Below are 57,671 nucleotides of genomic sequence, written 5' to 3' on the forward strand. Positions count from 1 at the left end.
GATCCTCGCCGGGCGTACGGATCTGTGCGCGCTGGGCCGTCCGCATCTGTACGACCCGCACTGGACCCTGCACGCGGCGGCCGAGCAGGGGTACGAAGGCCCCGGCGTCGCCTGGCCCGCTCCCTACCGCGCGGGCAGCCGGCGCCCCCAGACCGGCCGCACGGACGCCCCGAAGCCGCGGTTGGCCCTCGACGGATGATTGTCCGGCTGGGCGTGGACGGGCTCGATGTGGGGGGGGCATGGACCCTCACCTGGCGCTGCCCCGGCTGATCGGCGGTACTGCCTGACCTCCCTGTGAAACCGCCCCGTCTCACACCCCGGCGAACACCGCCCCCGCGTCCCGAAGTCGCTCGTGCAGGGCGCGGAACACCTTCGCGGAGCGGACGCCCGGCCAGCCCGTGGGCAGCAGATCGGTGGGCAGGCCGGGGTCGGTGTAGGGCAGGTGGCGCCAGGAGTCGAGGGCGAGGAGATAGTCCCGGTAGGCCTCCTCGGGCGGGGTGCTGCTGCGGCGCTCCCAGGACCGCAGCACCGGGGCGTGCGCGTCCAGGAACCGCTCGTGCTCCTTGGCGATCGCGGCCAGGTCCCACCAGCGGGCGACCGCCTCGGCCGTCGGGGCGAAGCCCAGGTGTTCGCCGCGGAAGAGGTCGACGTACGGATCCAGGTGCAGTCGGCGCAGGGTGTGCCGGGTCTCCTCGTACAGCCGCGCGGGGGCGATCCACACCCCGGGAGCCGCCGTGCCGAAGCCCAGGCCGGCCAGCCGGGAGCGCAGCACATGCCGCTTCTGCCGCTCCGACTCGGGCACGGAGAACACCGCGAGCACCCAGCCCGCGTCCTCCACGGGCGTGGTCGCGTAGATGCGCCGGTCGCCGTCCTCCATCAACTGCCGTGCCTCTGGGGAGAGTTCATAGCCGGCCGCGCCCTGGTCGGTGCGGGCCGGCAGCAGCAGGCCGCGGCGTTTGAGCCGGGACACCGAGGAGCGGACGGAGGGCGCGTCCACGCCGACCGCGGCCAGGAGCCGGATCAGCTCGGCGACGGGCACCGGGCCGGGCATGAAGCGGCCGTACGCGCCGTAGAGCGTGACGATGAGGGACCTGGGGGCGTGCTGCTCGGACACATTGATCATTTTAGGTCGTCGGCATCACTGCCGGTCACCTTCGCTGCGCAGCCGGAAGCGCTGGAGCTTGCCGGTGGCGGTGCGCGGGAGCGCGTCGAGGAAGACGAACTCGCGCGGGCACTTGTAGGGTGCCAGTTCCGACTTGAGGAACACGGTCAGGGCCTCCGGGTCGCGCCGGGCGCCCTCGCGCAGCACGGTGTAGGCGACCACCACCTGTCCGCGGGCCTCGTCCGGGCGGCCGACGACCGCCGTCTCCACCACGTCCGGGTGCCGCAGCAGCGCGTCCTCCACCTCCGGTCCGGCGATGTTGTACCCGGCGGAGATGATCATGTCGTCGGCCCGGGCCACATAGCGGAAGTAGCCGTCGGGCTCACGGACGTAGGTGTCACCGGTGATGTTCCAGCCGCCGCGTACGTACACCCGCTGGCGCGGGTCGGCGAGATAGCGGCAGCCCACCGGACCGCGCACGGCGAGCAGTCCGGGCTCGCCGTCCGGCACCGGCGTGCCGTGCGCGTCCTGCACCCGCGCCTGCCAGCCCGGCACCGGCACCCCCGTGGTGCCCGGCCTGATCCGCTCGTCGGCCGCGGAGACGAAGATGTGCAGCAGCTCGGTCGCGCCGATGCCGTTGATGACACGCAGGCCGGTGCGCTCGTGCCAGGCCCGCCAGGTGGCCGCGGGCAGGTTCTCGCCGGCCGACACACAGCGCCGCAGCGAGGAGACGTCGTACCCGTCGAGATGCTCCAGCATGGCGCGGTAGGCGGTCGGGGCGGTGAACAGGACCGAGACGCGGTGCTCGGCGATCGCGGGGAGCAACTGGCGGGGCCCGGCCTGTTCCAGGAGCAGGGAGCTGGCGCCGGCCCGCATCGGGAAGACCACCAGGCCGCCCAGGCCGAAGGTGAAGCCGAGCGGGGGAGAGCCGGTGAAGACGTCGTCCGCCCGGGGGCGCAGCACATGCCGGGAGAAGGTGTCCGCGATCGCCAGCACGTCCCGGTGGAAGTGCATGCACCCTTTCGGGCGACCCGTCGTCCCCGAGGTGAAGGCGATCAGGGCCACGTCGTCGGCGGCGGTGTCGACCGCCGGGTACGGCGTGCCGGGCGCCGGGCGGTTGAGGAGGTCGTCGGGGCCGTCACCGCCGTACGTCGTGATCCGCAGCCCGGGTATGTCGGCCTTCGCCAGGTCCGCCACCGAGCGGATGTCGCACAGCGCGTGCCGCACCAGGGCGATCTCGCACATGGTGGCCAGCTCGTGCGGGCGCTGCTGGGCCAGCACGGTGACGGCTATCGCGCCCGCCTTCAGCACGGCCAGCCAGCAGGCGGCCAGCCAGGGCGTGGTGGGGCCGCGCAGCAGCACCCGGTTGCCGGGGACCACGCCGAGGTCGCCGGTGAGCACGTGCGCGATCCGGTCCACCTGTGCGCGCAGCTCGCCGTACGTCCAGCTGGGCCCGTCCGGGGTGTGGAAGACAGGGCGGTCCGCCTCGGTGTCGTCGAGGAGTTCGACGGCGCAGTTCAGCCGCTCGGGGTAGCGCAGCTCCGGCAGGTCGAACCGCAGCTCGGGCCACTCGTCCGGCGGCGGCAGATGGTCGCGCGCGAAGGTGTCGACATGGGCCGAGCGATGCATGGCGGTTCGCCCCCTTGCCGTGACAAACGTCGAGACGGGCGTCGTGGTGGGCACCGGCGTCCTGGTGGGCTCGCGGATCGAGCGTATCGTGTTGGTGACGGCAGTCAAGCTTGCGCGATAAGGTCAGGAGGGACCCCGGGAGGCCGAGGGCGCCGCCCCGAGCGGGAGGGGGAAGGGTCCTGGTGTCCCAACCTGGGATGTGACGGGGGCCGCCGGGGCCCAACCGGGAGGCGGCAGCGCCAGGGCCTGTCGGCCGCCGCCGGAACCTGTCGGGGAGGCCCGTGACAGGCAGGCCTCGGCGGCAGCCCGGACGGCACCGGGAGGGGTCCCAAGGCCCCCTCCACGGGCAGCGAACGGGACCGGCCCCTGGTGGTCGCCCGGATGGCAGTGGGGGTGGGGCCGCGAGGGTTCCGTTCCGGGCCGCGAACGGGAAGGGTCGGGGTGGTCGCTCGGATGGCAGGGGGTGGGGCTGTGGTGGTCCTGTCCTGGGCGGCGAAGGGGAGGGCCCCTGGTGGCCGCCCGGATGGCAGGGGTGGGGCCGCGAGGGTTCCGTCCCGGATGGCGAACGGAAAGGGTCAGGGTGGCCCGGACCGGAGGGAGGACCGGCAGTGCCCGCATTCTCGCTCGAACCGCGGCAGGCCGCCTGGTGTGCCGAGCTACGCACGATGGCCGCCGAACGGCTGCGCCCGCTCGCCGACAAGGGCGAGCCCGGACACGTCAACCGGCCGCTCCTCGCCGAGCTCGGCCGACTCGGGCTGTCGGCCCGGCTGTTCACCTCCGGCGCGCTCGACCTGTGCCTGATGCGGGAGTCCCTCGCCCAGTCCTGCACCGAGGCCGAGACCGCGCTCGCCCTGCAGGGCCTGGGCGCCCACCCGGTGCACGCCCACGGCAGCCCCGCCCAGCGCGAGCGCTGGCTGCCCAGGGTCGCCGACGGCAGCGCGGTCGCAGCCTTCGCGCTGAGCGAGCCGGGGGCGGGTTCGGACGCGGCCGCGCTGTCCCTCGCGGCCGAGCCCGACGGCGACGGCCGCTGGCGGCTCACCGGCGCCAAGCGCTGGATCTCCAACGCCCCCGAGGCCGACTTCTACACCGTCTTCGCCCGCACCACACCCGGTGCCGGAGCCCGCGGCGTGACCGCCTTCCTCGTCCCCGCCGACCGGCCCGGGCTCACCGGCACCGCCCTGGACATGCTCTCGCCGCACCCCATCGGCGCCCTGGACTTCGACGCCGTGCCGGTCACCGTGGACGACGTGCTCGGCGAGCGCGACCGCGGCTTCGCCGTCGCCATGGGCACCCTCAACCTCTTCCGCCCCAGCTTCGGCGCCTTCGCGGTCGGCATGGCCCAGGCCGCGCTCGACGCCACCCTCGGCCACACCCGTCGCCGCGAGGCCTTCGACGGCCGGCTGATGGACCTGCAGACCGTCTCCCACCAGGTCGCCGAGATGGCCCTGCGCACCGAGGCGGCCCGGCTGATGGTCTACGCGGCGGCGACGGCGTACGACGAGGGCGCGGCGGACGTGCCGAAGCGTGCCGCGATGGCCAAGCTGCTCGCCACCGAGACCGCGCAGTACGTCGTCGACACCGCCGTCCAGCTGCACGGCGCCCGCGCCCTGCGCCGCGGCCACCTCCTCGAACACCTCTACCGCGAGGTGCGCGCCCCGCGTATCTACGAGGGCGCGAGCGAGGTCCAACGGGGCATCATCGCCAAGGAGTTGTACAAGGAGACCGAAGAATCGGCCAAGGAGACCGAAGAATCGGCCAAGGAGACCGAGGAGGCGTCCCGGTGACGACCGAGCGCGTCAACCCGCCCGAGCTGTCCCCGCCCACGGGGTTCTCGCACGCCGTCGTCGCCACCGGCTCGCGCGTGGTGTTCCTCGCGGGCCAGACCGCCCTCGACGCCGACGGCAAGGTCACCGGCGACACGCTCCCCGAGCAGTTCGAGCGCGCCCTCGGCAACCTCCTCGCCGCCCTGCGCGCGGCCGGCGGCACCCCCGCCGACCTCGCCCGGATCACCGTCTACGCCACGGACGTCGCCGCGTACCGCGCCCACGCCGGCCGGCTCGGCCGCATCTGGCGGGACCTGGCGGGCCGGGACTACCCGGCGATGGCCGTCGTCCAGGTCGTACGGCTGTGGGACGAGCAGGCGATGGTGGAGCTGGACGGGTTCGCGGTGCTGCCGTAGGCGGCCGGGGTCAGGCGGCCGCGGCGAGCCGTTCCGCCGGGAGTCGGCACGGCGGGACCACGCTGCCGTCGGGGTGCAGTTCACCGCTGTCGTCGAACACGATCGAGCCGTCGCACAGCAAGGTCCAGCCCTGCTCGGGGTGGGCGGCCACCGGGTGCCGCGGGGCGGGACCGGACGCGGGGCACGAGGACTTGTTGGAGCACATGGCGCACCTCCACATCGGGATGTGAGGGGCCGGCGGGTGCGGCCGCCGCCCGTCATGGATAGACCATGCTCCCGTCGTGAACGCCCCGGAACCGCGCGCCGTGAAGCGTGACAACACCCGGACAACTCCCGGACGGTTCGATGACGCGCCACCGTTGGAGTGACGGTCACGCCCCCACGGCCCGGCCGACCGGTACCAGTGGAACCACCAATTCCGTGGATCCGGAGGTACCCGTGCCCGTACGCCCCGCCCTCGCCGCGGCCCTCGGCACAGCCGCCCTGCTGTGTGTCGCCGTCGCCCCCGCAGCCGCCGCCGACTCGTCCGAGACCGTCACGGTCGATCCGACCGGCCACATCGCCAGGGACGGCACGATCACGCTCACCGGCACCTACCGCTGCACCGATGCCGGCGGTGTCGCCTTCGTCAGCTCCTCCATCAGCCAGGGGGACCGCACCACCGAGTACGGCATCGGCGGCAGCCCCGCCCGGTGCGACGGCGCCGAGCACCGCTGGGAGAACTCCGGCAAGATCTCGTCGAAGACCCTGAAGGCCGGCGAGGCCCATGTGCAGGCGACGGTCACGGAACTGCGCGACGGCGGCATGGTGCTGTTGCTGCCGGCCTTCCACGCCGTCAAGGAGCAGGACGTCACGCTCAAGTGACGGTCGTCCCGCCGCGCCGGGCGGCCCGGCACCTCCTCCCGCGCCGGGCGGCCCGGGCGGTGCCCAGGAGGCCGCCGACACCGTGGATCGGCTGCGCCGTACGCGCCCGCGTGCGGTACGCCGGTGGACAGAGACGGCGTTCCCGGACTGACGGAACACCGTCGCTTCACCGGGAGCCGCCCGCCCGCCGTACCACCGCTCCCCCCGCCGGACGGCGCAACGCCGCCACGAACTTGTAGCGGGAACCCCGGTACACCGAGCGGACCCACTCCACCGGGGTGCCCGCCGCGTCCCGCGAGTGCCGGGACAGCAGCAGCATCGGCAGCCCGACGTCGGTGCCGAGCAACTGCGCCTCGCGCGGGGTGGACAGCGAGGTCTCGATGGTCTCGTCGGCCTCCGCGAGATGGACGCCGTACACCTCGGCGAGCGCCGTGTACAGCGAGGGCTGGGTCGACAGCGAGCGGCGCAGGCCGGGGAAGCGCCGCGCGGACAGGTGGGTCGTCTCGATCGCCATGGGATCGCCGCTGGCCAGCCGCAGCCGCTCGATGCGCAGCACGGGCTCGCCGATGCCGATGCCGAGCAGCTCCGCCAGCCGCTGGTCGGCCGGGATCTCCCCGATGTCCAGCACCTGCGAGGCGGGGGTCAGGCCCTGCGCGCGCATGTCCTCGGTGTGCGAGGTCAGCTGGAGCGTGCGGTACAGCTTGGGCTGGGAGACGAAGGTGCCCTTGCCCTGGATCCGGTCCAGGCGGCCCTCGCCGACGAGTTCCGTGAGCGCCTGCCGGACGGTGGTCCGCGAGGTGCCGAACCGGACGGCGAGCAGCCGCTCGGCCGGCATCGCCGAGCCGGGCTCCAACTCCTCGGCCATGGCGAGCAGTCGCTGCTTGATCCGGTAGTACTTCGGCACGCGCGCGGTGCGGCCGGACGCCCCTCCGTGCGGCTGGGCGCTGCTGACGTCGGTGGTCATGCCTGCCTTCCCGGCTGTGTCGACGGTCTCCCGTTATAGCGACCAACTGCCCTATGGTCTAGTCCAACTCGCTCGCCGGGTCCGGTCCGACCGGATGGCCGGGCGAAAGGGGCGGATGTGGACGGACGTACTCCGGTGACGTTCTCGTAACGGCCGCAATCGGCTTCCCGGACCACCCTTGACACCCCGAAAGGTCTAGGCCAAGCTCCACCCTACTGGTCTACACCATTAGTGGCCAGGTCCCGAGCCCTACGTGCAACAGCGTCGTACGCAGGTCACCGCCGAGGGCGTGGGGGGTTAGTGGCATCCCTGAGGAGGGTGGCGTGAAGCGCAAGCTCGCTGCCGCGATCGTGATCGCGGGCATGATGGTCTCCGTTGCGGCGTGTGGCGGAAACGGCAAGGACAGCGGCAAGGACGCGGGACCGGACAGCTGGAAGGGCCAGACGCTCACCGTCTGGACCATGGACGGCTCCGCGCCGCCGCAGTGGAGCAAGGACGTCCAGGCCGCGTTCGAGAAGAAGACCGGCGCGAAGCTGAAGTTCGAGATCCAGAAGTGGGACGGGATCCAGCAGAAGATCACCACCGCCCTCTCCGAGGACAACCCGCCGGACGTCCTTGAGGTCGGGAACACCCAGACCCCGGCCTACGCGGCCACCGGCGGCCTCGCCGACCTCGCCGACCTCAAGAAGGAGACCGGCGCCGACTGGACGCCGTCCGTCTCCCAGTCCTCCGTGTACGACGGCAAGCAGTACGCGGCCCCGTGGTACTTCGCCAACCGTGTCGTCATCTACAACAAGGCGATCTGGGCGAAGGCCGGCATCAAGTCCACCCCGAAGACCCGCGACGAGTTCTTCAAGGACCTGCAGACCATCGGCAAGAAGACCGACGCCGAGCCGCTCTACCTGCCGGGCCAGAACTGGTACTTCCTCGACGGCCTGATCATCGGCCAGGGCGGCGACCTGGTGAAGAAGCAGGGCGACAAGTACGTCTCCAACCTCGCCGACCCCAAGGTCGCCGCGGCCATGGACATCTACAAGCAGTACGCCTCCTACTCCAAGGCCCCCAAGGACAAGGACGAGGCCACCCCGCAGCAGGCCACCGTCTTCGCCAAGGGCAAGACGGGCGCCATCATCGGCATGGGCTGGGAGGCCGGCACCGCCATCCAGGCCAACAAGTCCATCGAGAAGGACCTCGGCTACTTCACCATCCCCGGCGCCACGGCCGACAAGCCCGAGGGCGTCTTCCTCGGCGGCTCCAACCTCGCCGTCGCCCAGAACAGCAAGAAGCAGTCCCTGGCCAAGGAGTTCCTGAAGATCGCCCTGTCCGACCAGTACGAGGGCGAACTGGCCAAGCTCAACGGCATCGTCCCGAACAAGACGGCCCTGCAGAGCAACCTCAAGGGCAACGCCGCCGCAGAGGCCGCGGCCCCCGGCGCCGCGGTCGGCGGCACCACCCCGCTGATCCCGGAGTGGGCCGCGGTGGAGAACACCCCGAACCCGATCAAGTCCTACATGACCGCGGTGCTCAACGGCAAGGCTCCCGCGGCGGCCGCCAAGGACGTCGAGGGCGAGATCAACAAGCGCCTGGCCCAGCAGAACTGATGACCCGCCGGGGGCACCGCGACCGGCGCCCCCGGCTCCCCGTGCCGTTCGCACATACGGCACGGGGAGTTCGTACGGCCACGGAAGAGATGGCAACTCATGTCAGTGCAGACCCAAGGCACGGACACGGCCGGGGAGCCCGCTGTCCGCAAGGCCCGGATACCCGGGCCGCCCAGGGGTGCGGACCGTGACTCCGGGTCCCCGTCCCGCCGCGGTGCCGCCGCCCCCTACCTCCTGCTGCTGCCCGCGCTGCTGGCCACGGTGGTCCTGCTCGGCTGGCCCCTGGTCAAGAACGGCATGCTGTCGTTCCAGAACCTCAACCCGCGGCAGCTCATCCAGCACCTCACCGAGTGGAACGGCGTCGACAACTACCGGCAGGTGCTGTCCGAGCCGGAGTTCTGGCACGTCGTCGAGCGCACCGTCTTCTTCACCGCCGCCAACGTCGTGCTCATCATGGTGCTCGGCACCCTGATCGGGCTGCTGCTGGCCCGGCTCGGCAAGAGGATGCGGCTGCTGCTCCTGGTGGGCCTCGTCCTGGCCTGGGCGATGCCCCCCATCGCCGCCACCACCGTCTACCAGTGGCTGTTCGCCCAGCGCTTCGGTGTCGTCAACTGGACGCTGGACACGCTCGGCTGGCACTCCATGGCCGACCACAACTGGCTGGGCAGCCAGTTCTCCACGTTCTCCGTGGTCGTCCTGCTGATCGTGTGGCAGTCGATCCCGTTCGTGGCCATCAACCTGTACGCCGCCACCACCACGATCCCCAGGGAACTGTACGAGGCCGCATCCCTGGACGGGGCCGGCGCCTGGCAGAGCTTCACCTCGGTGACCCTGCCCTTCCTGCGGCCCTTCCTGTACGCCACGACCTTCCTCGAGGTCATCTGGGTCTTCAAGGCGTTCACCCAGATCTTCGCCATCAACCAGGGCGGCCCCGACCGCCTCACCGAGACCCTGCCGATCTACGCCTTCGTCGAGGGCGTCGGCAACCAGCACTTCGGAGTCGGCGCGGCGATCTCCTTCCTGACCATCCTGGTGCTGCTCGTCATCACCTCGTACTACCTGCGCATGGTGCTCAAGCAAGAGGAGGACGAGCTGTGAAGCGCTCGCTCTTCGGCCGCATTTGGCCAAACGCGACCGCCGTCGTCCTCTTCGTCGGCTTCGTGTTCCCCGTCTACTGGATGTTCGCGACGGCCTTCAAACCGACCGGCGACATCATCTCCGACAACCCGGTGTGGTTCCCGACGAACATCACCCTCGGCCACTTCAAGAAGGCGATCCACGCCGACCACTTCTGGACGCTGGTCGTCAACTCCGTCACCGTCACGGTCCTGTCGGTCGTCTTCTCCCTCGTCATCGCCCTGTTCGCGGCCTTCGCGCTCGCCCGGATGCGGTTCCGGGGCCGGCGCGGGCTCATCGTGACGTTCATGCTGGCGCAGATGGCTCCCTGGGAAGTCCTGATCATCGCCATCTACATGATCGTCCGCGACAACGACATGCTGGACAGCCTGGTGCCGCTCACCGTCTTCTACACGATGATGGTGCTCCCGCTGACCGTCCTGACGCTGCGCGGCTATGTGGCCGCCGTACCGAAGGACCTGGAGGAGGCGGCCATGGTCGACGGCTGCACCCGCACACAGGCCTTCGTCCGGGTCATCTTCCCGCTGCTGGCCCCCGGTCTGATGGCGACCTCGCTGTTCGGGTTCATCACCGCCTGGAACGAGTATCCCCTCGTCCTGATCCTCAACAAGGACATCGAGAAGCAGACCCTGCCGCTGTGGCTGTCGCAGTTCCAGACCGCCTTCGGCGACGACTGGGGCGCCACGATGGCCGCCTCGTCCCTGTTCGCGCTGCCCATCCTGATCCTCTTCATCTTCCTGCAACGCAAGGCCGTCAGCGGTCTGACCGACGGCGCCGTGAAGGGATGACACCGCCGATGACCACACTCGCCACGGGCCGTGACACCCTCACCCGCGACGCCCTGGCCGTGCTCCAGCCGGGGTTCGACGGCACCACCGCACCCGACTGGGTGCGCCGCCGCCTCGGCGAAGGGCTCGCCTCCGTCGCCCTGTTCGGCCGCAACGTCGTCACCGAGAGCCAAGTAACCGCGCTCACCGCACAGTTGCGGGCCGAACGGGACGACCTGCTGGTCGCCATCGACGAGGAGAGCGGCGACGTCACCCGCCTGGATGTGCGCACCGGCTCCTCCTTCCCCGGCAACCACGCCCTCGGCGCCGTCGACGACCCCGCCGTCACCCGGGCCGTCTCCCGCGAACTCGGCCGCCGCCTGGCCGCCTGCGGCGTCAACTTCGACTGGGCCCCGTCCGCCGACGTCAACGCCAACCCCGACAACCCCGTCATCGGGGTGCGCTCCTTCGGTGCGAGCACCGACCTGGTCGCCCGGCACACCGCCGCCTGGGTCGAGGGCCTGCAGTCCACCGGCGTCGCCGCCTGCACCAAGCACTTCCCGGGCCACGGCGACACCAACGTCGACTCCCACCATGCCGTACCCCGCATCGACGTCGACGCGAAGACCCTGTACGAGCGGGAACTGCCCCCGTTCCGCGCGGCCATCGCCGCCGGCACCCGGGCCGTCATGAGCGCGCACATCCTCGTGCCCGCCCTCGACCCGGACCGCCCCGGCACCCTCTCCCGCCGCATCCTCACCGAACTGCTCCGCGAGGAACTCGGCTACCAGGGCCTGATCGTCACCGACGGCATGGAGATGCGCGCGATCTCCGGCACCTACGGCCTGGAGCACGGTGTGGTCCTGGCGATCGCGGCCGGCGCCGACGCCATCTGCGTCGGCGGCGGGCTGTGCGACGAGGGCACCGTGCTCAAGCTGCGGGACGCGCTCGTGGCCGCCGTACGATCCGGTGAACTGCCCGAGGAACGGCTCGCCGACGCGGCCGCCCGGGTGCGGGACCTGGCCGCGTGGACCGCCGGGGCGCGCGCCGCAGCGTCCGGGACCGTGCCCGACCCCGAGGTCGGCCTGGCCGCGGCCCGCCGCGCGCTGAGGGTGACCCGCGCCGGCACCGCCGTACCGGTCGACAAACCTGCCTACGTCGCCCAGTTCGAGCCCGCCCGCAACATCGCCGTCGGCGACCAGACCCCCTGGGGCGTGGCCGCCGAGCTGGAGCGGCTGCTGCCCGGCACCGACTCCGGCTCCTTCACCGGCGAGGGCGCCGGTGAGGCGGCCCTCGCGGCGGCCGACGGCCGCCGGATCGTCGCCGTGGTCCGCGACGAGCACCGGCACGACTGGATGCGCGCCGCCCTCGACACCCTGCTCGCCGCCCGCCCCGACACCGTCGTCGTCGAGATGGGCCTGCCCCAGGCCGCCCCGCGCGGCGCCCTGCACATCGCCACCTACGGCGCCGCCCGCGTCTGCGGTGTGGCGGCGGCCGAGGCCGTCGTCGCGGGCTGACGCACTTGCCGCACCGGCCGCCCGCAGGAGCGGGCGGCCCGCTCGACCTTGCCCCTTTTCCCGGATCCCAACCGCACCTTGTGTTCCAGAGGAATCGCATGCCGACGCCCCACCCCCACCCCCACCTCCACCGAGCCGTCTCCACCCGCCCCTACTTCAGCGCCGACGGCGAGACCTACCTCGCCCCGACCCCCCTGCGCCACATCGAGAAGTCCCAGCCCCTCAGGGTGCTCTCCGAAGCGGACTTCGCCTTCTGGCAGACCTACGGCTACGTCGTCGTCCGCGAGGCCATCACCCCCGGCGAGGCCAAACAACTCCTCGACTTCGCCTGGCAGTTCCAGGGCCTCGACCCCGACCGCCCCGACACCTGGTACGAGGAACCGCAGTTCCGCTCCGAACTCGACCGGCATCTGTTCATCTACGGCTTCGTCGAGGCCTACCACCACCAGCTCATCTGGGACAGCCGCCAGACCCGGCGGGTCTACGACGCGTTCGTGGACGTATGGGACTGCGAGGAGCTGTGGGTCACCCTGGACCGGCTCAACCTCAACCCGCCCAACACACGCACCCGTTCCCGCTCCCTGATCGAACCCACCGACGAGGGCTTCGACATCGAGCTGCACTGGGACGTCGACACCACCCTCGCCGTCCTCCCGCAGCGCGTGCAGGGCATCATCGCCCTGGGCGACACCCGGCCCGAACTCGGCGGCTTCCAGTGCGCCCCCGAGCTCTTCCGCCGCTTCGAGGAGTGGCGTGTGGCCCAGCCGCCCGGCCGCGACCCGGTCCGCCCCGGCACCGACCGCGCCGAGTTCCCGGTGATCCGCCCCGACCTCCAGGCCGGCGACCTGCTCATCTTCAACGGGCTGCTGGCGCACGGCGTGGCACCGAACCTCTCTGACAACGCTGTCCGAGCCGTCCAGTACCTGTCGATGATGCCCGCGCTGGAGGAGCACACGACCCTGCGCGACTCCCGGATCGACTCCTGGCGCACCCTCGCGACCCCCGACTGGAACGCCACCCTCCTCGGCGACGCCCGCCGGCCGGAGGCCGACCGCTACGGGCCCGCCACGCTCACCCCGCTCGGCAGAAGACTGCTCGGCCTGGACTCCTGGACCGCCACGGCGGAAGAGGCGCAGTGAACCACCGGATCTGCCTCTGCCTGCCGACCAACCGGGCCTGCTCCGCCACCCTCACCGCGATCAACGGCGAGGCCGCCTACGCCGCCCAGCGTTTCGGCGCCGACGTCCAGTTACTGATCCTCGACTCCTCCGACGACCGCACCCGCGCCGAACACGCCAGGGTCGTCGCCGGACTCCATCCGGTACCCGGCGTCACCGTCCACCACCTCGACGAGTCCCGGCAGCGGACCTTCCTTCGCCGGACGATAGAGCGCGCGGACCTCCCCGAGCCCGACCGCCTGCTCCACCTCATGCTCCCGCCGACCGTCTCCTACGGCGCCTGCACCAACCGCGCCTTCCTGCTGGCCGCCGCCCTCGGCTGCCGCTCGCTGCACCGCAGGGACTCCGACAGCACCTACCAACTCCACGCCGGACAGCCGGTGTTCCCCGTCCACCACGAGCTGCCCTGGCTGGGCCGCCCCGCCGCCGAGGCCACGGCCGGCGGCCTGCGCACCGACCTCGACCCGGCGCTGCTGGGCCGCCCGGTGTCCCTGGCCGGAGCCTCCTTCGTCGGCGAACTCTCCGTGGACATAGGGGAGATACGACGCCGGGACGAGGGCATCTACCACGACGTCGTCAGCCTCTGGGCGCCCGGCGACTGGCCCGAGGAACGCAAACGGCACCTGGTCGAGGAGTCCTTCACCGGCGCGGGCACGGCACCCTTCACCGGCGACCGGGCGACCCTCACCGTGGTCGACCCGATGCGTGTCGACATGTGCAACATCGCCTTCGACCAGGCGATCTACGCACGCGTCCCGCTCCCACCCGCCACCGACACCATCGGCAGCGACTACTTCCTCCTCCACCTGGTCCACGACGCCGCCCTGCCCGGCATCCTGCACAACCGCCACATCGAGAACTTCCACACCCCCGAACGCCGCACCGACACCGGCTTCCCCGCCTACCAGCGGCGTTTCGTGAAGTTCCTGCTGTCGATGCTCTACTTCCACCACGTCTACGACCGGATGGCGGACGAGGGCGCCGGTCTGCTGGACGAGCGGCACCAGGCACGGGCCGACCGGATCGTGGAGTTCCTGCGGGAGAGCACCGGCCTGGACCGCGCGGAGAACGTCTGGCGCCTGGACCGGGTGGACACGGCGTACCGCAAACTGGGCGGCCGTTACGCCGCGTTCGCCGACCAACTGGCCGAGGAGCGCGACCGGTTACTGAACGAGGCCGAGTCGGACATCGCGGACTACGCGTACCTGGCCGAGGCTTGGCCGACTCTTATGGAAGCGGCCCGAACATGAGCGCCCCAAAGGGGCGCGGGGAACTGCGCGACAAGCCACACAAGACCCGCAGCCGCACGACGGCATTTCGCGGCACATCCATAGGCGCACTGGGCGAATCTCTGGCCGCAGCCGAAACCGACCGCATCATCTACGACCTCACCGGCATAGAGCACCAATACGACGCCCTGCTCACCGAGTTGCCCGGAATTCAAGTCCGCTTCGCCCTGAAATCCTGCCCCGTGGACGGAGTCCTCCGCTGTCTGGCCGCCGCAGGCGCCGGCTTCGACGCGGCAAGCCCCGCCGAAATCACCCAGGCCCTCCACGCCGGCGCGCACCCAGACCACATCCACTACGGCAACACCATCAAGTCCGACCGAGACATCGCCGAAGCCCACCGCCTGGGTGTCCGCACGTTCGCCACCGACAGCGTCGAGGACGTCACCGCCATCGCCGCGCACGCGCCCCGCGCACGGGTGTTCTGCCGCCTGGCCACCGGAGGTGACGGCGCCCTGTGGGGCCTGAACCGCAAGTTCGGCTGCGCCCCCGACGACGCCGTCCGGGTGCTGGCGACGGCCCGCGCGGCCGGACTCACCCCGGCCGGTCTGTCCGTGCACGTCGGCTCCCAGCAGATGACCGGCGAGGCCTGGCAGCAGGCCCTCGACACCCTCGCCGGGACCCTGACGGCGCTGGCCGGGCGGGGAATCGTGCCCGACCACATCAACCTCGGCGGCGGCCTGCCCGCGCTCGGGTACCAGGACCGTCACGGCGACCCCCTCGATCCGCCCCTGGACAAGATCTTCACCGTGCTGCGCGAGGGCATGGACCGGCTGCGCGACCTCACCTCCCCGCTGGCCTTCGTCATGGAACCGGGCCGTCACCTGGTCGCCGACCACGGTGTCGTCCGCGCCCACGTCTCCCGCCTGACCCGCCGCAGGCAGCCGGACGGCACCGATGCCCACTGGCTCTACCTGAGCTGCGGCAAGTTCAACGGACTTTACGAGATGGACCAGTTGACGCACCGCATGGTGTTTCCGGACCACCTCGGAGCACAGGAGTACGTCTCCGCGATCGTGGCCGGCCCCACCTGCGACAGCGACGACGCCTACGGCGAGGGCCGGTACCCGGTGCGCGTGCCGGCGTCCGTCACCTCCGGCGACCCGGTGTGGATCCTCTCCGCCGGCGCCTATGCCACCAGCTATACGACCCAGGGCTTCAACGGCATCCGCCCCCTGCCCTGCGTGTGCGTCCGTGGCCAGGAAGGACACCACTGACATGACACACCTGATACGCGGCATCACCGAGGCCGACTGGCCCGACGTCGTGGCCCTGGAAGCGGAGGCCTACGCGGACACCGCGCTCACGGAGGGGGAGGCCGCGCTGCGCTCCCGGGCCTTCGCGGGCACCTGCTTCGTCCTGGACCTCGACGGCCGGATCGCGGGCTATGCCCTGGCCCTGCCCTACCCGAGATTCCGCTACCCCGACCTGACCCGGCCGGAAAAGACCCCCCACTGCTCCTCCAACCTCCACCTGCACGACCTCGTCATCACCGCGCCCATGCGGCGCAGAGGCCTCGGCAGCCGACTGGCCCGCCATCTGACGGACGTGGCCCGCACCCGCGGTTTCGAGACCATGTCCCTGATCGCGGTCGCCGGCAAGGAGTCCTTCTGGCGGGCCAACGGCTACCGTCCACACCACGAGGCACACCTGCCCGCCGGTTACGGCAGCGGCGCGGTGTACATGTCGGCGCAGCTCGCCGCCGTACGGAAGGCGAGCTGATGCCCACACCCTCCTTCCCGCGCGCCAAGTGGTCGATCGCGGCGCTGTTCTGCTTCCTGGGCCTCCAGTACGGCACCTGGGTCTCCCGGCTTCCCGCGCTCAAGACCCGGCTGGACCTGGGAGCCGGGGAGGTGGGCCTGCTGCTGATGGTCTGCGGGGCCGGCGCGGCGGCCTCCTTCCCACTGGTCGCCGCCTTGATGCGCCGCCTCGGCTCCCGGCGGCTGTCCCTGGCCTCGGCCGGGTGTCTCATCGCGATCCTGGCCGCCCTGTCCGCCGTACCGAACTACCCGCTCGCCCTCCTGGCCGTCTGCGCCGACGGAGTCGCGGTCGGCTGCCTCAACGTCGCGATGAACGCCCAGGGCGCCGCGCTGGAGAAGGCGTACGAGCGCACCGCCATGTCCCAGCTGCACGCCACGTTCAGCGCCGGTCTGCTCGCCGGCGCCCTGCTGACCTCGGGCGTGACCACGCTGACCGCGTCGGTGCCGACGCACTTCACCGTGGCCGGGGCCCTGTTGCTGCTCCTGCTCGCCGCCGCCCGCTCCGGGCTGCTCACCCACCCCGAACCCGGGATGCCGGGCGGGCCGCAGCGGAACCGCCGCCGGAGCCTTCCCTCCTGGACGACCCTGCTGATGGGCTGCGCCATGGCCTTCGGCACGATCACCGAGGGCGCGATGAACGACTGGTCGACGCTCTATCTGAAGGACGTGGTCAAGGCGTCCGCGACGGTGGCCCCGTTGGGCATCGCGGTCGTCTCGGCGATGATGCTGCTGGCCCGGGTGTGCGCCGACCGCTGGCGCACCCGCTTCGGCGACGGCCGGGTGGTCCGGGCCGGCAGCGCGGTCGCCGCCGCCGGACTGTCCCTCGCCCTTCTCAGCGGTGGGCTCGTCCCGACCCTCCTCGGCTTCGCCTGCGTCGGCCTCGGCGCGGCCGCCGTCACCCCGTGCGTCTACGTCGCGGCCGCCGGCCACGGCTCCGACGCCCTGGCGCTGGTCGCCGCGATGGGCACCACCGGCCTGCTGGCGGGCCCGGCCCTGATCGGCTTCGTCGCGAGCGCCACGAGCCTCACCCTCGGCATGGCGACCATTGCCGCGTCGGCCCTGATCGTGACGCTGACCGCGTTCCGGATTCCCTGGCCCGACCACCGCACCCCGGCACCCGCGGCCGAACCCCGCCCTTCGTTCAGCGGCCCGTGAGGATCTTGGGACAGCGGCGGTTCTGCATGATGCTTCACCCAGGGCAGAACGCCGCTCCCTTCCTCCGGCGCCTCGGATCCCTAGGCTGAAGGAGTGAGCACCCATGCGCCGAACGAAGCCCGCGTCATCCCCCTGCGACGGGCGGGAGCCCCACAGACACCAGCGCCGCGGGAACCCCTGTGGCGCGACCTCGTCGGCGATGTGCTGAGGCGCGAGCGGCTCGCCCAGGAGCGCACGCTGAAGGACGTCGCGGAGGCGGCCCGGATCTCGATGCCGTACCTGTCGGAGCTGGAGCGCGGACGCAAGGAGGCCTCCTCCGAGGTGCTCGCGGCCGCCGCCCAGGCCCTCGGGCTCGGCCTCGCCGACCTGCTCTCGCTCGTCCAGGAAGAGCTGGCCCGGCACGCCCGGAGCCGGGTGGGCCGAGGCCGCACCTCGCCCACGGCACGGTACGACGGCCTCTGCCTCGCCGCCTGACCGAGCGTGAACTGCCTTCCGTTTGTTGCACGTTCGTACCTGAGAACCGGACCTGTGAGTCGGCCCAGCGGGGCCGCGGACAGCCAACTCCTTTTGGACACGTAGCGTTTACATGTGTTCGACCCGTCGACCGGCGGGACTTGTTATGGTGTTACTCATTGGTAGCAAGTTGAGTGGGGGGACACGGGGGAGACCTGTGGCCAGCTCGCCTCCGGGCGAGTGGCGAGACGGATGACCTGGCAAGGGGGCCGGGTCAACGGCTTCTGCGCGTGGGCATCACGCGGCCGTCGAACTCCAGTTCCCTCACCCGCTGACCCGGACAGGTGGGACTCGACACATGGCTCGTTCCCTGGTCGAATTACTGACCGTACACGCCCAGCAACAGCCCGACCGTACCGCCTACCGGTACCTCCTCACCGGCGACTGCGACGGGGACATCCAGGAGATCTCCTACGGCCAACTGGCCCACCGTTCCCGGGCCGTAGCCGCCTGGCTCCAGGACCGCGGCCTGGCCGGCTCGCGCGCCCTGCTGCTCCATCCGCCCGGCCTGGAGTTCGTCTCCGCCTTCCTGGGCTGCCTCGCCGCCGGCGTGGTCGCCGTACCGGGCGTGCCCCCGCAGGGACGGTCGCAGAACCACCGTGCCCTGATCCGGATGAAGCGTCTGATGGCCGACTCCGACGCCAAGGTGATCCTCGGCGGCCGAGAAGTCATCCGCGCCTTGCGCACAGGGAGCGAGCACCTGCCCGAACTGGACACGGTCCCCCGCGTCGCCACCGAGGACATCCCCGACGACGCGGCCGGCTCCTGGCACGCCCCCGACCTCACCGCCGACTCGGTGGCCTTCCTCCAGTACACCTCCGGTTCCACCTCCGCCCCGCGCGGTGTGGTGGTCACCCACGGCAACCTGCTGGACAACGAGCGGATCATCACCGAGCGGATGGGCCACACCCCGGACGCCCTCGCCGAGCACGGCGGGGAACTGATCCTCAGCTGGCTCCCCGTCTACCACGACATGGGCCTCATGGGCCCGGTGCTGAACACGCTGTACCTGGGCGCCACGGCCACGCTCTTCTCGCCGCTGCACTTCCTGCAGCGCCCCGACCGCTGGCTGACCGCGATCAGCCGTTACCGGCCGCACACCAGCGGCGGCCCAAACTTCGCCTACGAGCTGTGCCTGAAGCACGCCACCGCCGACCTGATCGACAGCCTCGACCTGAGCGCGTGGAAGGTCGCCTTCAACGGCGCCGAACCGGTGCGCGCGGCCACGCTGCGACGGTTCACCGAGACCTTCCGCGCGGCCGGCTTCCGCCATGAGGCGTTCTACCCCTGCTACGGCCTGGCCGAAGCCACCTTGATGGTCACCGGCGGTGCGGTGGACGCCCCGCCCACCCTGCTGGAGGCCGCCGAGACCGGCCCGCACGCCGGCGAGGCGGACGCGGCCGCCGTGGGCTGCGGCCGGCCCGGGACCGGGATCACCGTGGTGATCGCCGACCCCGAGCGGCAGGAGGAACTGCCCGACGGCGAGGTCGGCGAGATCTGGATCGCCGGCGCGAGCGTGGCCAAGGGCTACTGGCGCAACACCCTCGCCACCCGCGAGACCTTCCGCGCCACCCTGACCGGCCGCGAGGGCCGCTTCCTGCGCACGGGCGACCTCGGCTTCCTGCGGGACGGCGAACTGTTCGTCACCGGCCGCCTGAAGGACCTCGTCGTCATCGACGGGCGCAACCACTACCCACAGGACCTGGAGCTGTCCGCGGAGTTGTGCCACCCGGCACTGCGGCCCGGCTGCACCGCCGCGTTCTCCGTGGACGCCGGCGTGGACGGCGAACAGGTCGTCGTCGTGGCCGAACTGGCGCCCGAGGCGGCCGGCGAGGCCGAGAAGATCACCGACCTGGTGCGCAGCGCGCTCGGCGAGGCCCATGGCCTGTCGGTGCGGGACGTGGTGCTGGTCCACCCCGGCACCATCCCGAAGACGTCCAGCGGGAAGATCCAGCGTCGCGCCTCCCGGGCGGCCTACCTCGACGGCACCCTCGCCGTGGTCGACGTGCCCGTCACGGGATGACCCACCGCCGCCGGCGCCCGCCCGCGCCGGCGGCGGCCCGCCCGTCGCGCCGCCCGTACGTCCGCCCTTCGCGGCCGTACGTCACCCGATTCCATGCCGTACGCCGCTGCCGCATGCGGTCGTGCGGAATCCGCCCGCATCACCGTTGCTAGAGGACACCTGCCCAGATGCCTGCGAACGAGCCCCGGAAGCAGTCCACCACCACGCCCCTCACCACCGCCGAGGACGTACGGGCCTGGCTGGGGTCGGCCGTCGCCGAGGCCGCAGGGCTCGACCCGCTGGCCGTCGACCCGTACCGGCCGATCGCGGAATTCGGGTTGGGATCACGCCAGTTGGTGACGCTGGCCGCCGAACTCTCCGCACGGACCGGCCGACCACTGGAGCCATCGCTCGTCTTCGACCACCCTACGATCGCCGCGCTCGCCGACGCGGTCCTCGGCGAGCCGCCCGCCCCGGCGGCCGGCCCGGTCTCGGCCGAGGCTCCGCCGCGGGCGGCGGACGACGACATCGCCATCGTCTCCATGGCCTGCCGCTTCCCCGGCGGCGCCGACGACCCCGAAGGGCTGTGGCGGCTGCTCGCCGGCGGCGAGGACGCCATCCGTGAGGTACCGGCGGGCCGTTGGGACACCCAGGGCCTCTACGACCCCGACCCCGAGGCCACCGGAAAGGCGTACACGCTGCGCGGCGGCTTCCTCGACGGCATCGACCGCTTCGACGCCGCCTTCTTCGGGATCTCGCCCCGCGAGGCCGACGCCATGGATCCGCAGCAGCGGCTGCTGCTGGAGACCAGCTGGGAGGCGATCGAGCGAGCCGGGATCGTTCCCGAGACGCTGCACGGAAGCTCCACGGGCGTCTACATCGGCCTGTACGACAGCGGATACCTCGCCTCCGCCTCGCTGGCCCAGCTCGACGGGCACGTCGGCACGGGCTCGGCGTCCAGCGTGGCCTCCGGGCGCATCGCCTACACCCTCGGTCTGCAGGGCCCGGCGGTCACCGTCGACACCGCCTGCTCCTCCTCCCTCGTCGCCCTGCACCTGGCGGTCCGCGCGCTGGCGGCAGGCGAGTGCGACCTCGCTCTCGCGGGCGGCGCGAGCCTGCTGGTGACCCCGCGCGGGCACGTGGAGTTCAGCAGGCTGCGCGGGCTGTCGCCGTCCGGGCGGTGCAGCCCCTTCTCGGCCGACGCGGACGGCGTGGTGTGGGCCGAGGGCTGCGGTGTGGTGCTGCTCAAGCGGCTCGCCGACGCCCGCCGCGACGGCGACCGGGTGCTCGCCGTGGTCAAGGGCTCGGCCATCAACCAGGACGGCCGCAGCCAGGGGCTGAGCGCCCCCAACGGCCCGGCGCAGGAACGGGTGCTGCGCGCTGCCCTCGACGCCGCCGGACTCGCACCGGGCGACGTGGACCACGTGGAGGCGCACGGCACCGGCACCCCGCTCGGCGACCCCATCGAGGGGCGCGCACTGGCCGCCGTCTTCGGACCGGGCCGCCCCGCCGACCGCCCGCTCGGCGTCGGCTCGCTGAAGTCCAACATCGGTCACACCCAGGCCGCCGCGGGCATCGGCGGCGTGATCAAGACGGTGCTCGCCCTCGGGCACGAGCTGATACCGCCGTCCCTGCACGCCGAAACCCTCACGGAGCACATCGACTGGGCGGGCAGCGGCCTGGCCGTGCACGGCAGCGCCCGGCCGTGGCCGCGCGGCGGCGACCGGGTGCGGCGGGCCGGGGTGAGCGCGTTCGGCATCAGCGGCACCAACGCGCACGTCGTGCTGGAGGAGGCACCGCAGGACGTCCTGGAGGAGGCACCGCAGCACGTCGCCGCACCGGCCGGGGCGGAGGCGGAGCCGCCCGGCCCGACGCTCTTCCCGCTCTCCGCCCGCACGCTCCCCGCGCTCCAGGGACAAGCCGCCCGGCTGCACGCACGTCTCGCCGCGCGGCCGGAGCTGCCGCTGCCCGCCGTGGCCGCGACGCTGGCCCACCACCGCACCCACTTCGAGCACCGTGCCGTCGTCCAGGCGGCCGGCCGGGACGAACTGCTGACCGCACTGCGGGCCCTCGCGGAGGGCCGGCCCGACACCGGCCCGACCGCCGGCCCCCGGCGGACACTGCCCGCGGGCAAGGTGGCCTTCGTCTTCCCCGGCCAGGGTGCCCAGTGGGCCGGCATGGCCCGTGACCTGCTCGCACGCGACCCCGTGTTCGCCGACGAACTCGACCGCTGCGACGCCGCCCTGCGACCGTTCACCGGCTGGTCCGCGGCGGCGGTGCTGCGCGGCGAGGCGGGAGCCCCGTCCCTGGACCGCGTCGACGTCGTCCAGCCGGTGCTCTTCGCGGTGATGGTGTCCCTGGCCGCCGTGTGGCGGGCCCGTGGCGTCCGGCCGGACGCCGTGATCGGGCACAGCCAGGGCGAAGTGGCCGCGGCCTGCGTCGCCGGCGCGCTCAGCCTCAACGACGCGGCCGCGGTGGTCGCCCTGCGCAGCCGGGCCCTGACCCAGCTGTCCGGCACCGGCGCCATGGCCGTCGTCGGCCTGCCGCACACCGAGGTCGCGACCCGCCTCGACGGCCTCGGCGGCCGGGTCTCGGTCGCCGCCGTGAACAGCGGCCGGGCGACCGTGATCGCCGGTGCCGTGGAGCCGTTGGAGGGCCTGCTCGCCGACCTCGACCGGGAACAGGTCTTCGTCCGCCGCCTCGACGTCGACTACGCCTCCCACAGCGCCCGGGTCGAGCCGGTCCGCGCGACGATCCTCGACGAGCTCGACGGCGTGACGACGTACCCCACGCCGGTCGTCTGGTACTCCACCGTCACCGGCGAGCCGGTCACCGAGGAGCTGGAGGCCGACTACTGGTACACCAACCTGCGCGAACCCGTCCGCTTCGCGCCCGCGGTGGAGCGCATGGCGGCCGACGGCTACCGCCACTTCGTCGAACTCAGTCCGCATCCGTCCCTGCTCACCGCCCTGCACACGATCGGTGAGGAGTCCGGCCACGAGCTGGTCGCCGTCGGCTCCCTGCGCCGCGACGAGGACGGAACCGCCTGCCTGGACCGCGCCGCCGCCGAACTCCACGTGCACGGACGGCTGATGGACTGGCGGCGCCTGGTCGCCGACACCGTCGGGGCGGACCTGCCGACCTACGCCTGGGACACCCGGCGCCACTGGATCGCACCCGAGTCCGCTTCGGGCGGCCCCGGCCTGTTCGACCGCGCCGCGCACCCGTTGCTCGGCGTCCAGCTGCAGTCGGCCGACGAGACCCGCTGGACCTTCCGCAACGAGTGGTCCCCGGCCACCGCCGACTGGCTGTCCGACCACACCGTGTTCGGCCGGACCGTGGTGTCCGGCACGACCCTGCTGGAGCTGTGCCGGGCCGCCCTCGCCGTGGCCCGCCCGGACGACCCGGCCGACCTGACCGACCTGCTGTTGCTCGCACCCCTCGTGCTGCCCGCCTCCGGCACGGTCGAGGTGTCCGTCGAGGTGGTCACCGCCGGCCCGGCACCGGAGATCACCGTGCACAGCCGCCCGCGCGGCCAGGAGGCCACCGGCTGGACCCTGCACGCCACCGCCTCGGCGGCCGGGGCGCCCCCGGTGGCGGGGCAGCCGCCGGTGTGGCCCGGGGCGGCGGAGCCCGCCTGGAGCCCGGACACCTACGAGCGGCTGACCGGGCTCGGCCTCGGCTACGGTCCGGCCTTCCAGGGCGTACGGGAGGCGGTGGCGACCGGCGCGGGCGAGCTGCTGGCCCGGCTGTCACTGCCGTCCGTGGCCCGCGACCTGGCCGACCCCTACCCGGTCCACCCGGCGCTCCTGGACGCCGCGCTGCACGTGGCCGCGGCCCTCGAAGGGGGCGCCGCCTCCGACGGCCTGGTGCTCCTTCCGGTGGCCGTGGGCCGCGCCTCACTGTCGCACGGCGGCGCCGACGACCTCACCGTGTCCGTGCGCCGCACCGGCGCCGCCGACACGGATCTCACGCTGGACGTGACGCTGTGGGACGCCGACGGCTTCCCCGCGGGCCGGCTGGAGGGGGTACGGCTGCGGGCCGCGAGCCCGGCGGACCTCGCCGGTGGTTCGGGCAACGGGCGGCACCTGTACGAGGTGGCCTGGACGGCCGCGCCCGAACCGCCCGTCGAGGCACCGGCCGGTGCCTGGACCGTCGTCGGCGACCCGTCCGACCCGGACGTCGTCGCGGCCCTGCGCGGCCTCGAAGCGGTGGGGGGCCAGGTGCGCGACACCGGTGGCGAGGTCCTCGTACGTTTCTGGCCGCGGCCGGCGCCCGATGCCGGAGCAGACGTCGGCGCAGGGGAGTTGGCGACAGGTGACCCGACCGCCGTGGATGACGCGTCCACCGCGGACGCCGTTGTGGCCTCGCGCCGCTTGGAAGCGGTGGGGGGCCAGGTGCGGGACACGGGTGGCGAGGTCCTCGTACGTTTCTGGCCGCGGCCGGCGCCCGACGCCGAACCGGCCGCCGCCGCACGGGAGGTGACGGAAACCGCCCTGGCCGAACTGCAGACACTCCTCGCACAGGAGCAGGCACCCGCCCGGACCATCTGGGTGACCCGCGGCGCGGTCGCGGCCGGCGACCGGGACACCGTGCCGAGCCTCGCCCAGTCGGCGCTGTGGGGCCTGGCCCGCAGCGCCCGTGCCGAGCATCCGGACCTCGGGCTGACGCTGCTCGACCTCGACGACACCGATCCCGCCGCCGCCCTGCTCGCCGCCGCCGCTCACGAGGGCGAGCCCGAACTCGCCGGGCGCGCGGGCACCTTGCTCGTGCCCCGGCTCGTGCGCGCCCGCGCCGCCGACACGGACCGCGCGCGGACACCCGTCGACGGCACCGTACTGATCACCGGAGGCCTGGGCGCCGTCGGACGCCACATCGCCCGGCTGCTCGCCGAACGGGGCGTGCCCCGCCTGCTGCTGACGTCCCGGCGCGGAGCCGACGACCCGCGTACGCCCGAGGTCACCGCGGAACTGACCGCGCTCGGCGCCGAGGTCGAGGTGGCGGCGTGCGACGTCGGCGACCCGGCGGCCCTGGCCGACGTCGTCGCCGACGTCGTCGGCGAACTCCGCGGCGTCGTGCACTGCGCCGGCGTCCTGGACGACGGGGTGGTCGCCGAGCTGACCCCCGAACGCCTCGCGCGGGTGCTCAGCCCCAAGGTGGACGGCGCCGCCCATCTGCACCGGCTCACCGCCGGCGCGCGGCTCGACCTGTTCCTGCTGGTCTCCTCCGCCGCCGGTGTCGTCGGCAACGCGGGCCAGGCCAACTACGCCGCCGCCAACGCCTTCCTCGACCAACTCGCCCACCACCGGCGCGCCCTGGGCCTGCCCGCAGTGTCGGTCTCCTTCGGCGCCTGGGCGGGCGAGGGCCTCGCCGCCGAACACGCCGACCTGGAGCGGATGGCCCGCCTCGGCCACCGCGCCCTCACCCCGGAACAGGGCCGCGACCTCGTCGAACTCGCTCTGCGCCGGGACGCCCCGCACCTGGTCGCGTGGGCGCTGGACCTGCCCCGCCTGCGCGAGACCACGGCCGGCGCGGGCGGGAGTGCCGCCGCGCTGTGGCGCTCGCTGCTGCCCGCGCCCCGCACCGGGCAGGACGGCGCGGACGGCCTGGCCGACCGGCTGGCCCGGCTGCCGGAGGCCGAGCGCACAGGCCGCGTCCTGGCCCTGGTCCGCGAGGAGGCCTCCCGCGCCCTCGGTCTGCGCTCGGCGGAGTCCGTCCGCCCCGACCAGCCGCTGCGCGACCTCGGCATGGACTCGGTGACGGCGGTGGAGCTCCGCAACCGCATCGGTGCCCGCCTCGGCTCCCGGCTCCCGGCCACCCTGCTGTTCGACCACCCCACCCCGGCCCGCCTCGCCGAGCACCTGCTGGCCACCGTGATCGCGGCCGACGGCCCCACCGCCCGCCGTCCCGCGCCCGCCGCGCCGCACACCCGCACCGCGGCGTCCGACGAGCCGGTCGCCCTGGTGGCCATGGCCTGCCGCCTGCCGGGCGGCGTGGGCGACCCGGAGGAGCTGTGGCGGCTGGTCGCCGAGGGCCGTGACGCGATCGGCCCGTTCCCGGCCGGGCGCTGGGACGTCGAGTCGCTGTACGACCCCGACCCGGAGGCCCCGGGCAAGTCCTACGCCCGGGAGGGCGGCTTCCTGGACGACATCGAGTCCTTCGACGCAGGTTTCTTCGGCATCACCCCGAAGGAGGCCGCCGCCATGGACCCGCAGCAGCGGCTGCTGCTGGAGACCGCGTGGGAGGCGCTGGAGCGCGCCGGGATCGTGCCCGCCGAACTGGCGGGCAGCACCGCCGGCGTGTACGTCGGCATGTTCGGCAGCGACTACCTGTCGGGCTCCCGGCTCGACCAGCTGGACGGGTACGTCGGCACCGGGTCGGCGCTCAGCGTGGCCTCGGGCCGGCTGGCGTACGCGCTCGGGCTGCACGGCCCGGCGCTGACGGTGGACACGGCGTGCTCCTCGTCGCTCGTCGCGGTGCACCTGGCGGCGCAGGCGCTGCGCTCGGGCGAGTGCGACCTGGCGCTGGCCGGCGGTGTGACGCTCATGGTGACCCCGCAGACCTTCGTGGAGTTCAGCCGGCTGCGGGGCCTGTCCCCGACCGGCCGCTGCCGCTCCTTCTCCGACGACGCCGACGGCGCCGTCTGGGCCGAGGGCGCCGGCATGCTCGTACTGAAGCGGCTGAGCGACGCGCGGCGGGACGGCGACGAGGTGCTTGCGGTGCTGCGCGGCACGGCCGTCAACCAGGACGGCCGCAGCCAGGGCCTGTCCGCGCCCAACGGCCCGGCGCAGGAACAGGTGATCCGGCGGGCCCTGGAGCTGTCCGGCCTCGAACCCGCCGACATCGACTACGTGGAGGCGCACGGCACGGGCACGACGCTGGGCGACCCGATCGAGGCGAACGCCCTGGCACAGGTCTTCGGTGGCTCCCGCCCCCGGCACCGCCCGCTGTACCTGGGCTCGCTCAAGTCCAACCTCGGGCACACGCAGGCCGCCTCGGGCATCGCCGGGCTGATCAAGGTGGTGCAGTCGCTGCGCCACCGGATGCTGCCGGCCACCCTGCACGCCGGCACACCCAGCAGGCACGTCGAGTGGGACGGCAGCGGCCTGCACCTGCTGCAGCAGGCCGTGCCCTGGCCGGCGGCGGGCGAGCGCGTCCGGCGGGCCGGGGTGAGCGCCTTCGGGATCAGCGGGACCAACGCCCACGTGATCGTCGAGGAGGCCCCGCCGTCCGCGCCGGAGCCCCACTACGCAGGTGAACTTCCGTCCGGCAAGCGGCTGTTCCTCCTGTCCGGGCGGAGCGAGGCCGCGCTGCGAGGGCAGGCCGCACGGCTGGCCCGGCACCTGACCGGGGACACCGCGCTGCCGGACGTCGCCTACACCCTGGCCCGGCACCGCAGCCACTTCCCCTGGCGGGCGGCGGTCACGGCGGGCGACCTGGACGAACTGCGCGCCGTGCTCGACGCGGTGGGCAGCGGACGGGCGCAGCCGGCCACGCCGCGCGAGGAGGAGACGGGCAAGGTGGCCTTCGTCTTCTCCGGGCACGGCGGCCAATGGCCGGGCATGGGCCTGGAGTTGCTGGCCGGCTCGGAGGCGTTCCGCGAGGAGCTGAACCGGATCGACGAGGCGGTGCAGCGGCACGTCGGCTGGTCGGTGCTCAACGCGCTGCGGGCGCCGGAGGAGTTCTCCCCGCTCCACCGGACCGAGTGCCTGCAACCGGTGCTGTTCGCGGTCAACGCGGCGCTGGCCGCCGCGTGGCGGACGCTCGGCGTCGCCCCGGACGCCGTGGTCGGGCACAGCCTGGGCGAGATCGCCGCCGCGTACAGCGCGGGCGCCCTCGGCCTGGACGACGCCGTGGCCGTGGTGACCGGGCGGGCCCAGGCCGTCGTCCCGCTGGTCGGGCAGGGCGGCATGGTCGCGGTGGAACTGCCGCGCGCGCAGGTCGAGGAACTGCTCGTCCCCTACGCGGACCGGCTGTTCGTCGCCGCGGTCAACAGCGCGGGCTCCACGGCCGTCTCGGGCGCCGCCGACGCGCTGGCCGAGCTGCGCCGCGGGCTCGAGGAGCGGGGGATCGCCGTACGACTGCTGTCGACGCCGTTCGCCTCGCACACCCCGCTGATGGAACCTCTGCGCACGGAACTGCTCGACCGCTTCTCCGGCATCCGGGGCGCACAGGCGCCGACCCCGCTGTACTCGACGGTGCTGGCCGAACCCGTCTCCGGCGACCGACTGGACGCCGACTACTGGTACGCCAACCTCCGGCAGCCCGTCCGTTTCGCCGACACCGTCCGACGGATGCTGGACGACGGCTACCGCTACTTCGTCGAGCTCAGCCCGCACCCGTCGCTGCTGTCGTCCATCGAGGCGGTGGCGGCCGAGGCCCGGATGGACGTGGCCTGCGTCGGCTCGCTGGGCCGCCAGCAGGACGGACCCGACATGCTGCTGCGCAGGGTCGGCGAGTTGTACGTCGCGGGCCACACGCCCGACTGGGCGGTGCTGTTCCCGCACGGCCGTCGCGTCGATCTGCCGACGTACGCCTTCGCCCGCGAACGCCACTGGCTCACGCCCGCCCCGGCCACCGCCACGGGCTCCTCACCGCTCCTCGGCACGCATGTCGAGTCCAGCGACGAGCCCGACCGGCACCTCTTCCAGAGCGACATCGACCTGCGCGACAGCCGCTTCGCCTATCTGACCGACCACCGGGTGGACGGCGAGGTCTGGCTGCCCGGCGCGGCCTTCCTCGACATGGTGCTGGAGGCCGCCACCGCGGTGCAGGACGGTCGCCAAGTCCACCTGTGCGAGATCGAGTTCGTGCAGCCGTTGCGGCTGGATCCCGAACGGCCCGTACGGGTGCAGCTGGCGCTGCGGCCCGCCAGGGACGGCTTCCGGTCCTTCACCGTCGCCTCCGCGGCCGCCGGTGAGCGGCGCCCGCGGTGGGAGCGGCACGTCAGCGGGCGCATCGCGGTGACCGGCGAGCAGCCCCCTGCCGACGTGCGGCTCGACGACGTGCGGCTCGCCACCGTGCGCGAGCGGTGCACGCAGGACGTGGACCTGCCGGCGGTGTACGCCGGGCTGACCGCCCTCGGCATCGACTACGGCCCCGCCTTCCGGGGCCTGGAGCAGGGCCGCCGCGGCCATTCGGCGGCCCTGGGCCGACTGGCCGCCAGGCCCGCCGCGGGTCATCTGCTGCACCCCGCGGTCCTCGACGCCGCGTTCCACACGGCCGCCCTGCCCCAGGAGGCGCCCGAGGGCCGGGCGTTCGTGCCCGCCGGGGCGGCACGGCTGCGGTTCACCGGCCTGCGTACCACGCCTGCCTGGACCAGTTGCGAACTGCGCTCCGTGTCCGGCGACACCGCCACCCTCGACCTCAGGATCTGGGACGAGGACGAGCAACTCCTCCTCGAGATCGAGGAGTTCCGGCTGGCCGCGCTCTCGCCGCTGGACGGCGCCCTCTTCGAGACCCGCTGGCAGCCGCGCCCGGTGGCGCAGGAACCGCCGGTCCAGGGCAGCTGGCTGATCCTGGCCGACGACACCGGGGTGGCGGACGCGCTCGGCGAGCGACTCGGCTCCTCGGTGCCGCACGTCATCGCCCGCCGGGGCAGCGCCTTCGCCGTCGAGGGGCCCGGCCGCTACGTCCTCGATCCGGCCGACCCCGACCACCTGGCCCGGCTGCTGGCGGAGGCCTTCGCGGACGGGTCGCCCGAGCAGGTCGTCCAGCTGACCGCCCTCGACGCCCCGGCGATCGGCGACACCGGATCGGCCGAGCAGGCGGCGCGGCTGTGCTGCCTGAGCACCCTGCACCTGGTGCGCGCCCTCGCCGGCCGTCCGCAGGGCCGGGCTCCGCGCCTGTTCGTGGTCGTGCGCGGCAGCCAGGCCGCCGGTGACAGCACCTGGGTGACCAACCCGCAGCAGGCGCTCGCCTGGGGCTTCGGGCTCGCGGTGGCGCAGGAGTACCCGGAGTTGTCGGCCACCCTGATCGACCTGCCGCCCACCGACGGCGTCGACGCCCTGTGGACCCAGCTCAGGCACGCCGACGACGAACGGCTCGTCGCGCTGCGCGGCACCGGCCGCCTGGTGCCGCGCCTGGCCCACACCCGCCCGGACGACGGCGGTCACGGCGAGACCTCCGCGGACGGTGTGCACCTGATCACCGGCGGTCTGGGCGGCCTCGGCCGCGTCGTCGCCGAGCGGCTGGTCCGCCGCGGGGCCCGCCGGCTGGCCCTCATGAGCCGGGGCACGCCCGACGCGGAGGCCAGGAACTGGATCACGGGTCTCGAAGAGCGGGGCGTCACCGTGCACCTGGCCCGCGCCGACGTCGCCGACCGGGAGAGTCTCACGGCCGCCCTGGACGCCGTACGCGACACCTGTGGCCCGATCGCCACGGTCGTGCACGCGGCCGGTGTGCTCGACGACGCCACGGTGGCGAACCTGACCGACGAACGCGTCCTGCGCGTCCTCGCCCCCAAGGTCCTGGGCACCGCCCTCCTCACCGAGCTGATCCCGGAGGCCCGGAACCTGGTCCTGTTCGCCTCCGCGGCCGGACTCCTCGGGTCGGCCGGGCAGAGCCCGTACTCGGCGGCGAACGCCTTCCTCGACGCCTGGGCGCACCACCTCTCCCGCACCGACCGCCGGGCGCTGAGCCTGGACTGGGGTGCCTGGGCCGGTGTCGGCATGGTCGCCGGGTCCGGCACCCGGGCCGCCGAGACCAGCCGCTCGGGCCTGGTCGCCTTCTCGCCGCAGGAGGGCGGCGAGCTGTTCGAGCGGGTGCTGGCCACCGCCCGCCGCCAGCTCGCGCCGATCGCCCTGGACCGGGAGATGCTGACGCTCGTCCCCGACGCCGTGCGCACCCGCCCGATCCTGGGCGACCTGGTCACCGTCCAGACCGGCACGGCCGCCTCGGACGACCTCGTCAAGAAGGTGTTCGCGGCGACGACCGACCAGGACCGCGCCACCTGGCTGGAGGCGTACGTCCGGGCCCGGGTCGGCGAGGTCTCCGGCGGAGTGGTCGACGGGTCGGCGACCACGGCCCTGAAGGAACTGGGCCTGGACTCCCTGATGCTGGTGCGGCTGCGCAACGCCTTCGTCCGCGAACTGGGCGTGGAGCTCCCGGCCGCGGACGTGTTCGCGGCGTCCGACATCCGCGGCCTCGCCCGCGCCCTCGCCGAGGGCCTTCCGGAGCGGGGGGCCGTGGCGCGGGAGGACTCCCGTGACCTCGCGGGTGAGGTCCCGGAGACCGAACTGCGGCCCGCGCCGCGCGACGTCGTACGACTGCTGCGCAGCGCCCGGCCGGGCATGCCGGACGCGGCACACGGCATCGGCCTCGCCGTACGGCTGACCGCGCCGACCACCCCGGAGACGCTCACCGGCATCCTCACCCGGCTCGTCGCGCGACACGCGGCCCTGCGCACCGCGATCGTCACCGGCGCCGAAGGCGTACGGCAGCTGCGCGTGGACCGGGAGCCGGCGCAGCCGGTGCTGCGCTGCACGGCCGTCGAAGGCCCACTCGACGGCGCCGAGCGCCTGCGCACCCTGCTGGAGCCGCCGTTCGACCTGGCGACGACACCGCTGTGGCGGTTCGAGCTGGTGGACGGCGGTGCACACGGCCAGATCCTGGTGTTCGGCGCCCACCACGCCGTCAGCGACCTGCAGTCGCTGCTGCTCGTGGCCGGGGAGATCGACGCGGAACTGTCCGGCACCCCCCTCGACGCCGCCGTCACCAACCGTGACATCGCCCTGCTCGTCGAGGCCCAGCAGGGCGGTGAGGGCGCGACCGCCGAGTGGCGCGAGCACTTCCACGGCAGCGAACGGCTCGACCTGGAGCTGGCCCAGCCGCGCCCGGCGACCCGGTCCTACCGGGCCGGCAGCGCGACCGTGACGATTCCCGACGGGCTGATGGAACGGGTCGCGGCGGCCGCGAGCCGACTGGCCGTCACCCCCGCCGCCTTCTGCCTCGGCACCCTGACGGTGCTGCTGGCCGGAAAGCGGGAACGGGAGCGGTTCGTGCTCGCCGTGCCCGTGGACACCCGCATCCACGCCGACGCGTACGACGCGGTGGGCTTCTTCGGCGTGCCGGTGCCGTTCCCTGCCGAGGCCCGCGCGGGCGAACAGGTCGCCGAGGTGCTGCGCCGCACCGACGCGCGCCTGCAGCGGGTCCTGGCCAAGGGCGCCATGTTCTCCGACGTCCTGGCCACCCTGGCCCGGCAGGGCCTGCACCGGGAGAACGCGCCGCTCGTCGAGGTCTACTTCAACTACGTACGGTCCTCGCGCCACCTCACCCGGCTGGAGGTGCTGCCGGCCGGCACCGGCTACTCCGACCTCGACCTGATGATCACCATGACCCCGGACGCGGCACGCATCCGGCTCGACCACAACCTGGACATCCTGGACGCCGCGACCACCGCCGAACTGGGGGAGGAGTTCCTGCGGTTGCTCGGGGAGGCGGCTGAGGACCCCGCGGCACCGGCGCGCGCCGGCATCCGGGCTCCCGCGGGTACGGCGCCGGCACCTCGCCGGTCCCTGGCCCTCGCCGCCACCTTCGCCCTCGGCAACCTCCCGGTGATGTGCGAGGCGGCCGTCGAGGACGGGGCCGCGGACGGCGGAGTGGCGATCGCCGAGGCGCCGTACCACCACGTGCTCGCGAGTATCCAGGACCCCTCGGGCGTCTTCGCCGACCCCGCGACCGCGGTGGGCGCGGTGCTGCTGCGGGCGGTGGACCTGGAGCGCTTCGGCCCGGTCGACGACGCGCTGCTCGCCGAGCTGCGCACCGCCTACCCGGCCGCGCTGAAGGCCCTGTCGGAACGCACCCGCAAGCCGCTGATCGTCGGCTTCCTGCCGGCCGCCCGTCAGGAGGACCGACTGACGCGGTGGGAGCGCGAGGTCGCCGCCGACCTGGCCGGCCTGCCCGGCATCGCGGTGCTCGGCCCCGACGACTGGACCCGGCACCACCCGGGCGGGGAACGCTTCGACGAGCGGACCGAGCGGCTGGCCCACCTGCCCTTCACCCCGCCCTTCCAGGCGGCCGTCGCGCTGCGCCTCGCCGACGTCGTACGGGCGGTGCTGCGCCCCACGCCCAAGGTGATCGCGGTGGACGGCGACGAGACCCTGTGGGGCGGGGTCGCCGGCGAGATCGGCCCCGAGGCCGTCGACCTGACCGGCCCGCGCGCCCTGCTCGCGCGCAGGCTGCTGCAGTGGCGCGAGGCGGGCGCGCTGCTGGCGCTCGTCAGCAACAACGACGAGGCCACGGTCCGCGCCGTCCTGGACCGCCCGGACAGCCTGCTGAAGGCGGAGCACTTCAGCGTGCTGTCGGCCGCCTGGGGACCGAAGCCGGGCCGCCTGGCCGAGGCCGCAAGCACGCTCGACCTCGGCCTGGACAGCTTCCTGTTCCTGGACGACAACCACGCCGAGATCGCCAAGGTGCGCTCCGCGCTGCCGCAGGTGCTGTCGGTGACCTGCCCGTCCGCCGACGAACTGGAGGAGTTCCTGGGCCGGTTGTGGCCGCTGGTCCCAGCGGCGGCGACCGCCGAGGACGCGCTGCGGGCCCGGTTCTACGCGCAGGAGCGGGAGCGGGAGGCCGTCCGCGCAGCGGCCGGGTTCGAGGAGTTCCTCGCGCAGCTGGAGCTGGAGGTCGACATCCGGGCGCTGTCCGAGGCCGACGTGCCGCGGGCCGAGCAACTCGTCCGGCGCACCAACCAGTTCACGCTCCACGCCCGGTCGGCCGACGGCGGCGACGTCGCCCGCTGGCGGCAGCGGGGCGAGGTGTGGACGGCGGCGGCCCGGGACCGGTTCGGCGACTACGGCCAGATCGCCCTGCTCGCCCTGTGCGCGGACCGTGACCAACTCGAGGTCCTGGGCTGGCTGATGAGCTGCCGGGCGCTCGGCCGAGGGGTCGAGGAACGCCTGTTGCAGTGGCTGGCCGACCGTGCCGACGAACTGGGCTGCGCGAAGGTCCGGCTGACGGCGGAGCGCACGGAGCGCAACGCACCGGCGCGGCGACTGGTGGCCGCGCTCGGCGGCGGTGACCAGGACGACGAGCGCCTGGAGGCCGTGGTCACACCGGACCACCTGAGGGCGTTCCGGTCCTGGGAGCAGCAATGAGGACGTCCCGCAGCAAGGACCTCGTCAAAGGCAACGGAAAGACGCGCACATCGATGAAGGGCTCTCATGCGTGACGTGACCAAGGACTCCGGGCAGCGGGCGACCGCCGAGGCGATCGAGCGCGGTGGCGGCGGGCTCGGCGTGGACGATCTGCTGGCCAGGGTGATGCAGGCCGCCACCGGTGCGGACTTGGGTGCCGCCTCCGCCCCGCCCCGGGACGTGGACGGTGTGGCCGCCGCCATCGCCGCCGCGGCGGGCCGCCACCTGCCCGCGGGACACCTGTCGCCCGACGCCGACTTCTTCGACGCGGGGGGCACGTCCGTGCACGCGGTGGAACTCGTCGCGGAGCTGGAGGCCGAGCTGGGCGTCGAGTTCGATCTGGACGAGGTGTTCGCCGACGCCCGCCCGATCAGTCTCGCCCGGCGCTGGCTCCATGCGACCGGGGCCGAAGCGTCGCGCGAGCCCGCCCCGCCGGCCGTGCACACAGGCACCCCGGCGCCCACCGCCCAGGGCACTCTGCCGGTTCCGGCCGCCGGCATGCTGCCTGCCTCCGGCGCGGGTGCCGCTGCGGCTCCGGCCTCTGGGACGCTGTCGGTTGCCGGCGCGGGTGCTGCGGCGGCTCCGGCCCCTGGCACGCCGCCGCTCTCCACAGCGGGCGCTCTTGCGGCCCTCGCCCCGCGCACCCTTCCGGTCCCGACTCCGCGCACCCCACCGGCGGTCCGCCCCCGTGCCGGCAGCGGCGACGAACGGTATGCCAGGGCCCGCCGCGAGGACCTCGACCAGATCCTCGCCGATCTGGCCCTCGCCGACCGCCTGCCGTTCGCCGACGTGCCCGAGCCGCTGCCGCCCCGCCGGATCCTGCTGACCGGCGCCACCGGCTTTCTCGGCAGTCACATGCTGCTCGACCTGCTCCGGCACAGCGACGCGCATGTCCATTGCCTGGTGCGCGCGGCCGACGAGGAGGCGGCTGTCGCCCGGCTCGGCGAGGCGCTGAGGAGTTACCGGCTGCCCTGGTCGTCGGAGGTGCGGCGCCGGGTGACCGTGCTGCCCGGCGACATCCGGCGGCCGCGGCTCGGCCTGTCCGACGAACTGTGGCACACGCTCGCCCACGAACTGGACGGCGTCGTGGGCGTGGCCGCGGCCGTGGACTTCCTGCGCGGCTACCAGTCGCTGCGGGCGAGCAACGTCCTCGGCGCGCTCACCCTCGCCGAACTCGCGGCCACCGGGCGGCCCAAGCCGCTGCACCACATCTCCTCGATCGCCGTCTTCAACGAGGTCGGCATCACCTCCATGGGCGAGGACGACCCACTCGCCCACGTCGACCGGCTCGTCTCCGGCTACGACCAGTCGAAGTGGGCCGCCGAGGTCGCCCTGCGCCGCGCCCGCGACCACGGCCTGGTCGTCACCGCGCTGCGCCCCGGCGGCATCGGCGGCCACACGAAGACCGGCGCCTACAACCCGCAGGACCTCAGCAGCGGCCTGATCTCGGCCTTCGGCCGCTTCCGCACCGTACCCGCCTTCCGCTACCTGAACGCGGCCCCGGTGGACTGGGTGAGCCGGGTCGCCGTCGCCGCGATCTGCGAGCCCGACGCCTGGGGCTACGACTACAACCTCACCGGCGTGCCCAACACCCTCGACGACGTCGTCCGTGACATGGCGCTCGGCGGCATGCACGTGCGCGTCCAGGACTGGGACGAGTGGCGCACCGACGCCCTGGCCCGCCTGGAGACCGAAGCGGTCCCCGAACTCGCCTTCCTGGCCAGGGTCTTGCAGAGCCCCACCGCTCTCAGGCTGTGCGAGGCGACCCTGAAGGGCCCGGCGGCCACAGGCGCCCGCACTGCCGCGCTGGTCGAGGCGCTCGGGCTGCCGCCTGCGGCCCGCTACGACGCACAGGCCCAGCTGAGCACCTTCGAGCGGCTGGCCCAGGACGGCCTCGCCAGGCTGCCGCACAAGGACGACCAGCCCTACCTGTGGTTCTCGGAGACGACCAAGGGCAGCGTGGGACCGGTCGGCGCCCCCGCCGACAGCCCCTGCTCCACGGCGCTCACCCTCTCCATCGCGAGCATGTACCAGCTGGTGAAGGAGCGCCGGGTGGACGTGACCGGCGAGGTGGTCTGCACCGCCGTACATCCCGAGCCGCTGACCGTCGAGCGCGGCGACCTGTGGATCCGCCCCGAGGAGGGGATCCCGCAGCAGCACGGGCTCAGGCACCAGCTTCTGCGCTACCGGCTGCGGTTGCGCGACGCCGACGGCGGCCACTGGTGGCTGGAGGGACACAAGTACGCCCGGGCCCGCCGCGACCTGTGGCGGCAGACCCGCGCGCTGACCGTGCGGATCGGCCGCGAGGGCGAACCGGCGAGCCTGGCGGGCGAGGTCGTCGTGCCCGCGGACTCCTACGTCCGCGACCAGATCGACGGCATCAAGGTCGACCCGCGTCTGACCAGCCAGGAGAAGCGGGCCGCCAAGCTGACCTGGCTCGCCTGGTTCGGCCTGGAGATGGGCCGCGGCCTGCTCGGCCCCTTCGCCCGCGCCGCCGCGGACCTGCTCGACCTGCGCCGTAACCCGACCCTCACGGAGCACCACCGATGATCTTCAGGACGACCACCTCCCGCGCCGGCCGGCCGGCGCTGCCCCGGGTCAGGACCACCGCGGCCCTGCGCCCGCTCCATCACCGCCTCGACCCGGCCCGCGTCGAGGAGATCCCCTTCCGGGCGGACGACGGCGTCCGCCTCGGCCTGACCCGCATCGACACCGGCGCCGCGGACCGCCCCGCCGTGCTGCTCCTGCACGGACACACCGCGTCCGCCGACATGTTCCTGCTGCCCGAGACCCGCAATCTGGTCGACGTCCTCCTCGACGACGGCTACGAGCCCTGGCTGCTGGACTGGCGGGGCAGCTGCCGGCTGCCGTACAACGAGACCGGACAGAGGTACACGTACGACGACGTGGCCCTGTACGACATCCCGGCGGCCGTCAGGTACGTCCGCGAGCGCACGGGCGACCGCCCGCTGTTCGTGGTCGCCCACTGCATCGGCTCGCTCACGCTGTCCCTGAGCATGGCGGCGGGACTGGTGCCGGGCCTCGCCGGCGTGGTGTCCCAGGGTGTGTTCCTGACGCCGAAACTCGCCGGCCGGACCTCGCTGCGGATGTCGCTGGCGGGGGAGCTGCTGAAGACGCGGATCGACCACATCCCGGTCGACTTCCGCAAGGTGGGCCTGTGGTCGAAGTACACCCCGCTGTTCGCACTGGCGTCACGGAAGGCGAGCTGCCCGGATCCGACCTGCCAGATCCTGCACAACTCCGCCTGGGGCACGGGCGCCTCGCTCTTCGCGCACGAGAACCTGTCCGAGGCCACCCACGACCGCCTCGCCGACCTCCTCGGCCCCGCGCCACTGTGGATCCTGCCCCACCTGCGCCGCATCGAGCTGGCCCGCAGCGTGGTCCGCTGGCACGACACCGACCACCGCTACCGAGCCCTGCCGCCCAATGCGCTGGACGCGGCCGGCCGTATCGACACCCCCGTGCTGCTGCTCGCCGGCAGCGAGAACGGGCTGTGGCTGGACTCCCAGCGGCTCTGCCACGACGTACTCGCCGACCGTCAGCCCCAGTTGGACGTGTCCTACACCGAGATCCCCGGTTACGGCCACCTGGACACGTTCCTCGGCCGGGGCGCCGCCCTCGACGTCTTCGGTCACATCCTCGACTTCCTCGGCGAACGGCGGTGACTTTCGGTTCAATGCAGGGTCAGCGGGTGCGGAGTGGGGTGGAATGGCGCTCGGCCTAGGCCCGGCGCGACCTGAGCGGGCCGGCCGAGGACCAGTGGATGCACTTCGTCGTCCTCGCCGTACGGGACAACGAGAGCGCCGCCTGCTCCAGCCTGTCGGGTTCAAGATCGTGTACTACGTCCTGGTCTCCGACCAGCCCTTCACCGGCACCCTCGCGGACCAGCTCGGCAACCCGGACGTCTGGGCCCACCACGAGACCGCCCAGGCCGGCAGCCCCACCACCATCGCCACGACGGCCAAGGGCCGCTACGCGTTCCGTCCGGTAGCCCGAGCGGTCCAGCGAGTCCAGCCAGTCCAACAGTCCAGCCCGCCGACTGTTGTCGAGCCGTATTCCCCGAATCTACGCTGCCGAGGCCGCCGGAAATCCGAAAAGAATTCCGCTGTATTCCGTCCGGCGGCCGGAAAACCTCATAAAGGAGGCGGGCACATGGTGGTGGTGATGGCCCCCGGGGCCACCCAGGAAAACGTGGACGCCGTTGTCGGCCGGGTGCGCGCGGCCGGCGGAGAGGCGTTCGTCAGTCGTGGTGTGTCGCGGACGATCATCGGACTCGTGGGCGACGTGGACGACTTCGAGGCGCTCAACCTCGGCAGCCTTCCGGGCGTCGTGCAGGTGATGCGGGTCTCCGCCCCGTACAAGCTGGTCAGCCGGGAGCACCACCCCGCGCGGTCGGTGATCCGGGTCGGGGGCGTGCCCATCGGCCCCGGCACGCTCAGCGTGATCGCCGGCCCGTGCGCGGTGGAGACCCCGGAACAGACCCTCGAGGCCGCGCTGATGGCCAAGGATGCGGGGGCGTCCCTGCTGCGCGGCGGGGCGTTCAAGCCGCGTACGTCGCCGTACTCGTACCAGGGTCTCGGCGAGGCGGGACTGCGCATCCTCGCCGACGTGCGGGCCGAGACCGGTCTGCCCGTCGTCACCGAGGTCATCGACCCGGGCAGCGTCGACATGGTGGCCTCCTACGCCGACATGCTGCAGATCGGCGCACGCAACATGCAGAACTTCGCCCTGCTGCAAGCCGTCGGCCGGGCGGGCAAGCCGGTCCTGCTCAAGCGGGGTTTCAGCGCCACGATCGAGGAATGGCTGAGCGCCGCCGAGTACATCGCCCAGCGCGGCAACCTCGACATCGTGCTGTGCGAGCGCGGCATCCGTACGTTCGAGACCGAGACCCGCAACACCCTCGACATCAGCGCCGTACCGGTGGCGCAGCGGCTCTCGCACCTGCCGGTCGTCGTGGACCCGTCGCACTCGGGCGGACGCCGCGACCTCGTGCTGCCGTTGAGCCGTGCCGCGATCGCGGCCGGCGCGGACGGTGTGATCATCGATGTCCATCCGGAGCCCAAGGCGGCGCTGTGCGACGGCACGCAGGCGCTCGTGGCCTCCGACATCCGCGAGCTCGCCCACGCCATGACGCTCCTCTCTCCGTTGATGGACCGCACCCTGACGGTGCCCGCGGGCGTCGGGGTGGCGTAGCGGAGCTGCGTGGAGCGGAGCCGTCCGAGCGTGAAAAGCGGACGGTTGGACGTGGCGCCGTGTTCATGCCAAAAACGCTCTCGCCATTTCCCCTCGGGCTTTATGCATTCCCGGGGCCGCTCGTTCCGGTTCATGGGAATTTTGTATTCCTTTTCCTTGGCGGCGAGGCGAACGACCGGTCGGGCGGACACCCTAGGGGTGGGGGTAGGGGGAGCGTAGGGGCTGGCAGGGGGTTACGGCTCGCAAAAGGCGACTGATAATTTCACGTCTGTCCATCGGACGTGAAATTTCGGTCGATGAGACTTTCTGCTCCGCAACGCTGCAGAGGAGTCGAGGGCATTGACGGCGAGCTGGTTACCGTACACGAGCACATGGGCGCGCTTATCCGGGACCGCATACGTAGCCGCGAATTCTTGAGGAGCTGGGGTGGTGCCGGAAGAAGAGGAAATCAATCAGCAGCCCGTAGTGGAAGTCGAGCTGAACTCGCTCAGACTGTCCGACTCGCCGCGCCTCGCCGGCGAGCGGCCCGAGCACGTGCAGGCCCTGATGGAGGCGCAGAACCCGCTTCCCCCGATCACCGTGCACCGGCCGACGATGCGGGTGATCGACGGATTCCACCGGCTGAGGGCGGCCAGGCTCCAGGGCGCGCAGCGGATCGCGGTCAGGTTCTTCGACGGCGACGAGGCCGAGGCGTTCGTGCTCGCGGTCAGGCTCAACGTCACCCACGGCCTGCCGCTGGCGCTGGCGGACCGCAAGCGCGCGGCCGAGCGGATCATCGCCTCGCATCCGCAGTGGTCCGACCGAAAGGTCGCCTCGGTCACGGGCATCTCCCCGGGGACGGTCGGCGACATTCGCAGGAGGACCGTCCGTGAGTCCACGCCGCAGGACCGCCGGATCGGCCAGGACGGCAGGTTCCGCCCGCTCGACGGCAGCGCGGGACGCATGCTCGCCGGTGAGCTGATGTCCGAGAACCCGGGCATGTCACTGCGTCAGGTCGCCCGTGCGGCGGGGATCTCCCCCGAGACGGCGCGGGACGTACGCAACCGGCTGCGCAACGGCGAGTCTCCGGTGGTGGCGAAGCAGCGCCGCAGGCAGCGGGAGGACGGCGACGGGCCGGGCACCCACGCGCGGCGCGGGGAGTTCGGTGCGCTGGGGCTGGCCAGACCGGGTCCCCGGCTCCGACGGGCGTCGTCCGCCGACCGCGTCGTGCTCGTGAAGCGGCTGAAGGCCGACCCGGCGCTGCGCTTCACGGAGACCGGGCGCAATCTGCTGCGCCTGCTCACCCTGCACACCCTCCGCAAGGAGGAGTGGGACGCGATCATCAACAGCGTTCCGCCGCACTGCAGCGACATCGTCGTCGACCTGGCGCGGCAGTTCGCCGATCTGTGGGCGGAGTTCGCGATGCGGGTCGAGGAGGACGTGGCGCAGATCAGCTGAGGCCCGCCGCTCCCGCGGTGCCCGTGCGGGGCTGTGGGTGTCCGAGCACGGAAGTCGAACGGTTGGACGTCCAGGGGCCGGCCGGGTCCGTGTGACCGGCGCCGTACCAGGAAGACCGCCGCGGCCCTTCCCGCGACGGTCTTCCTGTGCGACTGGCCTGAGAAAGGACTGCGCAAGGACTGCGCATGCACTGAGAAAGGCCCTGGTCTCCCGCTTCGGGCGGAGGACCAGGGCCTTTCCGTGGGGGTGTGGGGTGCTCTGGGGGGTCGGTGGCGGGGTCAGGCCCCGGGCGCGCCCGCCGTGGTGCGCAGCCGTCCTGCGGCCTCGACGTCGGCGCAGCCCGACAGGCCCAGGGCGTCCCGGATCTCCTCGGAGAGGAGTTCGAGGACCCGCGCGACGCCGGCCTCGCCGGCCATGGCCAGGCCCCAGAGGGCCGGGCGGCCCACCAGGACACCGCGGGCGCCCAGGGCCAGGGCCCTGAGCACGTCCGTTCCGCCGCGGATGCCGCTGTCCAGGAGGACCTCGCACGCTCCGCCGACGGCCGCGGCCACCTCCGGCAGGGCGTCGATGCTGGGGACCGCGCCGTCGAGCTGGCGGCCGCCGTGGTTGGAGACCACGACGGCGTCGACCCCCGACTCCGCCGCGAGCACGGCGTCCTCGGGCGCCAGGACGCCCTTGAGGACCAGCGGGAGCCGGGTCCGCGCGCGCAGGGCCTCGACGGTCGACCAGGTCAGCGCCGAGGAGAAGGCCTCACGGGTGTGCACGGCCACCGCGGAGGTGCCGGCGGCCGCCCGGTGCGCCGTCGTGCCGGTCGTGAGGTGCGCCGCCCGTACCTGGTCGGGCAGCGCGAACCCGTTGCGTACGTCTCGCAGTCTGCGGCCCATCCACGGCACGTCGACGGTGAGCACGATCGCCTCGCAGCCGGCGTCCTCGGCCCGGCGCACCAGCTCCAGGGAGCGCTCGTCGTCCCGAAGCCAGTACAGCTGGAACCAGACGGAGCCGCCGATCGCCGTGATCTCCTCGACCGGGACGCTGCTCAGGGTGCCCGCCGTGAACGGCACGCCCGCCGCCTTGGCCGCGCGGGCGGTGGCCAACTCCCCCTCGGGGTGCGCCAGTCGGTGGTAGGCGACGGGCGCGACCGCCACCGGCATGCCGACCGGCCGGCCGAGCAGGGTGGAGTCGGTCGTGCACCGCGAGACGTCGGTGAGCACCCGTGGGACGAGGAACACCCGGTCCAGGGCGGCGCGGTTGGCGTCGAGCGTGGTCTCGGCGCCGCTGCCGCCCGCGAGGAAGTCCCGGACGCCGGCCGGCAGGACCGACGCGGCGGCGCGTTCGACGTCGGCCAGACAGTGGACCGTGTCGGGTGCGAGGTCAGCGACGGGGGCCACGCTGCCCCGTCCTCTCCAGTTCCACGGCTTCGTACAGCGCCTTGATGTTGGCGCTGCCGAAGGTGCGGGCCCCCTGGCGTTCGATGACCTCGAAGAACAGGGTGTGCCGCGGGTGGGTCGAGGCGGTGAAGATCTGGAACAGCTGTCCGCCGTGGTCCTCGTCGGCGAGCACGTTCGTCGAGCGCAGGTCCTCCAGCCGCTCGGCGGACAGGTCGATGCGCCCGCCGAGCAGGTCGTAGTACGCCGAGGGGGTGGTCAGGAAGGCGACACCGCGCTGAGACAGGGCCCGCACCGAGCGGACCGCGTCGTGCGAGGAGAACGCCAGGTGCTGGACGCCGGAGCCCTGGTGGCCCTTCAGGAACTCGTCGATCTGGCCCGGGTCGGCCGACACGTCGGGCTGGATGAGCGTCAGGGTGACGCCGCCCGACACGCTCTGCACGACCTTCGACTCCATCGCCTGCCTGCCGACGACGATGTGCTCCTCGAAGATGTCCCGGAAGCCGAGGGCCTGGGTGTAGTAGTCCACCGTGGGGGCGAGTTCGCCGCTGTTCAGGCACACCGCGATGTGGTCGATCCCGAGCAGCCCCACCTCCTCGGCAGCCTCCTCGGCCCGGGCGTCGACCGCGTGCGGCACCGGGACGAAACCGGCGGGCAGGCCGGGGCCCTCCTCGGGGCCGCGCTGGACCAGGGTGTGGACCACGTCTCCGAAGCCGTGGATCGCCGCCGTGACGGCGGGTCCGCCGTCCGTGTGCCGGGACGGTTCCCGGTGGACGCGCGCGCCGGCGGCGACCGCGGCCCGGAAGGCGGCGTCCACGTCCGTCGTGCGCAGGGCGATGTCGGCGACACCGTCGCCGTGGGAGGGTACGTACTCCGACGCCGGATGCCGGTCCGAGGTGGCCTGGGTGAGCACCAGGGTGATCTGTCCGTGGCGCAGGGCGGTGCTGCGGTGGTCGGCGGACTCGCTGGTGCCGGCCACGGTGAAGGCGTACCGACCGGTCCAGTCCGACACTGCCGTGTCCAGGTCGTCGACGTACATCTCGATGTAGTCGACGGTGAGCCCTCCGAGCGCAGCCGCGGCCTTTGCTAATTCCCTCACGAGTGACCCCCAGCGGTGAATGGGAAATGGGTTTCCCGAACTCTAGGACGCTGATTGCGAAAGTGGCTACGGGCGCCGGGTGTCCATGAATTGGACGGCCATTCCGGGTTATGGTCGAGGCCCTTTCGAATGGGGGATGCTGAATGATTCGCGCCATGGCTGTCATCGGCACGGGGTTAATCGGTACGTCCGTCGCGCTCGCCGCGAGCCGGCAGGGGGTGACGGTGTTCCTGTCCGACCGGAATCCGGCGGCCGCCCGGACGGCCGCGGCGCTCGGCGCGGGCCGGGTGGAGCCCCCGCCCGGACCGGTGGACCTGGCCGTGCTCGCCGTACCGCCCAGCAAGGTCGGGCACCTGCTGGTCGAGCTCCAGGAGCGAGGGCTGGCCCGCACTTACACGGACGTGGGGAGCGTGAAGGCCGAGCCGGAACGGGTGGTGCTCGGCCACGCCCCCGATCCCTCCGGCTACGTCGGCGGTCATCCGATGGCCGGCCGGGAGCGGTCCGGTCCGCTGGCGGCCCGCGCCGACCTGTTCCGGGGCCGCCCCTGGGCGCTCACCCCGTCCCCGCTGACGTCGGGCACGGCCATGGACCGGGCGCTGGAACTGGTGGACCTGTGCGGCGGGGTTCCCGTCGTCACGCAGAGCCGGGCCCACGACGAGGCGGTCGCCCTCACCTCCCACGTGCCGCACCTGGTGGCCAGTCTGATGGCGGCCCGGTTGCGCGGCACCCCGGACGGGATGCGCCGGTTCGCCGGCCAGGGGCTGCGTGACGTCACCCGGATCGCCCGCGGCGACTCCCGGCTCTGGAGCGACATCCTGCAGTCCAACGCCGACGCTGTCGTCGGCGTCGTGAGGGACCTGCACGCGGACCTGTCCCGGCTGGTGTCCGCGCTCGACCAGCTCGCCGAGCCCGACGGCATGGAACGCGCCCACGGCGTACGGACGTTGGCGGATCTCCTGGAGCGGGGAATCGAGGGGGTCGCGGGCATACCGCCGCTCGCCGCGGGTGCCCCCGCCGACGAGACCGCGGTCCGGGTCTCGGTCCCGGACCGCCCCGGGGAGCTCGCCCGGCTGCTGGCCTCCGTCGCCGGACACGGCGTCGGCGCGGACGACGCCACCGTCGCCTCCGCCGGGGAAGGCGCGCTCACCGTGCGGCTCACCGTCCCCTCGGACGTGGCCGACCTGGTGGCGGCCGAGATCGAGGCCGAGGGCTGGGGCGCCGAGTGCGAGGCGGACGTCCGCTCCGGAGTGTCGGCCGGCTAGTACGGCGTCGACGGGCTGGTACGGCATCAAGCCACTGCCCGCCGCTGCCACTGGCGAACTGGAACCAGCGCCGAGGCAGCGGAGTTGTCGTCGATTGCCCCGGTTTTCACTCTTTGGCGAACGCCGTCCGAACGCCCAAGCTGTGAGACCACTGTCGGAGCTCTCCTCCGTGCCCGCCTCGCAAGGTTAAATTCAAGCCTGTGAGTGCACACATAGGTACGGGGGGTATCTGTGAAGCTCAGCGAACGTGACGATGAACTTCAGCTACTCGAACGGTTGTACGGCGAGTGTGCGGGCGGCAGGGGGGCCGTCGTTCTCACCAACGGTCCTGTGGGGAGCGGGAAGACGGCGCTGGTCAGTACGTTCGCCGAGAGGGCCGTTGCACGGGGCGCGCTGTACGTCTCGGTGACGGCCTCGGCCAGTGAACAGCTCCATCTGTTCGGCCTGGTCCACCAGTTGGTGACGGCGATGCGTGCGGCGGGGATGGCCATCGACCCCTTCGCCGCCGAGGAGGTCGGCGTCACGGTCTCCGGCGACCGCGCCCAGCAGACCGGGTGGGCCCCGATCGGCCTGCTGCAGCGGATCTACCGGACGGTCCGCGCGTACGCCGAGCAGCGGCCGCTCGTCATCGGGATCGACGACGTGCACTTCGCGGACGAGCCCTCGCTGCAGGTCCTGCGCTACCTCATCCGCCGTATCGACTCCTCGGCGGTCATGATCGTGATGAACGAGGCTTCGTGCCACGACTGGCAGCTGGCGATGCTCCACGCGGAGATCCTGCACCTTCCCTACTGCCACCAGATCAGGCTGGCCCCGCTGACGGGCGCCGGCATCGCCGAACAACTCACCGAGCGCCTCGGCGCGGAGCCGGACCCCGGCGGCGTCGACGCCTGGGCCGAGGCCAGCGGGGGCAGCCCGCTGCTGCTGCACGCGCTGCTCGAGGACCTCCCGCCGACGCGGCAAGCGGGGAGCGGGCCGGAGCCAGGCGAGTCCTTCCGGCGCGCCGTCCTGCTGTGCCTGCACCGGGGCAACGCGTCGATGCTGGCGCTCGCCCGTGTCCTGGCGGTCCTCGGCGAGTCGGCCAGGCCCTCGCTGCTCGGCGACTTCCTCGGGGGCGATGCCAGGACGGCGCACTGGAGCATCGCGGACCTGACCGCGGCGGGCCTGGTCTCCGGCGTGCGGTTCCGTCACGAGCACGCCCAGTTGGCCGTCCTGGCCGACATCCCGGCCGAGGAGCTCCCGGCGATGCACGGCCGGGCCGCCGAACTGCTGCACAAGTCGGGGGCCTCGGCGGTGGCGGTGGCCGAACAGCTCATGGCCGCCCACGACTGCGAGGGCTCCGTCTGGCGCGTCGACATCCTCCGGGAGGCCGCCCGCGAGGCCATGGCCGCGGGTGACGCCCAGACCTCGGTCGACTACCTGCGCCATGCGCTGGCCAACTGCGCGGACCCGGTGCGGGAGGCGCAGATCACCGCGGCACTCGCCGACGCCCAGTGGCACATCGACCCGGACACCGCGGGCCGGCACCTGCACCACCTGCACCACCTGGTGCGGGTCGGGCTGCTCACCGGTGAGGAGGCCACGGTTCCGGTCAAAATGCTGCTGTGGCGGGGCGAGTTCGCCGCCGCCGAAGCCCTGCTGAGGACGATCGAGACCAACGAGCAGAAGGCCGACGGCGGTTCGCCAGAGGGCGCCACACCGCCGGACGTCCTGATGGCCCGCTCATGGTTATCCCTGTGCCGGCCCGCGTCGGCACGCGGCACCGCCGAGGGCGGGGCGGACGGGCCGTCGGTGTGGTCCGGCCCGGTGTCCGCACCGGCCTGCAGCACCCTGCTGGCGAGCCTGACCTGGGACGGCGAGGAGATCCAGGGCGCCGACCAGGTGCTGCACCGCGCCCGCGCCGACAGCCCGCTGGCCTCCACGTTGTTCGCACTGGTCGTGCTGATCCAGTCGGACCGGGTGGACGACGCGGTGTTCTGGACCGGGCGGCTGTTGCAGGAGCCGTGGATCGCGCGTGTGCCCGTGCGGCGCGCCCTGTTCGAGACCATACGCTCGGTGACGGCCCTGCGCCGGGGCGAGCTGGTGGAGGCGGAGGCCTGCGCGCGGACCGCCCTGGAGGTCGTCGCCCCGTCCGCCTGGGGTGTGGTGGTCGGCCTTCCGCTGGCGCTGGCGGTGCGGGCCGCGACCGAGCTCGGTGACCTGGACACGGTGATCTCGTACGTCAACCTGCCCGTTCCGCCGGTCATGTTCGACACCCCCTTCGCGCTGCCCTACCTCCAGGCGTTCGGGCGATATCACCTGGCCATGGGCCGTCCGCAGACCGCCCTGACGAACTTCCAGGGCTGCGGCGACCTGATGGTGCGGTGGGGGCTGGACACACCCGACATCCCGGACTGGCGCAACGACGCCGCCGCCGCCCTGGTCGCCCTGGGCAGGTCCCGCGAGGCGCGCGAGCTGGTAGAGGAGCAGCTGTCCCGGCCCCTCGGCGAACGCTCCAGGGTCCGGGGAAGGGCCCTGCGCCGCCTGGCGGCCGCGAGCGAGTCCCCCGAGCGCCCGGCGCTGCTGCGGGAGGCGGTGCACATCCTGGAGGCGTGCGGCGACCGTCTGGAACTGGCACACGCGCGGGCCGAACTGGAGGAGGCGCTGGCGGCCCCGGACGAGCGGCCCCGCCGCGAACCCTCCCGGCACGAGCCCACCCGGCCCGCGGCTCCGGCGGAGCCCGCCGAGGGCGGGCGGGAGCCGGCGCCCCTACGGGCCGAACTGACCGGCGCCGAGCGCAGGGTCGCGGCGCTCGCCGCCGAGGGACGGACCAACCGTGAGATCGCCCGCAAGCTCTTCATCACCGTGAGCACGGTCGAACAGCATCTCACCAAAATATATCGCAAGCTGAATGTGCGAAGCCGCGGCGATCTTCCGGTGTTCCCGAATGGGCAGTGAGAATAAACCGTAGCGCCCCCGGTGTCATGTCCAAGTGCGCCTTTCACGCGGTTGGACGGCGTTGCCGGACTGCGTTGTTGGACGGTGTTGGCGGAACACCTGGGGGCGTGTGATCCTTACGCGGAAATAGGCATTCCGTCGATCGACGCCTCATGGGGGAATATATGGCCGGACCTGTTGTGCCGAAATTCCTTGCCGGGGCCGGCCCGGCCACACCCACGCCAACTCCCGCCCTGCGGAAGGCGGATCTCCACGCGAGTGTGTCCGATCCGGTCCTGGACACGATGAACTTCCTCAACGAGGTCACCCATCGTTATCCGGACGCCATCTCCTTCGCGCCGGGCCGCCCCTACGACGGTTTCTTCGACAGCGAGCAGATCTTCACCCATATCCGCCGCTACCTCGACCACCTCGTCGAACAGGGCGCCTCGGCACAGGACATCCGCACCGCGATGTACCAGTACGGCCCCACGGCGGGTCAGATCCGCGAGATCATCGCCGACTCGCTCCGGGCCGACGAGAACACCGACGTCCCCGCCGAGTCGGTGGTGGTCACCGTCGGCGCGCAGGAGGCCATGCTGCTGGTGCTGCGCGCGCTGATCTCCGGGCCCGACGACGTGCTCCTGGTCGCCAGCCCCTGCTACGTGGGGATCACCGGCGCTGCCCGGCTGCTGGACGTCCGCCTGCGGGCCGTCGAGGAACGCGAGGACGGGCTCTCCTGCACGGACCTGGAGAAGGCGATCGTGGAGGAGAAGGCGCTGGGGCGCCGGCCGAAGGCCTTCTACGTGGTCCCCGACCACTCCAACCCCTCCGGGACCACCATGGACGCCCGGACCCGCGCCGAGCTGCTCGAACTCGCCGCGCGACACGACATCCTGATCGTCGAGGACAGCCCCTACCGCAGGGTCAGCCCCGGCTCTCCGCTGCCGACCCTGAAGTCCCTCGACCGCGAGCGCAGGGTCGTCCATCTCGGTTCCTTCTCCAAGACGATCTTCCCCGGGGCCCGGGTCGGTTTCGCCGTCGCCGACCAGCAGGTGGTGGACGAGACCGGGCGGACCACGCTGCTCGCGGACGAGCTCGCCAAGATCAAGAGCATGGTGACGGTGAACACCTCCTCGCTCAGCCAGGCCGCCGTCGCCGGCGCGCTGCTGGCCTCGGGAGGCAGGCTCTCGGAGCTCAACGCCCGGGCCGCCGCCTACTACGGCGACGCGCTCAAGGCCACGCTCCGGAGCCTGGACGCCCATCTGCCGGCCCGCCGCCGTCAGGAGCTGGGCGTGCGCTGGAACGAGCCCACCGGAGGTTTCTTCCTCACCGTCCACGTCCCCTTCCGCGCGGACAACGCGGCACTGACCAGGTCCGCACAGAAATTCGGTGTCATCTGGACGCCGATGAGCTATTTCTACCCGGAAGACGGAGGCCACCACGCCATCCGGCTCTCCACCAGTTATCTGACGCCCGTGGAGATCGAGCACGGCACGGCGCGGTTCGCGCGTTTCATGGAGTCCGAGAGCGCGGCGTCGTAGCGGAAGAAAAAGGAAGAAAGTCGTAGCGGAAGAAAGGTGACAGCAGTGACCGGCACCACGACCAGGAAACGACTGCGGAGCAAACCGCGTATGTGGGGGTGGACTTTCCGATGACCGTCGACATCGTATCTCCGGTGAGGACCGCGCAGATACCCGAGAGCGGCGCTTTACCGGGTACGCAGGCGCCGCCGCGGCCGAGGATCGTCGGCGTGGGCACGGCCACCTCACCCACGTCGTACACCCAGCAGGAAGTGCTGGACGCGTTCGACATCACCGATCCCAGGATCCGCTCCCTCTTCGCCAACAGCGCCATCGAACGCCGCTACCTCACCCTGCCCGACGAGGACGACGACGGCGTGCGCCACCCCGAGCCGCAGGGCGACCTCCTCGACAAGCACAAGGCACTGGCCCTCGACATGGGCGCCGAGGCCCTGCAGGCCTGTCTGAAGCGGGCCGGCGCCCAGCTCTCCGAGCTGCGCCACCTGTGCTGCGTGACCTCCACCGGCTTCCTCACACCCGGCCTCAGCGCACTGCTGATCCGTGAGCTGGGCATCGACCGCCACTGCAGCCGGTCCGACATCGTCGGCATGGGCTGCAACGCCGGACTGAACGCCCTGGGCGTCGTGTCCGGATGGGCCACCGCACACCCCGGCGAACTCGCCGTCGTGCTCTGCTCCGAAGCCTGCTCCGCCGCCTACGCGATGGACTCGACCATGCGCACCGCGGTCGTCAACAGCCTGTTCGGCGACGGATCGGGGGCCATCGCCCTCGTAGCGGGCGGCCAGGACGACACACACGCCGAGCCCGAGGGTCCGCGCATCCTCAAGTTCGCCAGCTGCATCATCCCCGAGGCCGTCGACGCCATGCGCTACGACTGGGACCGGACCCAGGACCGGTTCAGCTTCTTTCTCGACCCGCAGATCCCCTACGTGGTCGGCGCGCACGCCGAGATCGTCGTCGACCGGCTGCTGGAGGGCACAGGTCTGCGCAGGAGCGACATCGCGCACTGGCTGGTGCACTCCGGCGGCAAGAAGGTGATCGACGCCGTGACCGTCAACCTCGGGCTGACCCGTCACGACCTGCGGCACACCGTCGGGGTGCTGCGCGACTACGGAAACGTCTCCAGCGGCTCGTTCCTCTTCTCCTACGAGAGGCTCCTCGACGAGCAGGTCACCAGGCCCGGCGAGTACGGGGTGCTCATGACCATGGGACCGGGTTCCACCATCGAAACGGCGCTGGTCCAGTGGTGACCGCGGGGGGAGTGACGGACGACATGAACGCACTGACGATCGACGGGAGCGAGCCGCTGTCGGCAGCCGCCGTCAAGGCACTCGACGAGGTCTGCGACCGCGCCGAGGACCTGCCCGTCTCCGGGGCCGTGACCCTGCACGTCACGGGTGCCCCGAAGCCCGACTGGACCGGCGCTCTGAGCGTCGGCGTGGTCACCAAGTGGGAACGGGTGGTGCGCCGGCTGGAACGGCTCCCCGTGGCGACGGTCGCGGTGGCGTCCGGCGACTGCGGCGGACCGGCCCTCGACGTGTTCCTCGCCACCGACCTGCGGATCGCCACCCCGGACACCCGGCTGCTCGTCCCGCTCGGCGACGCCACCTGGCCCGGCATGGCCGTGCACCGCCTCGTGCAACAGGCGGGCGCCGCCCGGGTCCGTCGGGCCGTGCTGTTCGGCACCCCGATCCCCGCCGCCGAGGCGCTGACGCTGGGGCTCCTCGACGAGCTGGCCGACGATCCGGCCGGCGCGGCCGACGTCACGGCGGAGCTGGCCGCCGGACTGTCCGGCAAGGAACTCGCCATCCGCCGTGGCCTGTTGTTCGACGCGGTCTCCACCAGCTTCGAGGACGCGCTGGGCCAGCACCTGGCGGCCTGCGACCGCGCGCTGCGCAGGACCGCCGCGCAGGAGGCGTCGTGACACCGGCCCTCGCGGAGCGGCAGGAGGCCCCCGCCCTCTGGCCGGCCCTCACCGCGGCCGCCGAGCACGTCGAGAAGCTCACGCGGTCCCTGCCGAGGCCCAGCGCGCGCACCCCGGAACAGCGGGCCGAGGCCGCCGCCGCGAAGGACGCGGCCCGCGCGCTGCGCACCCGTTTCCTCGACTCGCAGGTGGACGCCGTGTACGACCGGCTCACCGAAGACCGCTCCCGCAGCCTGCGCCTCGACGAGCTCGTCGAGGCCGCCGCGGACGCCTTCCCCGCGCTGGTGCCCGCCAAGGATCAGCTCGCCTCCGAGCGGAGCCGGCCGCAGGCCGACAAGGAAGGGCACGAGATCGACCAGGGCATCTTCCTGCGGGCCGTCCTCAGGTCCCCAGCGGCCGGCCCGCACCTGCTCGACGCGATGCTCCGGCCCACCGACCGGGCGCTGCGGCTGCTCCCCGAGTTCCGGCGCACCGGAGTCGTCCAGATGGAGGCCGTACGGCTGGAACGCCGCGACGGCACCGCACGGCTGACGATGTGCCGGGACGACCGCCTCAACGCCGAGGACGACCAGCAGGTCGACGACATGGAGACCGCCGTCGACCTCGCCCTGCTCGACCCGGACGTCCGGGTCGGGCTGCTGCGCGGCGGGGAGATGACCCACCCCCGGTACCGGGGCAGGCGGGTGTTCAGCGCGGGCATCAACCTCAAGTTCCTGAGCTCCGGGGACATCTCGCTGGTCGACTTCCTGCTGCGCCGTGAACTCGGCTACATCCACAAGATCGTCCGGGGGGTGTTCGCCGACGGCCCGGGCAGCTGGCACTCGCCCCGCACGGAGAAGCCCTGGGTGGCCGCGGTGGACGGCTTCGCCATCGGCGGCGGCACCCAGCTGCTGCTGGTGTTCGACCACGTCCTCGCGGCCTCCGACGCCTACTTCAGCCTGCCCGCGGCGAAGGAGGGCATCATCCCGGGCGTCGCGAACTTCCGGTTCAGCAGGTACGCCGGACCGCGGCTGTCCCGCCAGGTCATCCTCGGCGGCCGCCGCATCCGGGCCGCGGAGCCCGACGCACGGCTGCTCGTCGACGAGGTCGTGGAGCCGCACGAACTGGACGAGGCCGTCGAGCGCAGCCTGGCGCGGCTCGACGGCGACGCGGTGCTCGCCAACCGGCGGATGCTGAACCTCGCCGAGGAGCCGGAGGGCGCGTTCCGCGCGTACATGGCCGAGTTCGCGCTCCAGCAGGCGCTGCGCCTCTACGGCGAGGACGTCATCGACAAGGTCGGCCGGTTCGCCGCGGGGCCGGCGTGAGCGCGGCCGACGACCGATCAAGGGTGCGCTACGAGAAGAAGGACCACGTCGCCCGCATCACCCTCGACCGCCCGCATGTGCTCAACGCGATGGACCTGCGCATGCACGAGGAACTCGGTGAGGTCTGGGACGACGTCGAGGCGGACGACGACGTGCGGGTCGCGGTGCTGACCGGAGCGGGCGACCGGGCCTTCTCCGTCGGGCAGGACCTCAAGGAGCGGGCCCGCCTCACCAGGGAGGGCACGCCCCCCACGACCTTCGGCAGCCGGGGACAGCCGGGCTGGCCGCGGCTCACCGACCGGTTCACCCTGTCCAAGCCCGTCATCGCGCGTGTCCACGGATACGCGTTGGGCGGCGGTTTCGAACTGGTCCTGGCCTGCGACCTCGTCATCGCCTCCGACCAGGCGGTGTTCGGCCTGCCGGAGGCCAGGCTCGGACTTGTCCCGGGGGCGGGCGGCGCCTTCCGGCTGGTCAGACAGCTGCCCCAGAAGATCGCCCTGGGGCATCTGCTCACCGGTCGTCGACTGGACGCATGGACGGCCCTGCGGCACGGGCTGGTCAACGAGGTGGTTCCGGCGGACCGGCTGGACACGTGCGTCGAGGAGTGGACCGCGGACCTGGTCCGCGCCGCACCGCTGTCGGTACGGGCCATCAAGGAGGCCGCCCTCAAGTCCGTCGACCTGCCGCTGGAGCAGGCGTTCACCGCCGAGTACGTCTGGGAGGAACGCCGTCGGCGCAGCGACGACGCCGCCGAGGGGGCCAGGGCGTTCGCGGAGAAACGCGACCCCGTCTGGTCCGGCCGCTGGACGCGGCCGGATCCGGAAGACACCCCCTGACCGTCCCGCCTTTCCACCGCTTCACCGGGCCCGCCGGCGAACGACCCAACCGCCGGCGGGCTCTTCGCCATGCACCGAAAACCGCCGACGGCCCTTCTCGGTGCTGTCCGTCCAACCGTGCAAGGCATGTGTTGGCCGGAATCCGCGTGAAGGCCCAGCATGGGCCGGGCGCCGAATCGGGCAACGACAGCAGGGGAACGACAAACAGGAGGCAGTCACATGGGTGTTGAGGGCCCTGAGGAATTCGACGTAGTGGTCGTCGGAGGCGGCCCCGGCGGGTCCACGCTCGCCGCGCTCGTCGCCATGCAGGGACATCGGGTCCTGGTCCTGGAGAAGGAGACCTTTCCGCGGTACCAGATCGGTGAGTCGCTGCTTCCTTCCACCATTCACGGCGTCTGCAGGATGACCGGGGTCGCGGACGAGCTGGCGAAGGCGGGATTCACGCCGAAGAAGGGCGGAACGTTCCGCTGGGGTGCCAATCCGGAGCCCTGGACGTTCTCGTTCTCGGTCTCCCCGAAGATCGCGAGTGCGACCTCGCAGGCGTACCAGGTGGAACGGTCGAAATTCGACGAGATCCTGCTGAACAACGCGGTGAAGAAGGGAGCGGAGGTCCGCTTCCAGGTGTCGGTGACCGATGTCGTCGAGGACGGCGACCGGGTCACCGGTGTCACTTACACCGACGCCGACGGCGGCGAGCACCAGGTCCACGCGAAGTTCGTGGTGGACGCCTCCGGGAACGGCAGCCGCATCTACAAGAGGGTGGGCGGGACCCGCGAGTACTCGGAGTTCTTCCGGAGCCTGGCGCTGTTCGGCTACTACGAGGGCGGCAAGCGCCTGCCCGAGCCGCTCTCGGGGAACATCCTGTGCTCGGCGTTCCCGAGCGGCTGGTTCTGGTACATCCCGCTCAGCCCGACCCTCACCAGCGTCGGAGCGGTCGTCCGGCGGGAGAACGCCGACAAGATCCAGGGCGACCCGGAGCAGGCCATCCAGGCCCTCATCGACGAGTGCCCGCTGATCAGCGAGTACCTCGCCGACGCCATCCGGGTGACCGAAGGCCAGTACGGCCAGCTGAGGGTCCGCAAGGACTACTCGTACCACCAGACGAAGTTCTGGCGGCCGGGCCTGGTACTGATCGGCGACGCCGCGTGCTTCGTCGACCCGGTGTTCTCCTCGGGCGTCCATCTGGCCACCTACAGCGCCCTGCTGGCGGCCCGCTCGATCAACAGCACGCTGGCCGGCCTGGTCACGGAGGACGCGGCGTTCACCGAGTTCGAGGCCCGCTACCGGCGCGAGTACGGCGTGTTCTACGAGTTCCTCATGTCCTTCTACGACATGCACGTGGACGAGAACTCGTACTTCTGGCAGGCGAAGAAGGTCACCAGCAACCGGCACTCCGAGCTGGAGTCCTTCGTCGAGCTCGTCGCCGGCGTCTCGTCCTCGGAGTTCGCCCTGCAGGACGCCGAGTCCGCCGCGGAGCGGATGAAGTCCCGGTCGGCGGAGTTCGCCACCGCGATCGACGAGCTGGCCGAGAGCTCCGAGGACAGCATGGCACCGCTGTTCAGCTCCTCGGTCGTGCGCCAGGCCATGCAGGAGGGCGCCCAGGTGCAGAGCCGGGCCTTCCTGGGCGCGGACCTCGGCCCCGACGCCCCCATGTTCCCGGGCGGTCTGGTCACCTCGAACGACGGCATGCTCTGGCTGCCGGCCAAGTCCTGACCGGCGGGGCCCCGTCCAAGTGCGCAGGGCGGGCGTGGACGGAATTCCCCCGCCCCGCACGTGATCGTCCGGGTGGCGGGCGGGCGGTGTCCAACCGGCCGGATCTCCGGGTTGGACACCGCGCCGGGTCATCCGGAAAGAATGTGCAAGCGGCCCTTTCCAGTGAACTTTTCCAGTGAATAGGAGTGGTCATGGCCAACCCCTTCGACGACGAGAACGGAACATTCCTCGTCCTCGTCAATCACGAGGGCCAGCATTCTCTCTGGCCCGCGTTCGCGAATGTCCCCGCGGGCTGGGACACCGTGTACGGCGAGGACAGTCGGGAGGCCTGCCTGAAGTTCATCGAGGAGAACTGGACGGACATGCGCCCCAAGAGCCTCGTCGCCGAACTGGGTGAGTAGAAAATGATAGGAGGCCCGGGCCCCGGAATCATGATCCGGGGTCTCAACGCGGACACGTCGCTGACCAAGCAGAAGATAAAACCCGGCACGGTCAAGCGAATTCTGCCCTACGCCCGGCCCTATCGCGGGCGCGTGGTATTCCTCGTGGCGCTCACCGCGCTCAGCGCGGTCATCACGGTGGCGACGCCGCTGCTCTTCAAGTTCCTCATCGACGAAGGAATCATGAAGCACGACCGTGCCACGGTCGTCGCCATCGCGTCCGCCGCCGGCGGGCTCGCGCTGCTGGAGTTCCTCTTCGGATTCGTCGAGGGCCGGGTCTCCGGCCGCGTCAGCGAGGGCCTGATCTACGACCTGCGCACCCAGGTGTTCACCCATGTGCAGCGCCAGCCCCTCGCCTTCTTCACCCGGGCCCAGACCGGAGCGCTGGTCAGCCGGCTCAACACCGATGTGGTCGCCGCCCAGCAGGCGGTCACCTCACTGCTGTCCACCGTCGTCTCCAGCGCCCTGTCCCTGATCCTGGTGCTCGGCACGATGTTCTACCTGGCCTGGCCCATCGGCATCGTGGCCGTCCTGGTGCTGCCGCTCTTCGTCCTCCCGGGACGGGTCGTGGGACGCCGGCTGCAACGGCTCACCCGCGAGAACATGCAGCTGAACGCCGAGATGGGCTCGATGATGAACGAGCGCTTCAACGTCTCGGGCGCACTGCTGTCCAAGCTCTACGGACGCCCCGACGACGAGGCCGGCCGCTTCGCCGACCGCGCGGCCCGGGTCCGTGACATCGGCGTGGTGACCAGCGTGTACGGGCGGATGCTGTTCCTGACGGTGACGCTGCTCGGCTCGCTCGCCACCGCCGTGGTGTACGGAATGGGCGGCTCCCTCGTCGTCAGCGGCACCTTCGAACTCGGCACGCTCGTGGCCCTGGCCACGCTGCTCACCCGGCTGTTCGGACCCATCAACCAGCTGTCCAGCGTGCAGGCGAACGTGATGACCGCGCTCGTCAGCTTCGACCGGCTCTTCGAGATCCTCGACCTGAAGCCGCTCATCGCCGAGCGCCCCGACGCGCGGGCCCTGCCCGCGGCGAGCACCGAGGGCAAGGCCCTGGAGATCGAGTTCGACAAGGTGTCCTTCCGCTATCCCGCGGCGGCCGACGTCTCCCTCGCCTCACTGGAGTCGATCGCCCTGCCCCTGCCCGAACGCGCGGAGAACGCCTGGACCCTGCGCGAGCTCAGCTTCACCGCGCCGGCCGGGAAGCTCACCGCGCTGGTCGGCCCCTCCGGCGCGGGCAAGACCACGCTCACCCAGCTCGTACCGCGTCTGTACGACCCCGACTCGGGGACCGTCCGGATCGGCGGGGAGGACGTGCGGGACCTGACGCTGGCGACCCTGCGCGACACGATCGGCGTCGTCACCCAGGACGCGCACATGTTCCACGAGACCATCCGGGGCAACCTCCTCTACGCCCGGCCGGACGCCGGCGAGGACGAGCTGATCGAGGCCTGCAAGGCGGCCCAGATCTGGGATCTGATCGCCTCGCTGCCCGACGGCTTCGACACGGTGGTCGGGGACCGCGGCTACCGCTTCTCCGGCGGCGAGAAGCAGCGCCTCGCCATGGCCAGGCTGCTGCTCAAGGCCCCGTCCGTCGTCGTGCTCGACGAGGCCACCGCACACCTCGACTCCGAATCGGAGGCGGCCGTCCAGCGGGCCCTCAAGACCGCGCTCGCCGGCCGTACCTCGCTGGTGATCGCCCACCGGCTGTCCACCGTCCGGGAGGCCGACCAGATCCTGGTCGTCGACGAGGGTCAGATCCGCGAACGCGGCACCCACGACGAGCTGATGGAGCTCGACGGGCTCTACGCGGAGCTGTACCGCACCCAGTTCGCCCGGCAGACCTCCCCGGACGCCCGGACCCCGGTACCGGCCGGAGTTCCCGACGGACACGGACCGATGGCCCCGGCACTCGGCACGCCACCACCCGGCGCCCACGGGCCCGTCCCGGGCCACGGGCCCGTCCCGGGCCACGGTCCCGGCCCCGGAGGCCACATGGGCCCGGGCCACGGCCCCGGCTTCCCGATGATGCCCGGCCAGGGCGGCCCCGGCAGACAGATCATCGGCGGCCCGCCACCCGGCCCGCACCCGGGCTGAGCGCTCCGCACCACAGTCCGCACGAGAGAGAGGGGGGAACTCGATGGACACGGCCGGCACGAACCGGACGACCCACACCACCGGCACGGCCCGCGAGGCCGTGCGGCCCTCGGCCGATCCGCTGCTGGAGCTGGCCGGGGACGGACGACTGGTCGCGGAGTACCCGCGGGTCCGTGAACTGCTGGCCGGGCTGGACGCCCAGGAGGTGCTGCGGGCCGGCCGGGCCCTGGCCCGGCTCGACCCGGAGGAGATCGCCCGGCACCACCCGGCCGTGCCCACCGTCACGGTCGGCATCACCGGCCACGGCACGCTGTCGGCGCTCGTCCCGGCCCTCACCGGCCAGCTGGCCCGGCACGGTCTGCTGCTGCGGCCCGTGCTGGGCGACTTCGACGGCTACGTGTTCGATCTGACCGATCCGTCGAGCGCCCTCTACGCGGCCCGCCCGGACCTCGTCCTGTGCGTGCTGGACCCCGCGGTCGTCTACGACGAACTGCCCGTCCCCTGGCGTCCGGAGGACGTCGAGCGGGCCGCCGCCGACCGGCTGCAGATCATCGAGGGGCTCGCGGCCCGGTTCCGGGCCGTCGGCCACGGCACCCTGGTGCTGAACACCATGCCCCTGCTGCGCGGCCACACCGCGCAACTGGTCGACGCCCGGTCACGGGCCCGGCTCGGCGCGGTCTGGCGCGAGGCCAACGCGCGGCTGCTGCG

Annotated in this window: 37 protein-coding genes (2 of these 37 cut by a window edge); 31 read left to right on the forward strand and 6 right to left on the reverse strand. The window is 72.5% G+C overall.

Annotated features, from left to right (window positions below; translation table 11 throughout):
• Nucleotides 1–199, forward strand: partial view of a bifunctional salicylyl-CoA 5-hydroxylase/oxidoreductase gene (locus ACZ418_RS39160; RefSeq protein WP_468372659.1) — the 3' portion only. Its footprint begins 2,069 nt before the window's first position; only the last 199 of its 2,268 coding nucleotides appear in the window; its start codon lies off the left edge, out of view; its stop codon occupies nucleotides 197–199.
• A gap of 111 nt (nucleotides 200–310) precedes the next feature.
• On the opposite strand, the gene ACZ418_RS39165 is transcribed toward ACZ418_RS39160, so the two are convergent.
• Both ACZ418_RS39165 and ACZ418_RS39170 read right to left on the reverse strand, forming a co-directional pair.
• A complete protein-coding gene (locus ACZ418_RS39165) occupies nucleotides 311–1,123 on the reverse strand; it encodes a PaaX family transcriptional regulator (protein WP_468372661.1) in 813 nt (270 codons plus the stop codon).
• Between the two features lie 15 nt (nucleotides 1,124–1,138).
• Entirely contained in the window at nucleotides 1,139–2,731 is a 1,593-nt protein-coding gene (locus tag ACZ418_RS39170) for an AMP-binding protein (RefSeq protein ID WP_468372664.1), read from the reverse strand.
• A gap of 608 nt (nucleotides 2,732–3,339) precedes the next feature.
• Between ACZ418_RS39170 and ACZ418_RS39175 the strand changes: the two genes are divergently transcribed.
• Together ACZ418_RS39175 and ACZ418_RS39180 are read left to right on the forward strand one after the other, a co-directional pair.
• Nucleotides 3,340–4,515: an acyl-CoA dehydrogenase family protein gene (locus ACZ418_RS39175; protein ID WP_468372665.1), complete on the forward strand. Its 1,176-nt coding sequence runs from the start codon at nucleotides 3,340–3,342 to the stop codon at nucleotides 4,513–4,515.
• Nucleotides 4,512–4,910 (forward strand): RidA family protein, encoded by a 399-nt coding sequence (locus ACZ418_RS39180; RefSeq protein ID WP_468372667.1) that lies wholly within the window; start codon nucleotides 4,512–4,514, stop codon nucleotides 4,908–4,910. Before ACZ418_RS39175 ends, ACZ418_RS39180 begins: the two co-directional genes overlap by 4 nt.
• 10 nt (nucleotides 4,911–4,920) lie before the next feature.
• Here ACZ418_RS39180 and ACZ418_RS39185 read toward each other — a convergent pair whose 3' ends face one another.
• Nucleotides 4,921–5,115 carry a DUF5999 family protein gene (locus tag ACZ418_RS39185; RefSeq protein ID WP_468372670.1) on the reverse strand — a complete coding sequence of 65 codons (195 nt, stop codon included), beginning with the start codon at nucleotides 5,113–5,115 and terminating at the stop codon, nucleotides 4,921–4,923.
• 233 nt (nucleotides 5,116–5,348) lie between these two features.
• On the opposite strand from ACZ418_RS39185, the gene ACZ418_RS39190 reads away from it, so the two are divergent.
• Nucleotides 5,349–5,774 carry a DUF6299 family protein gene (locus ACZ418_RS39190; protein WP_468372673.1) on the forward strand — a complete coding sequence of 142 codons (426 nt, stop codon included), beginning with the start codon at nucleotides 5,349–5,351 and terminating at the stop codon, nucleotides 5,772–5,774.
• 166 nt (nucleotides 5,775–5,940) lie between these two features.
• On the opposite strand, the gene ACZ418_RS39195 is transcribed toward ACZ418_RS39190, so the two are convergent.
• Complete coding sequence (locus tag ACZ418_RS39195) at nucleotides 5,941–6,738, reverse strand: GntR family transcriptional regulator (RefSeq protein WP_468372676.1); 798 nt, start codon at nucleotides 6,736–6,738, stop codon at nucleotides 5,941–5,943.
• Between the two features lie 323 nt (nucleotides 6,739–7,061).
• Here ACZ418_RS39195 and ACZ418_RS39200 point away from each other — a divergent pair, with 323 nt between their 5' ends.
• From ACZ418_RS39200 to ACZ418_RS39275, 16 genes are all read left to right on the forward strand, one after another.
• Complete coding sequence (locus tag ACZ418_RS39200; RefSeq protein ID WP_468372678.1) at nucleotides 7,062–8,339, forward strand: extracellular solute-binding protein; 1,278 nt, start codon at nucleotides 7,062–7,064, stop codon at nucleotides 8,337–8,339.
• 99 nt (nucleotides 8,340–8,438) lie between these two features.
• The gene (locus ACZ418_RS39205) at nucleotides 8,439–9,437 is read left to right on the forward strand and encodes a carbohydrate ABC transporter permease (protein ID WP_468372680.1); all 999 of its coding nucleotides are present in this window, start codon (nucleotides 8,439–8,441) and stop codon (nucleotides 9,435–9,437) included.
• The gene (locus tag ACZ418_RS39210; RefSeq protein ID WP_468372682.1) at nucleotides 9,434–10,264 is read left to right on the forward strand and encodes a carbohydrate ABC transporter permease; all 831 of its coding nucleotides are present in this window, start codon (nucleotides 9,434–9,436) and stop codon (nucleotides 10,262–10,264) included. The genes ACZ418_RS39205 and ACZ418_RS39210 overlap by 4 nt, the downstream gene beginning before the upstream one ends.
• An 8-nt stretch (nucleotides 10,265–10,272) precedes the next feature.
• A complete protein-coding gene (locus tag ACZ418_RS39215) occupies nucleotides 10,273–11,760 on the forward strand; it encodes a glycoside hydrolase family 3 protein (RefSeq protein ID WP_468372685.1) in 1,488 nt (495 codons plus the stop codon).
• A gap of 98 nt (nucleotides 11,761–11,858) precedes the next feature.
• Complete coding sequence (locus ACZ418_RS39220; protein WP_468372688.1) at nucleotides 11,859–12,899, forward strand: phytanoyl-CoA dioxygenase family protein; 1,041 nt, start codon at nucleotides 11,859–11,861, stop codon at nucleotides 12,897–12,899.
• Complete coding sequence (locus tag ACZ418_RS39225; RefSeq protein WP_468372691.1) at nucleotides 12,896–14,188, forward strand: DUF6271 family protein; 1,293 nt, start codon at nucleotides 12,896–12,898, stop codon at nucleotides 14,186–14,188. Before ACZ418_RS39220 ends, ACZ418_RS39225 begins: the two co-directional genes overlap by 4 nt.
• A complete protein-coding gene (locus tag ACZ418_RS39230) occupies nucleotides 14,185–15,441 on the forward strand; it encodes a type III PLP-dependent enzyme domain-containing protein (protein WP_468372694.1) in 1,257 nt (418 codons plus the stop codon). The genes ACZ418_RS39225 and ACZ418_RS39230 overlap by 4 nt, the downstream gene beginning before the upstream one ends.
• Nucleotide 15,442: 1 nt before the next feature.
• Nucleotides 15,443–15,946 carry a GNAT family N-acetyltransferase gene (locus ACZ418_RS39235; RefSeq protein WP_468372695.1) on the forward strand — a complete coding sequence of 168 codons (504 nt, stop codon included), beginning with the start codon at nucleotides 15,443–15,445 and terminating at the stop codon, nucleotides 15,944–15,946.
• Complete coding sequence (locus ACZ418_RS39240) at nucleotides 15,946–17,139, forward strand: MFS transporter (protein WP_468372698.1); 1,194 nt, start codon at nucleotides 15,946–15,948, stop codon at nucleotides 17,137–17,139. Before ACZ418_RS39235 ends, ACZ418_RS39240 begins: the two co-directional genes overlap by 1 nt.
• 93 nt (nucleotides 17,140–17,232) lie before the next feature.
• Nucleotides 17,233–17,613 carry a helix-turn-helix domain-containing protein gene (locus ACZ418_RS39245; protein ID WP_468372701.1) on the forward strand — a complete coding sequence of 127 codons (381 nt, stop codon included), beginning with the start codon at nucleotides 17,233–17,235 and terminating at the stop codon, nucleotides 17,611–17,613.
• Between the two features lie 337 nt (nucleotides 17,614–17,950).
• A complete protein-coding gene (locus tag ACZ418_RS39250) occupies nucleotides 17,951–19,675 on the forward strand; it encodes a fatty acyl-AMP ligase (protein WP_468372704.1) in 1,725 nt (574 codons plus the stop codon).
• A gap of 167 nt (nucleotides 19,676–19,842) precedes the next feature.
• The gene (locus tag ACZ418_RS39255) at nucleotides 19,843–33,747 is read left to right on the forward strand and encodes an SDR family NAD(P)-dependent oxidoreductase (protein ID WP_468372707.1); all 13,905 of its coding nucleotides are present in this window, start codon (nucleotides 19,843–19,845) and stop codon (nucleotides 33,745–33,747) included.
• 66 nt (nucleotides 33,748–33,813) lie between these two features.
• Nucleotides 33,814–36,336, forward strand: coding sequence for a thioester reductase domain-containing protein (locus ACZ418_RS39260; protein ID WP_468372709.1), 2,523 nt, complete (start codon nucleotides 33,814–33,816; stop codon nucleotides 36,334–36,336).
• Nucleotides 36,333–37,472, forward strand: a complete 1,140-nt coding sequence (locus tag ACZ418_RS39265; protein WP_468372712.1) for an alpha/beta hydrolase — start codon at nucleotides 36,333–36,335, stop codon at nucleotides 37,470–37,472. The genes ACZ418_RS39260 and ACZ418_RS39265 overlap by 4 nt, the downstream gene beginning before the upstream one ends.
• Before the next feature lie 487 nt (nucleotides 37,473–37,959).
• Nucleotides 37,960–39,000 carry a 3-deoxy-7-phosphoheptulonate synthase gene (aroF, locus tag ACZ418_RS39270; RefSeq protein ID WP_468372715.1) on the forward strand — a complete coding sequence of 347 codons (1,041 nt, stop codon included), beginning with the start codon at nucleotides 37,960–37,962 and terminating at the stop codon, nucleotides 38,998–39,000.
• Between the two features lie 429 nt (nucleotides 39,001–39,429).
• Nucleotides 39,430–40,437 (forward strand): streptomycin biosynthesis protein, encoded by a 1,008-nt coding sequence (locus ACZ418_RS39275; protein WP_468372717.1) that lies wholly within the window; start codon nucleotides 39,430–39,432, stop codon nucleotides 40,435–40,437.
• A 278-nt stretch (nucleotides 40,438–40,715) separates the two neighbouring features.
• On the opposite strand, the gene ACZ418_RS39280 is transcribed toward ACZ418_RS39275, so the two are convergent.
• Both ACZ418_RS39280 and hppD read right to left on the reverse strand, forming a co-directional pair.
• Complete coding sequence (locus ACZ418_RS39280; RefSeq protein ID WP_468372718.1) at nucleotides 40,716–41,825, reverse strand: alpha-hydroxy acid oxidase; 1,110 nt, start codon at nucleotides 41,823–41,825, stop codon at nucleotides 40,716–40,718.
• Nucleotides 41,809–42,921 (reverse strand): 4-hydroxyphenylpyruvate dioxygenase, encoded by a 1,113-nt coding sequence (gene hppD / locus ACZ418_RS39285; protein WP_468372721.1) that lies wholly within the window; start codon nucleotides 42,919–42,921, stop codon nucleotides 41,809–41,811. Before hppD ends, ACZ418_RS39280 begins: the two co-directional genes overlap by 17 nt.
• A 155-nt stretch (nucleotides 42,922–43,076) precedes the next feature.
• Between hppD and ACZ418_RS39290 the strand changes: the two genes are divergently transcribed.
• From ACZ418_RS39290 to ACZ418_RS39340, 11 genes are all read left to right on the forward strand, one after another.
• Nucleotides 43,077–44,183, forward strand: a complete 1,107-nt coding sequence (locus tag ACZ418_RS39290) for a prephenate dehydrogenase (RefSeq protein WP_468372724.1) — start codon at nucleotides 43,077–43,079, stop codon at nucleotides 44,181–44,183.
• Between the two features lie 231 nt (nucleotides 44,184–44,414).
• Nucleotides 44,415–47,120, forward strand: coding sequence for a helix-turn-helix transcriptional regulator (locus ACZ418_RS39295; protein WP_468372726.1), 2,706 nt, complete (start codon nucleotides 44,415–44,417; stop codon nucleotides 47,118–47,120).
• 164 nt (nucleotides 47,121–47,284) lie between these two features.
• Nucleotides 47,285–48,643 (forward strand): aminotransferase-like domain-containing protein, encoded by a 1,359-nt coding sequence (locus ACZ418_RS39300; RefSeq protein WP_468372729.1) that lies wholly within the window; start codon nucleotides 47,285–47,287, stop codon nucleotides 48,641–48,643.
• A gap of 110 nt (nucleotides 48,644–48,753) precedes the next feature.
• Entirely contained in the window at nucleotides 48,754–49,893 is a 1,140-nt protein-coding gene (gene dpgA, locus ACZ418_RS39305; protein WP_468372732.1) for a 3,5-dihydroxyphenylacetyl-CoA synthase DpgA, read from the forward strand.
• Between the two features lie 23 nt (nucleotides 49,894–49,916).
• Nucleotides 49,917–50,567 (forward strand): enoyl-CoA-hydratase DpgB, encoded by a 651-nt coding sequence (gene dpgB / locus ACZ418_RS39310; RefSeq protein WP_468372735.1) that lies wholly within the window; start codon nucleotides 49,917–49,919, stop codon nucleotides 50,565–50,567.
• Nucleotides 50,564–51,871 (forward strand): (3,5-dihydroxyphenyl)acetyl-CoA 1,2-dioxygenase DpgC, encoded by a 1,308-nt coding sequence (dpgC, locus tag ACZ418_RS39315; RefSeq protein WP_468372738.1) that lies wholly within the window; start codon nucleotides 50,564–50,566, stop codon nucleotides 51,869–51,871. The genes dpgB and dpgC overlap by 4 nt, the downstream gene beginning before the upstream one ends.
• Entirely contained in the window at nucleotides 51,868–52,707 is an 840-nt protein-coding gene (gene dpgD / locus ACZ418_RS39320) for an enoyl-CoA-hydratase DpgD (protein WP_468372741.1), read from the forward strand. The genes dpgC and dpgD overlap by 4 nt, the downstream gene beginning before the upstream one ends.
• Before the next feature lie 219 nt (nucleotides 52,708–52,926).
• Nucleotides 52,927–54,420, forward strand: a complete 1,494-nt coding sequence (locus ACZ418_RS39325) for a tryptophan 7-halogenase (protein ID WP_468372744.1) — start codon at nucleotides 52,927–52,929, stop codon at nucleotides 54,418–54,420.
• Nucleotides 54,421–54,611: 191 nt separating this feature from the next.
• The gene (locus ACZ418_RS39330) at nucleotides 54,612–54,821 is read left to right on the forward strand and encodes an MbtH family protein (protein ID WP_468063517.1); all 210 of its coding nucleotides are present in this window, start codon (nucleotides 54,612–54,614) and stop codon (nucleotides 54,819–54,821) included.
• Between the two features lie 30 nt (nucleotides 54,822–54,851).
• Nucleotides 54,852–56,963: an ABC transporter ATP-binding protein gene (locus ACZ418_RS39335; protein ID WP_468372747.1), complete on the forward strand. Its 2,112-nt coding sequence runs from the start codon at nucleotides 54,852–54,854 to the stop codon at nucleotides 56,961–56,963.
• Nucleotides 56,964–57,006: 43 nt separating this feature from the next.
• Nucleotides 57,007–57,671, forward strand: partial view of an HAD-IIIC family phosphatase gene (locus ACZ418_RS39340; RefSeq protein ID WP_468372750.1) — the 5' end (the start) only. 1,261 nt of this gene lie beyond the right edge of the window; 665 of the gene's 1,926 nt are visible here — the first part of the coding sequence; its start codon is at nucleotides 57,007–57,009; the stop codon falls past the right edge of the window.

The sequence above is a fragment of the Streptomyces sp. NPDC030820 genome (genome assembly GCF_055572075.1).

Coding starts and splice junctions, on each gene's coding strand:
- ACZ418_RS39165 (WP_468372661.1), bottom strand. CDS start 1,123: ATGATCAATGTGTCCGAGCAGCACGCCCCCAGGTCCCTCATCGTCACG.
- ACZ418_RS39170 (WP_468372664.1), bottom strand. CDS start 2,731: ATGCATCGCTCGGCCCATGTCGACACCTTCGCGCGCGACCATCTGCCG.
- ACZ418_RS39300 (WP_468372729.1), top strand. CDS start 47,285: ATGGCCGGACCTGTTGTGCCGAAATTCCTTGCCGGGGCCGGCCCGGCC.
- ACZ418_RS39235 (WP_468372695.1), top strand. CDS start 15,443: ATGACACACCTGATACGCGGCATCACCGAGGCCGACTGGCCCGACGTC.
- ACZ418_RS39250 (WP_468372704.1), top strand. CDS start 17,951: ATGGCTCGTTCCCTGGTCGAATTACTGACCGTACACGCCCAGCAACAG.
- ACZ418_RS39335 (WP_468372747.1), top strand. CDS start 54,852: ATGATCCGGGGTCTCAACGCGGACACGTCGCTGACCAAGCAGAAGATA.
- ACZ418_RS39260 (WP_468372709.1), top strand. CDS start 33,814: ATGCGTGACGTGACCAAGGACTCCGGGCAGCGGGCGACCGCCGAGGCG.
- ACZ418_RS39215 (WP_468372685.1), top strand. CDS start 10,273: ATGACCACACTCGCCACGGGCCGTGACACCCTCACCCGCGACGCCCTG.
- ACZ418_RS39195 (WP_468372676.1), bottom strand. CDS start 6,738: ATGACCACCGACGTCAGCAGCGCCCAGCCGCACGGAGGGGCGTCCGGC.
- ACZ418_RS39265 (WP_468372712.1), top strand. CDS start 36,333: ATGATCTTCAGGACGACCACCTCCCGCGCCGGCCGGCCGGCGCTGCCC.
- dpgB (WP_468372735.1), top strand. CDS start 49,917: ATGAACGCACTGACGATCGACGGGAGCGAGCCGCTGTCGGCAGCCGCC.
- ACZ418_RS39240 (WP_468372698.1), top strand. CDS start 15,946: ATGCCCACACCCTCCTTCCCGCGCGCCAAGTGGTCGATCGCGGCGCTG.
- ACZ418_RS39230 (WP_468372694.1), top strand. CDS start 14,185: ATGAGCGCCCCAAAGGGGCGCGGGGAACTGCGCGACAAGCCACACAAG.
- ACZ418_RS39205 (WP_468372680.1), top strand. CDS start 8,439: ATGTCAGTGCAGACCCAAGGCACGGACACGGCCGGGGAGCCCGCTGTC.
- dpgA (WP_468372732.1), top strand. CDS start 48,754: ATGACCGTCGACATCGTATCTCCGGTGAGGACCGCGCAGATACCCGAG.
- ACZ418_RS39220 (WP_468372688.1), top strand. CDS start 11,859: ATGCCGACGCCCCACCCCCACCCCCACCTCCACCGAGCCGTCTCCACC.
- ACZ418_RS39330 (WP_468063517.1), top strand. CDS start 54,612: ATGGCCAACCCCTTCGACGACGAGAACGGAACATTCCTCGTCCTCGTC.
- ACZ418_RS39290 (WP_468372724.1), top strand. CDS start 43,077: ATGGCTGTCATCGGCACGGGGTTAATCGGTACGTCCGTCGCGCTCGCC.
- ACZ418_RS39185 (WP_468372670.1), bottom strand. CDS start 5,115: ATGTGCTCCAACAAGTCCTCGTGCCCCGCGTCCGGTCCCGCCCCGCGG.
- ACZ418_RS39325 (WP_468372744.1), top strand. CDS start 52,927: ATGGGTGTTGAGGGCCCTGAGGAATTCGACGTAGTGGTCGTCGGAGGC.
- aroF (WP_468372715.1), top strand. CDS start 37,960: ATGGTGGTGGTGATGGCCCCCGGGGCCACCCAGGAAAACGTGGACGCC.
- ACZ418_RS39255 (WP_468372707.1), top strand. CDS start 19,843: ATGCCTGCGAACGAGCCCCGGAAGCAGTCCACCACCACGCCCCTCACC.